Here is a 57,171-nt window from a genome sequence, read left to right as displayed (position 1 = left end):
GCCGCCGCCGCTGCTCCGGCTCCGGCCGCTGCCGCACCGGCTGCCGCCGCCAAGAAGGCGCCGAGCCTGGAGGCTTCCCCCCTCCGTGGCCAGACCATCAAGATGCCGCGCATCCGCAAGGTCATCGGCGACAACATGGTCAAGGCCCTGCACGAGCAGGCCCAGCTGTCCTCGGTCGTCGAGGTCGACGTCACGCGGCTGATGAAGCTGCGCGGCCGGGCCAAGGACGCGTTCGCGGCCCGCGAGGGCGTCAAGCTCTCCCCGATGCCGTTCTTCGTGAAGGCCGCGGCCCAGGCGCTGAAGGCCCACGCGCCCGTCAACGCCCGGATCAACGTCGAAGAGGGCACGATCACCTACTTCGACACCGAGAACATCGGTATCGCGGTGGACTCCGAGAAGGGCCTGATGACCCCGGTCATCAAGGGCGCCGGCAACCTGAACCTCGCCGGTATCGCCAAGGCCACCGCCGACCTGGCGGGCAAGGTCCGGGCCAACAAGATCACTCCGGACGAGCTGTCCGGCGCGACCTTCACCATCAGCAACACCGGTTCGCGCGGCGCGCTCTTCGACACGATCATCGTGCCGCCGGGTCAGGTCGCGATCCTCGGCATCGGTGCCACGGTCAAGCGTCCGGCCGTCATCGAGACCGACGAGGGCCCCGTCATCGGCGTACGCGACATGACGTACCTGACGCTCTCCTACGACCACCGCCTGGTGGACGGCGCCGACGCCGCCCGCTACCTGACGGCGGTCAAGGCGATCCTGGAGGCGGGCGAGTTCGAGGTCGAGCTCGGCCTGTAACTCCGGTCGTACGTACGCGCCCTCGTCCTCCGCGGAGTTCAGCGGAGGACGAGGGCGCATCGTCGTTTCCGTACGGGGTATCCGTACGGGTCATCCGCCCTGGTCTTTACATCGGGCGGCCCGACGGCACCGTGTAAGGCTTCTCTCACCTGCGCTGAAGCGCCCCCGCGCGCCCCTCTGAGACGGGAAATCGGCCTTATTGTCTAGACGTCAACGCCCCCGGGTCCCGCCCGCCGCCCGACCACCGCCCCTCATCGGGGCCCTTCGGGCCGCAGCATTGGATTCAACGCCCCTTTCGAAGGAGCCCTCATGACCGCGCCCGTCGTCCACTCGCTGCGCGAACAGATCCGCGAGCACATCGTGGACGGCATCGTGAGCGGGCGCTGGAAGCCGGGCGAGCGGATCGTGGAGCGGCGGATCGCCGTGGAGCTGGAGGTCAGCCAGACGCCCGTACGGGAGGCCCTGCGGGAACTGGAGGCGCTGCGGCTGATCGAGTCGGCGCCGAACAAGGGCGTGCGGGTCAGGAGCCTGACGGCGGCCGACCTGGAGGAGATCTATCCCGTACGGGCCGGTCTGGAGCAGATAGCCGCGGAGCTGGCGGCGCAGCGGCTGGCCGAGGACGCCTCGGCACTGGAGCCCGAGGTCGCGGCGCTGTACGAGGCGGACCGCGCGGCCGACGGTGAGGCACAGGTGCGGCACACCGTGGCCTTCCACCGGGAGATGGTGCGGGCGGCCGGGAACAGCGTGCTGCTCCACACCTGGGAGGGGCTGGGCATCGAGGTGTTCACGGCCCTGTCGATCCGCTGGCTCGGCACGCGGCAGCAGTCGTATGCGGAGGAGCACGAGGCGCTGGTTGAGGCGTTCAAACGCCGGGATCCCGATATTGGTCGGCTGGTCAAGGAGCATGTTTTGGGGTGCGCCCCCCGCCCAGACGCGTAAGCGCTCCGCTGGGTTGGGCCGTTTCAAGCTGCGGTTCGTTGTGGCCTGTCGCGCCCACGCGGCGGAGCCGCAAATTGACACAGCCCCGCGCCCCTATCGGGGCCTGCGGCCCCTCAAGCGGCCTCCTCCCGGCGGCCCACGCACGGCGCAACGCGCCCATGCATGCACATACTGGTCTAAGTCGTGTCGTCCTCCGGGGCGCCGCCCACGCCCGTAGTCGGCCGATGGTGGGGTTCGCGTGATGCTGCCGGTGCTCTCCTCCTTGCTCGTCAAGTCCGTACCCCGGCTCTGGCGAACCCCCGGAGGAGTGCAGATCGAGGTGCGGCGCTTGGGCCGGCCCGGCACGGCAGCCGTGGCGCGTGAGGTGGAGGGGGCGCTGCGGCGGGTTCCGGGGGTGAGCCGGGCCGAGGTGAACGGCACCTTGGGCTGCGTATACGTCGGGTGTGGGCCGGAGACCGACCTGGAGAGCGTCAAGGGCCTCGTCGCCACGGCGGATGCCGCTGCCCAAGAGCCGAAGGCTGCGGACGCCGGGCGGGCGCGCGGCCAGGTCGGGTTCCCGGGTGATCCGACGGCGGCGATCGGGGCGGCCGTTCGGCTCGGTGCGGGGCTAGTGGCGGTCGGGGTCGCGACCGTGGGTGACCGGCTCCGGTTGCGGGGGCTGCCGCCGGTGGTGATGTCGGCGGTCCAGCTCGTGGAGTCGGCGCCGCCGTTGCGGGACGGCCTGGCCCGCCGGATCGGTGAGAAGGCCACGGAGCGCGGCTTCGCCATGACGAACCTGCTGCTGACGACGCTGACGTTCCGGCCGCTCGGCGCCGCGGTGGCCACCGCGCTGGCCGCCGCCCGGTATGTGGAGGTGCAGGCCCGGCGCAGGGCGTGGGCAGACTGGTCGAGCAGGCTGGCGGTGCACGAGGGGACGTACCGGCACGACGCGCTGCCGGGTTACGAGCGGCCGGCCAAGCTGCCGCCAGGGCCGGGCGACCGGTACGCGAACGTGGCAGCTCCGGTGTCCCTGGCGGCGTACGGGCTGGGCGCGATCGGTCCGCTCAGCCATGACCGGAGCCTGGCGCTGCTGATCGCGGGGACTCCGCGAGGCCCGAGGTTCGGCCGGGAGGCGTTCGCGTCCTCGGTGGCCCGGGCGGTCTCCGACCGGGGGGCGATCGCGCTGCGGCCGGAGGCGCTGCGCCGACTGGACCGGATCGACACGGTGGTCCTCGACGCCAGAGTGCTGGCCACCGGCGGCTGGACCGTCGAGGGCGTGGCGCCCCTGAACGGTGGCCCGGAAGGCACTGTCGAGCAGGAGCAGGAGCAAGACGGTCCGGACGACGACGAACTGCACGCCCGGATCCACGAGTTGATGGAGCCGGACGGCCCGCCGAGACGCCCCCGCCCGCCCGGCGCCGGTCCCTTGCCGCCACAGCGGCAGGGCGACTGGGAGCTGCGCCCGTTCACCGGCACGGACGCCGCCCCTGCCGCCGAGTTGCCCGCCCGGCCCGCCGCGCTCGCCCGGCAGTGGGCCGAGGAGGGCGCTCGGGTCATGCTCGTACTGCGAGCGGGGCAGCCGGTGGCGGTGGCCGCCCTCGCCCCCCAACTGCACCCGCTCGCCCACCACTTGGTGCGCGCGGCACGGGAATGCGGCCAGGTGCGGCTGGTGGGCGGCCCGCCCGGTCTGCACCGCCGGTTCGGGCTGCGTGAGGCCGCGCGCACGGGGCACCGGCGTACGGCCGCCCTGGTGCGCTCCCTCCAGTCGCAGGGCCACGGTGTCGCCGTGGTCTCGGCACGGACCCGGCGCGCCCTCGTCCGCGCGGACCTGGGCATCGGAGTGATCACCGGGGCGCGGCACGTGCCGTGGGACGCCGATGTCGCCGCCCCGCCCGATGTCGTCCACCTGCTGCTGACGGCCCTGCCGGAGGCCCGGCGGATCAGTCGGCTCTGCACCCGCCTTGAGGCCGCCGGCGCCGTGGCGGGCTCGGGCCTCGCGCTGCTGGTGCCCCGGCCGCGGGCCTGGGCGCGGGCCCGGCTGGTGACGGACGCTGTGACGATCGCCGGGATCGCGACCGGCTTCTGGGCCGGCTGGCGACTGCACGGGCGCCCGACACCGGCGGCGGCCGAGCGTACGCCCTGGCATGCCATGGCGGTACGTCAGGTGATGACCCGGCTCGGCACCTCGTCCCGGGGCCTGGACGAAGCCGAGGCCGCGCGGCGCCGGCAGTTCGCGGGCCGTGACCGGCACGACGGCGCCGTCACCCTGGTCGGCAGGGTCGCCGAGGAGCTCGCCAATCCGCTCACGCCCATCCTGGCGATCGGCGGCGGCATCTCGGCCGCGCTCGGTTCCGTACTGGACTCCGTGCTCATCGGCGGCGTACTCGGCGTGGACGCGCTGGTCGGCGGAGTGCAGCGGCAGCAGGCGGACCAGGCGGCGGAACGACTGGTCGAGGCCACTTCGGCCCGGGTGAAGGTACGCCGGCCCGGCCGGACCGAGGCCGTGGAGGCGGCCGGTGAGCACCTGGTGCGCGGCGATGTGATCGAGCTGCGGGCCGGGGACGCGGTCCCCGCGGACTGCCGGGTGGTACGGGCGCAGGGCCTGGAGGTCGACGAGTCCAGCCTCACCGGCGAGTCGCTGCCCGTCGTGAAGAGCGCCGCGCCGACCGCGGCCCGTACGGTCGCGGACCGTACGTCCATGCTCTACCAGGCGACGACGGTGGCGGCCGGCGAGGCGCTGGCCGTGGTCGTCGCCACCGGTACGGCCACCGAGGCGGGCAGTGCCGCGGAGGCGGGCCCGGAGGGCGGGCCGCCGGAGAGCGGCGTGGAGCGGCGGCTGAAGGCGCTGGGCCGCTGGTTCCTGCCGCTGTCCGTCGCCGCGGGCGTGGTCCTCTTCGCCATCGATCTGCTGCGCAGGCGGCCCCTGGGCGCCGCCTTGGGTTCCGCGGTCAGCCTGTGCGTGGCGGCCGTGCCCGAGGGGCTGCCGTTCGTCGCCACGGTCGCGGAACTGGCCGCGGCCCGCCGGCTGTCCACCCGCGACACCCTCGTACGCAGCGCCTCCACCATCGAGGCGCTGGGCCGCACCGACGTGCTGTGCTTCGACAAGACGGGCACGCTCACCGAGGGCCGGATCAGTCTCCAGCAGGTGTCCGATGCCCTGGAGGAACGCCCGCCCGACCAGCTCACCCCGCCCCTGCGCCGGATCGCCGCCACGGCCGCCCTCGCGGGCCCGCCGGGTCAGGCGGCAACGCTCGCCCACCCCACCGACCGTGCCATCGCGGCCGGCGCCGAACTGCTCGGTGCCCCTGCCGCCCGTGCCGCCGGGCTCGGTACGGACTCCTGGGAGGGCCTGGCGGAGCTGCCGTTCGAGCCGGGGCGCGGCTACCACGCCGTGCTGGGACGCTCCGACTCCGAGACGCGGATCGTCGTCAAGGGCGCCCCTGAGGTCGTACTGGCCCGCTGCGTGAGTATCCGCCGGGACGACACCCCGCAGCCCATCGATGACCGGGTACGGGAGGAGATCGAAGCGGAGACCGACCGGCTGGCCCGGCGCGGTCTGCGGGTTCTCGCCGTCGCCGAACGGGTGTTGCCGGCAGGGGCTTCCCCGCAGCTCGATGACGAGGACGTCGGCGAGCTGAGCCTGCTGGGCCTGCTGGGCCTCGCGGACCCGGTGCGGTCCACGGCGGCCGAGAGCGTGGACCGGCTGTCCCGGGCAGGGGTACGTATCGTCATGCTCACCGGCGATCACCCCAGCACGGCCGCCGCGATCGCCCGGGAGCTGCGGCCCGAGGAGGAGCCGCGGCTGATGACCGGGGCGGAGCTGGACGCCCTGGACGACGCGGCGCTCGCCAAGACGCTGCCGGAGATCACGGTGTTCGCCCGGGTCACGCCGGGACACAAGGTCCGTATCGTCACGGCTCTGCGGGCGGCCGGCCGGGTCGTCGCCGTCACGGGCGACGGCGCCAATGACGCGCCCGCGATCCGGATCGCCGATGTCGGCATCGCGCTGGGCTCACGGGCCACCCCGGCGGCCCGCGCCGCCGCCGATGTGGTGGTCACCGACGACCGCATCGAGACCATCGTGGACGCCTTCGTCGAGGGCCGGTCGATGTGGGCGTCGGTGCGCAAGGCGCTGGGCATCCTGCTCGGCGGCAACCTGGGGGAGATCGCTTTCGTCCTGGCGACCACCCTGCTCACCGGCCGCAGCGCGCTCAACGCCCGCCAGTTGCTCCTGGTCAACCTGCTCACCGACATGCTGCCCGCCATGGCCATCGCCGCCCGCCCACCCGCCGACCACTCGAGCCGGCTGCTCGCGGAGGGCCCGGAGGTCTCCCTCGGCAAGGCCCTGATCCGGCACATCCGGCTGCGGGCCACCGTCACCACGGCGGCCGCCACCGTCGCCTGGATCGCCGCCCGCGCGACCGGCACCCGGGCGCACGCCGACACCGTTTCGCTGGTCGCCCTGGTGGGGTCCCAGTTGCTCCAGACGTTGCAGGACGCGGGCCGCGATCCGGTGGTCGCCGCGGCCGTGGTGGGGTCGTTGGCGGTACTGGGCGTGGTGGTGACCGTGCCCGGACTCAGCCATTTCTTCGGCAGTCGGCCCCTGGGTCCGGTGGGCTGGACGATCGCGGTGGCGTCGGCGGCGGGTTCGGTTCTGGTGCCCGCCGTGGCGCAGGGCGCGGCCGGCGTGGTCGCACGGACGGGGCGGTCAGCGGGCCCCAGGTCTTGACCTGACCTGACCGCAAGGGGATATTCACGCGCAGGTCACCTTGGGGCAGCCCGCCGGATGGTGTCGGGGCTGACAAAGGAGGCGTAACCCGCACGTCCACATGAAAGGCGGCCTGCCATGCCGCAGATCCTCGGCACGATCCTGACCCAGGTGGCGATCGCCCTGATCGAGGCCGTTCTGGTGCGCCTGATCATGCAGCTCTGGAAGTCCTTCGCCGCGAGCGGGCGCCCGGTGGCCGCGGCCGCCTAAGTTTGTCCGTTTCATGGGTTTATCGGCACGTATGCATGGAAGCCGATCCCGGGAGACCAGCGACTCACGCTTTCCAGCATGGGAGGGCGGAGATGATTCCCCCAGAGACCGAGTCACAGCCCCAGGAACAGACCCAGCAGCAGGAACAGCCTCAGCAGGCACAGGACCAGGAGAAGCGGACGGGAGGCGGCAAGGTGGTGCACCTGCACACCGCACACGCCAACATCCCCATTCCGTACGTCACTCCAGGCGACGCCTTCTCCAAGATCCGGCTGCCCGGTGTCCGCACGGCCACGTCCGCAGCCGCGTCCGTGGCCACCACCGCGACCTCCGCGGCCACGTCACTGCTCCCCTCGCCCCGCAAGCTCGCCTTCTACGGCGTCCTGGGCGGCATGACCGCAGCCGGCGCCATCGGCTGGCCGGTGGCGGTAGCAGTAGGCGCCGCCACAGAGGTAATCACCCGAGAACAGTCGGCCCGCCAACGCGAGGAACACGAACGCATCGAGCGCGAACGCGCCGAGCGCGAGGAGCGCAAGGAGCCCTCCTCAACGACCGAGCGCCAAGAGGGCGAGAGGCCGGCACAGACGGCAACCGCATGACCCTGACGGGTCGACGCCCGTCGTGAACGTCGGTTCCCCGCGCCCCTAAAGGAGGCCGCAAGCCTTCCTTTAGGGGCGCGGGGCTGTATTGATTTGTGGCTCCGCCGCGTGGGCGCGACCCGCCACAACGAACCCGCAGCTTGAAACCGCGCAAGGCACCGCGTGCCTGAATGTGCGGCACCGCATGCCAATTTCTCGACATCGACAGTTTTTGCCCTGCAACCCTTTGATCGATCATCGATCAGAGAGTTACAGTCACCGACGGGCTGCCACACAGCCCGCCGCCCTGTCCTGCCAAAGACAAAGGGCACATCCCACCCCTTACCGCTGAGGGAGACCGTCGAAGGAACCCCCTTCACGTGCCCCCTCCGTATCCGGAAGGCGGCGCAATGACCGACCCCACCGCTATCCAGCCGAGCGAGCTCGACCAGCTCCCGGACCGCGACCCCGAGGAGACCGCCGAGTGGCGGGCCTCCCTGGACGCCGTCACCAAGGCGGCCGGGCCGCACCGCGCCGCCTACCTGATGCGCCGCACACTGGAACGCGCGGAGGCGGGCGGTCTCGCGCTGCCCAAGCTCCTCGAGACCGACTACGTCAACACCATCCCCACCGCCGCCGAGCCCACCGTGGACGGCGACGAGGCGATGGAGGCCCGTATCACCGCGTGGAACCGCTGGAACGCGGCCGCGATGGTGACCCGGGGTGCGAAACACGGCGTCGGCGGCCACATCGCCACCTTCGCCTCCGCGGCCTGGCTCTACGAGACGGGCTTCAACCACTTCTTCAAGGGCAAGGAGGGGGACGGCAGCGGCGACCAGCTCTACATCCAGGGCCACGCCTCCCCCGGCATCTACGCCCGCGCCTTCCTCGACGGCCGCCTGAACGAGACCCACCTGGACAACTTCCGCCAAGAGGCGGGCGGCAAGGGCCTTCCCTCCTACCCGCACCCGCGCCGTCTCCCGTGGCTCTGGGAGTTCCCGACGGTCTCGATGGGCCTCGGCCCGCTCTCCGCCATCTACCAGGCGCGCTTCAACCGCTACCTCACCAGCCGCGGCATCAAGGACGTCTCGCAGTCCCACGTGTGGGCGTTCCTCGGCGACGGCGAGATGGACGAGCCGGAGTCCACGGCCGCACTCGCACTCGCCTCCCGCGAGGGTCTGGACAACCTGACCTTCGTCATCAACTGCAACCTCCAGCGCCTCGACGGCCCGGTCCGCGCGAACTTCAAGATCGTGCAGGAGCTGGAGGCGCAGTTCCGCGGCGCCGGCTGGAACGTCGTCAAGTCGCTGTGGGGCAACGCCTGGGACGAGCTGTTCCAGCTCGACACCACGGGCGCGCTCGTACGCCGCCTGCGCGAGGTACCGGACGCGCAGGTGCAGACGTATCAGACCCGCGACGCCGCCTACATCCGCCAGGACTTCTTCGGCACCGACCCGGCGCTCGCCGAGATGGCGAAACTGCTGAGCGACGACAAGATCCTCGAGTGCTTCCACCTGTCCCGCGGTGGTCACGAGGCGCGCAAGGTGTACGCCGCGTACAAGGCCGCCGTCGAGCACAAGGGCGCGCCGACCGTGATCCTCGCCCAGACGGTCAAGGGCTTCACGCTCGGCCAGGGCTTCGCGTCCAAGAACGCCAACCACCAGATGAAGAAGCTGTCGACGGACGAGTTCAAGCAGATGCGTGACCTGCTCGAACTGCCCATCTCCGACGCACAGTTCGTGGACGGGGTCGTCCCGTACGGCCACCCCGGCGCCGACTCCCCCGAGGTCCGCTACCTCCAGGAGCGCCGCGCGGCCCTCGGCGGCCCGGCCCCCGCTCGCCGCACACACGCACTGGCACCTCTCCCTGCCGCCGCCGACAAGACCTTCGCCGCGTTCGACAAGGGCTCCGGTTCGCAGAACGTGGCGACGACCATGGCCTTCGTACGCCTGGTCAAGGACCTGGTCCGCGACAAGCAGACGGGGAAGCGCTGGGTGCCGATCGTGCCGGACGAGGCGCGCACCTTCGGAATGGAGAGCCTCTTCCCGTCCCTCGGCATCTACTCGCCGAAGGGGCAGACGTACGAGCCGGTCGACCGTGACCAGTTGATGTACTACAAGGAGGCCAAGGACGGCCAGATCCTCAATGAGGGGATCACCGAGGCCGGTTCGATGGCGGACTTCATCGCCGCGTCCACCGCGTACTCCACGCACGGCGAAGCGATGATCCCGTTCTACATCTTCTACTCGATGTTCGGCTGGCAGCGTACGGCCGACCAGATGTGGCAGCTCGGCGACCAGCTCGGCCGCGGCTTCCTGATCGGCGCCACTGCCGGCCGTACGACGCTGACGGGCGAGGGTCTGCAGCACGCGGACGGCCACTCACCCGTCATCGCCGCGACCAACCCGGCGGCGCTGACGTACGACCCGGCGTTCGCGTACGAGGTGGCGGCGATCGTCCGGGACGGTCTGCGCCGTATGTACGGCGAGGCGGCGCCCGGTGAGGACCCGAACGTCTTCTACTACCTCACCGTCTACAACGAGCCCCTGCCTCAGCCCGCCAAGCCCGCCGAGCCCGGCGTGGACGAGGGCATCGTCAAGGGCCTGTACCGCTTCAACACGGCCGAGTCCGCGGGCCTTTCGCCCGCCGCCAACGCCCCGCGCATCCAGCTCCTTGGCTCTGGCACGGCGATCCACTGGACGCTTCAGGCGCAGAAGCTGCTCGCGGAGGAGTGGGGTGTGGCTGCCGACGTCTGGTCCGCGACTTCCTGGACCGAGCTGCGGCGTGACGCCCTGGAGGCGGATGCGACGCTGTTGCGGGGCGAGGAGCGGGTGCCGTACGTCCGTCGGGTGCTGCATGGGGCCGAGGGGCCGGTGCTCGCGGTGTCGGACTACATGCGGCAGGTTCCGGACCAGATCGCGCAGTGGGTTGAGCAGGACTACTCCTCGCTCGGCGCGGACGGGTTCGGTCTGTCCGACACCCGGGAGGCGGCTCGGCGCCACTTTGGCGTGGACGCGGAGTCGATCGTCGTTGCGGCCTTGGCCCAGCTGGCGCGCCGGGGGGAGATCAAGGCTTCTGCCGTGAAGGAGGCCAGGGAGCGGTACGGGTTGTAGGGGCCGGGGGGGTCGCCCCCGCCGCCCCTACCCGTCCCATCCCGGGGCCAGCCCCGGACCCCGCAGCGACGGCCGGTTCGTAGCTGCGGGTCCGTTGTGGCTTGTCGCGCAGTTCCCCGCGCCCCTTACGGGGCGCTCAGTCCGCGAACCGTTCCCACAGCCGAGGAAAACGTTCCGCCAGTACCTTCTGGTTCTCGAAGTCGATGGGCGTGCCTGTGGGCTCTGGGGGTGCGGGCGGGATGCCTAGGTCGGGGGCTACGGCGCCGGTTAGCTGTTCGTAGGCCTCGTCCGCGGCGTAGCCGAGTTCCTCTCCGTCGCCGTCTACCTCGTCGTCGAAGTCGGGCAGGAGCTCGGCCAGCTGGTCGGGATCGTGCACGGCGTGCTCGTACACATCGCGCCCCTGGCCGATCAGCCAGCAGCGGAAGAAGTCGAAGGCGTCGTCGCTGGCGCCGTCCAGGAGGATCCAGGCGGCGCCCCAAAGGTCCCAGGTGTAGGCGCGGTTGTAGCGGGCCTCGAAGTGACGGGCGAAGTCCAGGACCGAGTCCGGGTCAAGGCCTAGGAGCCGTTCGACGAGCAGGTCGGCCTGCTCGTCGGGGTCGCCCTCGGCGGCCTCGCGGGTTGCGTCAATCAGGTCCCAGAACTCCGTCTCGTCCATCACGTGCACCAGCATCGGGCCTGTACCCGGCCCGCGCACCTGGGCACAGGCAGATCGTTATGCGCGCACATGCCGAAGGAAAAGCCACGGACAGTCCGTGGAAAGCCGGACAGCGGCTGTCGGCATTCGGCGGGATGCTCGGCGTATGGAGAACGCACAGGCACTCAAGGGAAAGATCGCCCTGGTCGCGGGCGCCACGCGCGGCGCCGGGCGGGCCATGGCCGTGGAACTGGGACGCGCCGGAGCCACCGTGTACGTCACGGGCCGTACGACCCGTGACCACGTCAGCGAGGTCGGCCGGTCCACGGAGACCATCGAGGAGACCGCCGAACTGGTCGACGCGGCGGCCGGAGCCGAGGGCCGCGGCATCGCCGTGCCGACGGACCACCTGGAGCCGGAGCAGGTACGGGCCCTCGTCGCCCGTATCGACCGGGAACAGGGCCGTCTCGACATCCTCGTCAACGACCTCTGGGGCGGCGACGTCCACCTCGACATGGGTTCGCGTGAGCAGCCGAAGATGTGGGAGATGGACCTCGACAAGGGGCTGCGGGTGATGCGCCTGGGCATCGAGTCGCACATCGTCACCAGCCACAGCGCCCTGCCGCTCCTGGTCCGCAATCCCGGCGGCCTGCTGGTCGAGGTCACCGACGGCACCGAGGAGTACAACCGCACCACCTACCGCGAGCCGTTCTTCTACGACCTCGCCAAGACGACCCCGATCCGCATGGCGTACGGCCTCGGCGAGGAGCTGAAGGAGGTCGGCTGTACGGCCGTCTGTCTCACGCCGGGCTGGCTGCGCTCCGAGGCGATGCTCGACACCGCCTTCCATGTCACCGAGGAGAACTGGCGGGACGCCTGCGAGCAGGCCCCGCACTTCGCGATCTCCGAGTCGCCCACCTACATCGGGCGGGCAGTGGCCGCGCTCGCCGCCGATCCCGAGGTGGCGCGCTGGAACGGGCAGTCGCTGTCCAGCGGAGGCCTGGCCCGGGAGTACGGCTTCACGGACGCCGACGGCTCGGCGCCGGACGCCTGGCGCTATATCGCGGAGGTCGAGCAGGCGGGCAAACCCGCGGACGTCACGGGCTATCGGTGACCTGCACGTCGTAGTAGGCCGCCGTCCGGGCCGCCGCCTGCGCGAAGCGCTGCCGCAGCTCGGGCGGCTCCAGGACCTCCACCTCCGGTCCTAGGGAGAGGAGTTGGGTGTACGCCACGTCGTGCGACTCGACGGGCAGCGTGACCGTCACCCTGCCCTCGCCGTCGGGCGGGCTGGCCTCGGCCAGCGCCTCCTGTGCGGTGAGCGCATGGACGGCGTATTTCAGCTGCCGTGCGCCCGCCTCCGAGAGCCGGATCACCGCCGTCGCCCGCAGGATCGAGCGCGCGAACTGCACCGCGCGTTCCGCCCAGAAGCCGGGCAGGTCGAATGCCTCGTCGCGTACGAAACGTTCGTCGCCGCTCTCCACCGCCGTGAACCGGTCGATGCGGTAGACGCGGAAGGAACCCGGGTTCGGGACGCGGGCGCACACGTACCAGACGCCTGCCTTCAGCACGAGCCCGTAAGGCTCCAACTCCCGCTTCACCTCGGCCTCTTGGCGCCGATAGCGGGCCGTGATCCGGCGGTCGTCCCACACCGCCTCCGCGACGGCGGGCAGCAACTCGGGCGTCTTCGGCTCGGCGAACCAGGCGGGGGCGTCGAGATGGAACCGCTGCGCCGCGCTGTGCGGGGCGTCGCGCAGGGACGGCAGCAACGCCGCCGACACCTTCAGCCGCGCGGCCGAGGCGGCGTCCTCGAGCCCCATCTCGCGCAGCGCCCCGGGCACTCCGCTCAGGAAGAGCGCCTCGGCTTCGCTCCGGGCCAGCCCCGTGAGCCGGGTCCGGTAGCCGCCGATGAGGCGGTAACCACCGGCCCGCCCGCGGTCCGCGTACACCGGCACACCGGCCTCCGACAGGGCCTGCGCGTCGCGCGTGATGGTGCGCTCGGACACCTCCAGCTCGCGGGCGAGTTCGGCGGCGGTCATGGAGGGGCGGGATTGGAGGAGCAGCACCATTTTGATGAGGCGGGCGGCACGCATGGCTTCATGATGCCGGTGCGCTCCGCTGGGTTGCGCAGTTTTAACGTGCGGGTTCGTTGTGGCTTGTCGCGCCCGCGCGGCGGAGCCGCACATCGATACAGCCTCGCGCCCCTGAGAGGGCTGGGGTGCCGTTCGACACTGCAGGCCCGTCGTGGCTGGTCGCGCCCACGCGGCGGAGCCGCAAATCGATACTGCCCGCGCCCCTTACGGGGCGCTGGTCGCGCCCACGCGGCCGAGCCAGCCGCAAGTTGATGCAGCCCCCGCGCCCCTAAAGGATGGCCTGCGGCCTCCTTTAGGGGCGCGGAGCCGGGCCTGGTGCGCTGTGCGGGGGTGCCGCGTTGGCTCGGTCCAGGGCTGACGCCGTGGCTGCCGACGGGCCCACCACGACCGCTGCTGCCACGCAGGCCACGGTCCAGGGGCTGCGAACGGCCCTTGACCACAGGGACGTCTGGCGGGTCCGTCGGCGCTGCTGGTCGTTCTGGTTGCTGGTCATGGTGTCCACCTCCGGTCAGTGCGTGGTTTGACGTTAGGAGGCGGGGTTCTGGGGCAGCGGTGAGTCCGCTGTGGCGTGGCTGTGAGTTAGCGCCTGCCCTGGAGGTGGGCCGCTCGTTCGCGGATTTCGGGGAGGCGGGCTGTCAGGGCTTCGCCTGGGCAGGCGGTGTAGTAGCCGTCGGCGTGGCCGGCGATGGCCGCGAAGGTGCCGGGGGTGCCTGCTCGGTATCTGCTCATGCTGTTTGTGGAGACCAGCCGTACCGGGGAGCGCGGGTCGATGTCGCTCAGGCCCAGTTTCCAGGCCGCGACGGCTGCGATGGCGTCGGTCATGGCCGGTGGGACCGGCACTCCGGTGGTGAAGGTGCCGATCGCCGCGATTCCCGTCGTACCGACGTTGAAGCCCTGGGTGTGCGCGCCGACGACGGGGCGCTCGACTCCGCCCGCCCGGCCCTCGTAGATGGTGCCGCAGCGGTCGACGAGGAAGTTGTAGCCGATGTCGTCCCAGGCCCGGCCGCCGGCTTGGCCGACATACATGTCCCGGATGATGCGGGGGGTGTCGGCGCAGTCGTAGTCGTTCGGCGAGTCGGTGTGGTGGATGAAGACTGCTAGGACGCGGTCGGCGTACCGGGTGGGCGGGCGCGTGTACGCGGCGTCGCCGAGCCAGCGCTCCCTGGGGACGATGGCGGGGCGTTCGGCGCGGTGTCCCGCGGGGGTCCGCGCCGTGGCGGGTCGTCCGGTGCCCGCCGGCGTCCGGTCGGCGGCCACGGCCCAGAGGACCAGCGCGATGACGGCCGCGAGGCCGGGCAGACAGACCAGGGCCACCCGCACCGCACGCGGCAGACGCGACAGCGGTGCACGGAAGACACGCATGAGGCCCACTCTCCGGGAGACCCGTGGCTTCCGCGATGTGTGCTGTGCCACCCGGTGGAACCAACGCCCGTGCTCTGCGCGTTTTTTAAGTTCCACGCGCGCGTGGCCCCCCGGTGGGGGTCCGGGGGTCATCCCCCGGGAGGACGCAGCACAGGCCTCACGCGCGCGTGGGTGATCACTGGGCCCGCGGCGCACGTACTGAGGGGCCCAAGAGAAAGGGTGCTCCGTGGACCTGCTCGACATCCTGCTGTTGCTGGTGATCCTCCTGTACGCGGCGTCCGGCTACCGGCGCGGGCTGGTGGCGGGCTGTGTGTCGCTGGCCGGTTTCGTGGGCGGCGCGGTCATCGGCGTATGGGTGCTGCCCTGGATGATGGACCTGGTGACGGCGGGGAGCACGACGGCGACGATCACGGCGGTGCTCACCGTGCTGGTCCCGGCCGCGGTCGGGCACGAATTGGCGGGAAGGCTGGCGCTGCGGCTGCGCCGCGAGCTGGACCGGGGCCCGCTGCGCATCGCCGACGGAGTGGGCGGGGCCGCGGCCAACACCGTGGCCGTCCTGGTGGTGGCCTGGGTCGCCGCGAGCGTGCTCGGCGCGTCCGCGTCCCCCGTCCTCAGCCAGGCCATCCGCGGCTCCTCGCTGCTCGGCGCGGTGCAGAGCACCATGCCGGAGACGACGCCGGCCTGGTACTCCCGCGCCACCTCGGCGCTCACGGAGGCGGGGTTCCCGCAGGTCTTCAACCCGTTCGAGAGCGAGCCGGCCACGAGCGTCGCCAGGCCTTCCGGGGACAGCGTCACCGCGGCGGCCAACCGGGCCGCGATGCGCTCCACGGTGAAGGTCGAAGGCGTCGCGGGCGACCAGGGCCGCGAGGGCAGCGGCTTCGTATACGCGGCCGAGCATGTGATGACCAATGCCCATGTGGTGGCGGGCATCGACGAGCCGACCGTACGCGTGGGCGGCACGGGCCGGGCGTACGAGGCGCGGGTCGTCCTCTTCGACCCCGACAAGGACGTCGCCGTCCTCGTTGTACCGGATCTCGAAGCCCCCGTCCTGCCCTTCGACAACAGCGCGACGCGTGGCAAACCGGCCGTGGTCGCGGGCTACCCGCAGGACGGCGGCCTGGACCTCCAGGCGGCCACCGTCGCGAACAAGATCCAGGCCAGGGGCAAGAACATCTACGGCTCCGAAATCGTCACCCGCGAGATCTACTCCATCCGCTCCACGGTCCTGCCCGGAAACTCCGGCGGCCCGCTGCTGACCACGGAAGGCAAGGTGTACGGGGTCGTCTTCGCCCGCTCCACGAGCGACGCCGAGACGGGTTACGTTCTGACCGCCGACGAGGTCGCCGACGACGCCCGGCGGGCGGCGAGGTCGTCGACGCCGGTGGACACGGGCGACCCGGTCACGTCGTCCTGAGCGGCGGCAGGGGCCCCGACATCGCCCTGAGCGACGCTCAAAGGCTGCGGCCCATCATCACGTCGTCGACGTATTTCCCGTCGAGGTAGAACTCCCCCGGCTGGATTCCCTCCACGACGAAGCCTTCCGACTCGTACAGCTTGCGGGCCGGGGTGTTGTGGCCGAGGACGCGCAGCGACATACGCAAGGCGCCCTGGCGGCGGGCCTCCTCGATCGCCGCGCGGATCAGCGCCCGGCCCACGCCGAGGCCACGCGCCTCCTCCGCGACGGCGAGGCCCTGGATCTGCCGTACGTGTGCGTTGGAGACGAGCGGGGTGGGGAAACCGAGGCGCACATAGCCGACGAGGCGACCGTCCTGCTCCGCGACGAGATGGTCGCGGGGCCCGTAACGGTCACCGAAGAACGGCTCGTACGGCGGCTCTTCCCGGGGCCTGACCGCATGCAGATACGACCAGGTCGCACGGTCCAGCCGACCCAGCGCGTCCTCGTCTTCGAACAGGGCAGGGCGTATGTGCAAGGCGGGCATGAAGGTCACTGTACGGCGGGTGCGCGAGCCGTCGTCCGGTGTTTTTCGGCACGCTCTGGGGCTGCTCCGGGGCCGCGCTGGGGCCCTCGGCGCGATGGCCCGGAGAGCGTGGGCGGAGGATGGGGGCATGGAAGCTTCCCGAATCGCCGTGGCCGGGGCGTCCGGTCTCATCGGTGCGGCACTGGTGCGGTCGCTGACCGCGGACGGGCACGAGGTGGTACGGCTGGTGCGCCGTACGCCCAGGACGAAGGACGAGGTCGAATGGGACCCCGAGCTGCAGTACGTCGACGCGGCCGGGCTCAGCGGGTGCGACGCCGTGGTGAACCTCGCCGGGGCCGGGGTCGGTGACCGCCGCTGGACGTCCGCGTACAAGCGGAAGATCCGCGACAGCCGTGTCCTCGGCACGACGGCGCTCGCGGAGGCGGCCGCCTCCCTCTCCCCGTTGCCACGGGTCTTTGTGAACGGCAGCGCGATCGGCTTCTACGGAGACACCGGCGAACGGGCCGTGGACGAGAACTCGCCGCCCGGCGACGGGTTTCTGCCCTCGCTGTGCGTGGAGTGGGAGGAGGCGGCGGCTCCCGCCGAGGAGGCGGGCATACGGACCGTCTTCGCGCGCACCGGTCTGGTGGTGTCCGCCAAGGGCGGGGCCTGGGGGCGGTTGTTCCCCCTCTTCAAGGCGGGGCTCGGCGGGCGGCTGGGTGACGGACGCCAGTACTGGTCGTACATCGCGCTGCACGACGAGGTAGCCGCGCTGCGGCATCTGCTCGACACGGAGTCGTTGTCGGGCCCCTTCAACCTGACGGCGCCGCAGCCGCTCACCAACCGCGAGATCACCGCCGCGATGGGCCGGGTCCTGCACCGGCCCACCCTCTTCGCGGTGCCCGCGCCTGCGTTGCGGCTGGCGCTCGGCGAGATGGCCGGGGATGTGCTGGGGAGCCAACGAGTGCTTCCTGCGCGACTGTTGGAGTCGGGCTTCTCGTTCGCTTTTCCGGGGGTTGAGGAGGCGATTCGGGCGGCGGGGCGGGGCTGAGGCGGGGTTTCTTTCCCCATCCCCGCCCCTTCCCGAACTGGGGCTGCGCCCCAGACCCCCCGCCAGGGGGTGGTGGGTGACACTGCGTGTAGCGGCTGCGGGTGCGTGGGTGGTTGCTCGCGCAGTTCCCCGCGCCCCTGAGGTGGTTGGTGGGTGCGGGGCCGCGGTCCGGTGCGTCAGCCTGTCGCCAACAGGGCATACGCCCCCGTGCCCCGATGCCCCCGCCCATGCGCGACTCCCCCAGAACCCCCGCCGTCCTAACCTCATCCAAAAACTCCGGAATTCCGGAAGCGTGTCGGGGGCATGACGTCCCCAGGAGCCGCGCGACCTCGAGGAGGGGCACGTGCTTGAGCCCGCTTATCAGGCGGACGTCGTCATCGTGGGGGCCGGGGTCGCGGGACTCTCGGCTGCTCACCGGCTGACCAGCGCAGGAGTAAGGACCGTAGTCCTGGAGGCCACCCCTTACGTCGGCGGCCGTATGTCGACCGAGAAGGTCGACGGTTTCCGGCTCGACCGGATCGGCCGGCTGTTGTCCACCGCGTACCCGGAATTACGCCTCACCCCGGGTCTCGACGCCCTCACCCTGCGCCCGTTCGCCCCGGGCGTCCTCGTCCACGCCGACGGCCGGACGCACCGCGCGGGCGAACCCGGGAGCACGGCGAGCGCCGGGGGCGCAAGGGGCGCACTCGGCGCGGCACGCGCCTTTGTGACCGCCCCCCGGAGGCCACGCGCGGCCTGGCGGACAGGGCCGTCGCCCGACGGAGCCACCCGGCGAGCAGGGCCGTCGCCCGACGCAGCCGCACACCGGGCGTCGGCGCCACAGGCCGCCGCCCAGCCCCTGCCACGGACCTTCCCACCGCTCGGCGGCGCCATCGACCAGGCACGGCTCTCCGCCGCGCTCGGCCGGATCGCCGCCGCCCCGGTGGAACGCCTACTGGCCCGACCGGACCGGCCGGCCGGACACGCGCTGGCGGCGCGCGGCATGCCCGCCCGCACAGTCGAGGGCTTCCTACGACCGTTGCTGGCCGCACTGCTCTGCGACCCGGACCTGACGACGTCCAGCCGCAGCGCGGACCTCGCGCTGCGCGCCTTCGCCGCAGGACGGCTGTGCATACCGGAGGGCGGCGCCGACACCCTGCCGGAGCTGCTCGCCGCCGCCCTGCCGCACGGCACGGTCCACACCGGCGTGCACGTCACTTCCGTGTCCACGACATCCGTACGCACCGCGGAACACGGCGAACTCCGTTGCCGCGCCGTCCTGGTGGCGACCGGCGCCCGCGCCGCCGCCGAGCTGCTGCCCGGCTTGCGGGTGCCGCCGTTCCACCCGGTGACGGTGGTGCACCACACAGCCGACGAGGTGCCCCAGGCCGGAGCGGGGCTGCTCCTCGACGCGGACCGTCGCGGCCCGGTGGCCCACACCGCCGTCCTCAGCGAGGTCGACCCGTCCCGCGCCCCCGCGGGCCGCGCCCTGGTCTCATCCACGATCCTCGGCCCACCGCCTCCGGACGCCGACCGAGTCGTACGAGCCCACCTTGCCGATCTCTACGGCACGTCCACGCTCCGCTGGGAACTCCTCGCCGTCCACCACACCCCGGACGCCGTCCCCGCGATGCCGCCCCCGCACGACCTCCGCCGCCCCGTCCGCCTCCTGGACGGCCTGTACGTCTGCGGCGACCACCGAGACACCAGCACCGTCCAGGGCGCCCTGCACTCGGGCCACCGAGCGGCAACGGCCTTGCTGACGGACCTAGGCGTGGGTTCGGCCAACACGGCGGCCCCGTTACCCAGGGCCGCATGACCAGACGGGGAGGCCTCGTCGCGGGGCGGGGCCTCCCCTCTTCCACAGCGCTACTACCGCGCCCCGTAAGGGGCGCGGGGAACTGCGCGACCAGCCACGACGGCGCCGCAGCCGCCAAACTGCTCACCGACCCGAGCTCTCAGGCGCTAACGCCCACCCGAATCGCCCTCGCCGCGCAGCGACCCGTCAGCGAAGCGCCGCGACCTTGTCGCGATACCCCCGCACGGGCCCGGCGTCCCGATACGGCTCCAGCCGCCGCTCGAAGTCCCGTACGTACTCCACCGCCCGCACCGAGCGCATCTCGGCCGCCTGAGCCGCCGCCTCCGCGCCCAACTGGCAGGCCTGGTCGAGTTCGCCGAGGCCGAGGCGGGCCGTGGCGAGGACGACCCGGCAGAAGAGGCGGCTACGGGCATAGCCGGGAGCCCGGAGCTGAAGGGACCGTTCGGCGTGCTGGGCGGCGGCCCGGTACTGCTGGAGGTCCCGGTGGCAGTGCCCGAACTCGTCCGCGAGCTGCGCCTCGTCGAAGAAGCGCGCCCAGTACGGGACGTCGTCGGTGGGCCGGGCCGCCTCCAGCGCCCGTTCGGCCCGTACGAGGGACGCCGTACAGGCCCGTACCTCGCCGAGCACCCCATGCCCGCGCGCCTCGGCCGCGTGCAGCAGCGCCTGCACGACGGGCGGCCCGGACGAACCCACGCCCTGCTGGGCGACCCGCGCCAGCTGCACCGCCTCCCGGCCGTGGCCCAGGTACACGGCCTGCCGGCTCATCGTCACCAGGACGTACGAGCCGTACGCCCGGTCCCCGGCCGCCTGCGCGAGCCGCAGCGCCTGGACGAAGTACCGCTGGGCCAGTCCGTGCGCGGCGATGTCGTACGAGGTCCAGCCCGCGAGCCGGGTGAGATCGGCCGCGGCGGCGAACAGCTGGCGCCCGGTCTGCTCGCCGTACGTGCCGCGCAGCATCGGCTCCGCCTCGTGCTCCAGGTAGCGCACCAGGGCCTGCCGGGCGTGGCCGCCGCCGTAGGCGTGGTCCAGCGCGCGGAACAGCTCGCCGACCTTGCGCAGCGCCGCGATGTCGCCCGCGGTCACCCGTTGCCCGGGCTCGCGGTCGGTCGCCGGGCGCGGCCGGGGCAGGGCGCCCGGGCGGCCCTGGGCGGGCACCCGTACGGCCGTGGGGTCCCCGGTGCGGGCCACCCGGTCGTCGGGCCGCCCGATCAGCCAGTCCCGGCTCGGCACGACGAGCCCCGCCGGGGTGAACGCGATCTTGCGCAGTTCCGCGTGGCTCCCGGAGTCCTTGCGCCATAGCCCGCTGACGATGTCGACGGCCTCCTCGGGCGTGGCCGCGAACTCGAGCCCCGCGTACACGGGGGCGCACGCGTCGAGGCCCAGGTCCTGCGCCGTGAGCCGGCGCCCGAGCCGGCGGGTGAACACCTCGGCGATCAGTGCGGGGGTCGTGCCGCGCGGCTGCTGGCCGCGGAGCCAACGGGTCACCGATGTCTTGTCGTATCTCAGATCCAGCCCGTGTTCGAGACCGAGCTGGTCCACGCGACGGGCTAGTCCCGCGTTGGAGAACCCCGCTTCTGCGATCAGTGCGGCGAGCTGACGGTTGGGGGTGCGCTGCGCGGGTCGTTCCGTCATCTGCGGTGCGAACTCCTGCCTTCCAGGCCTCTGGGGGAATGGCCTTGTGAACGGCGTGAATGTAGCGGTCTGTAAGCGCGCGATTGCAGACTTCGATCCGCATTCATCCGATCGTGTGAGGATTGGCCGGGAGAGTGACGGTCCCCGGACCGACAGAGCCGACCGGACCGGCAGGACCGGCAGACCTGTAGGGCGGACCGGCCCGACCGGGTCGACAGGGCCGAAGTCGGCTGGAACATGGCCGGACGTACAGTGGCGTGGGGCGCGTACGCGCCTTACGGGTCTTCCAGGGAGGCGTTTGCCGTGGGTGAGTTGCGGTTCGTCCGGATGGGTTTCGGAGCGGAGGCCGTCGAGTACCAGCAGGCCTGGGACGAGCAGCGCCGCGTGCACGCCGCCCGCTTCCAGGACGAGATCCCCGACACCTGTCTGCTCCTGGAGCACCCGCCGGTCTATACGGCCGGCCGGCGCACCGCCCCCGAGGAGCGCCCCCTCGACGGCACCCCGGTCGTGGACGTGGACCGCGGCGGCAAGATCACCTGGCACGGCCCCGGCCAGCTCGTCGGCTACCCGATCCAGAAGCTTCCGCGCCCGGTCGACGTCGTCGCCCATCTGCGCCGCCTCGAGGACGCGATGATCCGTGTGTGCGCCGACTTCGGCCTCGAGACCTCACGGGTCGAGGGCCGCGCGGGCGTGTGGGTGCTCGGCGACCCCGTGGAACAGCGCCCCTCCCTCGGGGGACTCTCCCTGGACTTCGACCCGCGCCTCACTGACGACGAGTTCGACCCCCGCCTCAACGGCCCCGAGTACGCCCCCTCGAACGCCGGCCAGCGCCGCGAGGACCGCAAGATCTGCGCCGTGGGCATCCGCGTGGCCAAGGGCGTCACGATGCACGGCTTCGCCCTGAACGTGAACCCGGACACCTCCAGCTTCGACAAGATCATCCCGTGCGGGATCCGGGACGCGGGCGTCACGTCACTGGCGTACGAGCTGGGGCGCGAGGTCACGATCGCCGAGGTCCTGCCGGTGGCCGAGAAGCATTTGCGGGACGTACTGGAGAACGCGGACCTGAAGCCGCGGGAGACCGAGAAGGCGACCGCCTGACGTAAGGAATGGACCCCGAGGCCCACAGGTTGGCCTCACAGAAGGGCCCATCAAACACGGGCGTACGCTGGTGTGCGCCGAGGAATCGAATGCACAGGGAGCCGGTCGTGTCCGCAGTCACCCCCGACGGACGCAAGATGCTGCGCCTGGAGGTCCGTAACAGTCAGACCCCCATCGAGCGCAAGCCCGAGTGGATCAAGACTCGGGCGAAAATGGGCCCCGAGTACACGAAGATGCAGAACCTCGTGAAGAGCGAGGGTCTGCACACGGTCTGCCAGGAGGCGGGCTGCCCCAACATCTACGAGTGCTGGGAGGACCGCGAGGCGACCTTCCTCATCGGCGGCGACCAGTGCACCAGGCGCTGCGACTTCTGCCAGATCGACACGGGCAAGCCCGAAGCGCTGGACCGTGACGAGCCCCGCCGCGTGGGCGAGTCCGTGGTCACCATGGACCTCAACTACGCCACGATCACCGGCGTAGCCCGCGACGACCTGGAGGACGGCGGCGCCTGGCTGTACGCAGAGACCGTGCGCCAGATCCACGCCCAGACCGCGAACCGCGAGGCCGGCCGCACCAAGGTCGAGCTGCTGGCCCCCGACTTCAACGCCGAGCCGGCCCAGCTCGCCGAGGTCTTCTCCTCCCGCCCGGAGGTCTTCGCGCACAACATCGAGACGGTCCCGCGCATCTTCAAGCGCATCCGCCCCGGTTTCCGCTACGAGCGCTCCCTGAAGGTCATCACCGAGGCCCGCGACGTCGGCCTGGTCACCAAGTCGAACCTGATCCTCGGCATGGGCGAGACCCGCGAGGAGATCAGCGAGGCCCTCAAGCAGCTGCACGACGCCGGATGCGAGCTCGTCACCATCACGCAGTACCTGCGCCCGACCGTGCGCCACCACCCCGTGGAGCGCTGGGTGAAGCCGCACGAGTTCGTTGAGCTGAAGGACGAGGCCGAGCAGATCGGCTTCTCGGGCGTGATGTCCGGACCGCTCGTGCGCTCCTCGTACCGTGCCGGACGGCTGTACCAGATGGCCGTCGAGAAGCGTGGTTCGTACGTAGCCTCGCAGGCCGTCTGAGATCTCGTACGACCTGCGCGATGGCACGCAGTGCCAGCCGATCGTGTGAATCCGCACACAAGACATTACCCGTGAGTAGTGTCCGATACGACGCGGTTCTGACCGTTCCCGCAGATGGGAGCCACCGTCAGGGCCGCGTCGGCGTTTTCGGGCCTCGCGTCCAGGCTTCATTGGCGTTTGACCGGTTGGTCATGCCCTGGTAACACCATTCAGTGACTCTGTTCTCACGCCACGTACAGACTCATCCCAGAGCCATCACCCGAGGGGGGACCTCCACTATGCAGGCCGCGCCCGTACGCGCCACAGCGATTCCGTCTTTCACCGATGCACTCCGTGCCGTCGAGTCGGTCCTCATGAGCAGCGGCCAGCGCACCGCCCGCCGCAACGCATGGACCTCCGTCATGGAGGACCGCCGCCGGGCCAAGGACAGGGTCGAGGCGCAGCGCGTCCTCGAGCAGTCCGTCCTGGAAGCGTCGTTCGCCCCTCGCCCGTGACCGCCCGCCGAGGCGGCACCGCCGTCGTCGGCACTTCCCGCGACACGTAGACTTCTCGGCATGGCGAGGAAGGACAACGCAGCGGACGCTGCGAACCCCGGGCGACTCAAGCAGATCGCTCTGACCTACAAGATGACGCGCAGGGCCGACTCCAAGATCGGTCTTGTGCTCGCGGCAGTCGGAATCGGCACCCTCGGTGTCTTCCTCGCGATCGGTTTCCTGATCGACCACCCGGTCTATCTCGGCATTCTCGGCTTCCTCCTCGCCTTCCTCGCGATGGCGATCGTCTTCGGACGGCGGGCCGAGCGGGCCGCCTTCGGGCAGATGGAAGGACAGCCGGGAGCGGCGGCCGCGGTGCTGGACAACATGAAGCGTGGCTGGACGACGACTCCGGCGGTGGCGATGAACCGCCAGCAGGACGTGGTGCACCGGGCCGTCGGCAAGGCCGGGATCGTGCTGGTCGCCGAGGGCAACCCGAACCGGGTGAAGGGCCTGCTGGCCGCCGAGAAGAAGCGGATGGCTCGGATTGTCTCGGACGTGCCCGTCCACGACATCCTGGTGGGGACCGGCGAGGGTCAGGTTGAGCTGAAGAAGCTCCGTACGACGATGCTGAAGCTGCCTCGGGTCCTGAGCGGCCCCCAGGTCACCGCCACCAACGACCGGCTGCGCGCCCTGGGCGACATCATGTCGAACCTTCCCATGCCGAAGGGGCCGATGCCCAAGGGGATGCGGATGCCGCGCGGCGGCCCGAAGATGCGGTAACGCTGCGCTGAGCTTGGCTGGATGGCGAAGGGCGCCCGGAACTTGTCAGTTCCTGGGCGCCCTTCGGCGTTTGTCCGGGGTGATTCTGCGGACTGCCGACTGCGGGTGCGTCGTGGCTGGTCGCGCAGTTCCCCGCGCCCCTAAAAAGCCTGCGACTGCCCGCAGCCACAAATCGAGCCGCGCCCCGATTGGGTCGGACCCGAAACCGCGCCCGCGCCCCGGGCCGCCACCGAAACCGCGCCCCGGAGTGGGTCGCCCCCGAAACCGCGCCCCGGAGTGAGTCACCCCCGAAGGGCCCTGCCCGCTCACCGGCGCGTTCCTCAGATCCGTACCTCTACCGTCCGCGCCAAGCGGTCGTGCAGGCCCCTGCCGTCGCGGTCCCAGATCAGGGCCGGGATGGCGATGCACAGGAGGGCTGTGCGGAGGAGGGCGCGCAGGGGGTTGACCGTGCCCGTTTCCAGGGTGAGGACTCGCAGGCCGAAGAGGCGCTTGCCCGGGGTGAAGCCGATTGTGCCGACCGTCAGGATGCTCATCACGAAGAAGATCAGGAGTGCCCAGTTGCCCGTGGCCTGGTTGTAGCCGTCGGTGAGCAGGCCGTATGCGATCAGGAGGCAGAGGCCCCAGTCGACGGCCAGGGCGCCGAGGCGTCGGCCGGGGCGGGCGATCGAGCCGGGGCCGGACTCGGGGAGGCCGAGCTGTTCGCCGCGGTATCCGAAGTCGGCACCGGCTTCCTCCGCGGCCGCGCGCGGTCCGGAGAGCCACGATCCGATTGCTTGCCTGTTGTCCACGGGTCCACGGTACTGCGGAGGTTTTGGTATGCGGACAGGTGGGGTCAGCCGGGCCGGGGTCGGTTAACTTGGGCGAAACAAATGGGTCACGCTCGAGAAACCACCCGTCCCTATTGTCGGGTCTCAGCGTGTGCCACCGCACTGGCCGCACGAACGAACTACCACCCCGGCACGGACGGTCGGGAGTAGGAGGAGCTGGATGTTCCAGAACGCCGACGAGGCCAAGAAGTTCATCGCAGACGAGGACGTCAAGTTCGTAGACGTCCGCTTCTGCGACCTGCCTGGCGTGATGCAGCACTTCACGGTGCCGGCAGAGGCCTTCGACCCGAGCGAGGAACTGGCCTTCGACGGCTCCTCGATCCGCGGCTTCCAGGCCATCCACGAGTCGGACATGGCGCTTCGCGCCGACCTGTCCACCGCGCGCGTGGACCCCTTCCGCCGCGACAAGACGGTCAACATCAACTTCTTCATCCACGACCCGATCACGGGCGAGCAGTACTCCCGTGACCCGCGGAACGTGGCGAAGAAGGCGGAGGCGTACCTCGCGTCGACCGGTATCGCCGACACCGCGTACTTCGGTCCCGAGGCCGAGTTCTACATCTTCGACAGTGTCCGCTTCGAGACCAAGTCGAACGAGGCCTTCTACCACATCGACTCCGAGGCGGGCGCCTGGAACACCGGTGCGCTGGAGGACAACCGCGGTTACAAGGTCCGCTACAAGGGCGGTTACTTCCCGACCCCGCCGGTCGACCACTTCGCCGACCTGCGCGCCGAGATCTCCCTTGAGCTGAACAAGGCCGGTCTCCAGGTCGAGCGCCAGCACCACGAGGTGGGCACCGCGGGACAGGCCGAGATCAACTACAAGTTCAACACGCTGCTCGCCGCGGCCGACGACCTCCAGCTCTTCAAGTACATCGTGAAGAACGTCGCCTGGCGCAACGGCAAGACGGCCACCTTCATGCCGAAGCCGATCTTCGGTGACAACGGCTCGGGCATGCACGTCCACCAGTCCCTGTGGCAGGCCGGCTCCCCGCTGTTCTACGACGAGGCCGGTTACGCGGGCCTGTCGGACACCGCCCGCTTCTACATCGGCGGCATCCTCAAGCACGCCCCGTCGCTGCTGGCCTTCACCAACCCGACGGTGAACTCGTACCACCGCCTGGTGCCCGGCTTCGAGGCCCCGATCAACCTGGTCTACTCGCAGCGCAACCGCTCCGCGGCCATGCGTATCCCGATCACGGGCTCGAACCCGAAGGCCAAGCGCGTCGAGTTCCGGGCGCCGGACTCCTCCGGCAACCCGTACCTCACCTTCGCGGCCCTGATGCTGGCCGGCCTGGACGGCATCAAGAACAAGGTCGAGCCGGCCGAGCCGATCGACAAGGACCTCTACGAGCTGGCTCCCGAGGAGCACGCGAACGTCGCGCAGGTCCCGACCTCGCTCCCCGCCGTCCTCGACTCCCTCGAGTCCGACCACGAGTTCCTGCTCGCGGGCGACGTGTTCACGTCCGACCTGATCGAGACGTGGATCGACTACAAGCGCACGAACGAGATCGCCCCGCTGCAGCTGCGTCCGCACCCGCACGAGTTCGAGCTGTACTACGACGTGTGATCGACGCGTAGGCCTCGTAAGCCTGCAGGCCTCCGGCTTCAGAGCCCCGTCACCGCCTTCACCGGCAGCGGCGGGGCTCCGTCGTTCTTTGCCTGGGCCGCGCCGTTCCTTTGCCCGGTGCGGGGAAGATCGGGATCCGGTTATGGCAATGCCGCTGCACACTGGAATCGGGACGAGTGCCCGATGTGTGGGGTGATCGTGATGCGGAGTCGATTCCAGCCCGACCGGCGGTTGAACACGCGGATGGGGGTCACGCTGTTCCTGCTGGGGCTGCTGTACGTGGCGTTCGTCGCCGCCCTGATCGTGCTGCTGAAGTCGTGGGTGCTGGTCGTGGTGATCGCGGCGGCGCTGTTGGGTGCGCAGTACTGGTTCTCTGACCGGATCGCGCTGTTCGCGATGCGCGGTCGGGTCGTGGAGCGCGAGGAATATCCGCAGCTGCACGGGGTGATCGACCGGCTGTGCGCCACCGCGGACATGCCGAAGCCGGCCGTCGCCGTGTCCGACATGGAGATGCCGAACGCCTTCGCCACCGGGCGCGACGCCGATCACTCCGTCGTGTGCGTGACGACCGGGCTGCTGCGGCGGCTCGAGCCCGCCGAGTTGGAGGGTGTACTCGCGCACGAGCTGTCGCATGTGGCACACCGCGATGTCGCGGTGATCACCGTGGCCTCGTTCCTCGGGGTACTCGCCGGGCTGATCGTGCGGTTCGTCTTCTACTCCCAGGTGTTCGGCGGGCACGGCCGCAAGGACCAGAACACGGCCGTCGTACTCATGACCGTGATGGCGGTGTCCGTGGTCGTCTACGCGCTCAGCTTCCTCCTCATCCGGGCGCTCTCCCGGTACCGGGAACTGGCCGCCGACCGCGCCGCGGCCATGCTCACCGGCCGCCCCTCGGCCCTCGCCTCCGCACTGACCAAGCTCACCGGCGACATCGCCAAGATCCCCACCCGAGATCTACGGACCGCGCAGGCCTTCAACGCCTTCTACTTCACGCCCGCGCTCGGCCGGACCCCCGGCATCCAGCGGCTCTTCTCCACCCACCCGAGTCTGGAGGATCGGCTCGACCAACTGGGCCGGATCTCCGGCGAGTTGGGTGAATCGCCGTACTCCGGGAAGGCGGGCTGAGAGGCGATGGGACTCCTGGACATCCTGCTGGGCCGCAGCAAGCCGGCGGCCCCCGACCTCGACCAGCTCTTCGCGCTGCCGTCGGCCGCGGTCACCCTGGAGGCAGCGGCCGGGTTCACGCCGACCGGGCACGGATCGGTGTGCTTCGCGACGGTAGAAGGGGCGGCCTTCGAGGACGTACGCCAGGAAGTGCGGGCGCTGTTGGACGCGGATGCCGAGCGGACGGGGCCGCCGGTGGAGGTGAGCCGGGACTCGTACGGGTATACGTGGCTGGTCTCGCGGCGGTCGCCGGAGGACCTGCCCGCCCTCGTGGGCGATCTGCACGCGGTGAACAGCGCGCTGGAAGGCAGCGGCTTCGGGCCGCAGTTGCTGTGCTCGGTGGTCGGCTTCCGGAGCGGGGGCGACGAGCCGCGCCCGCTCGCGCTCGTGTACCTCTACAAGCGAGGCAGCCTCTACGTCTTCGCGCCGCTCCCCGGCGGCGGGGAACGGCGCGACAACGCCTTGGAGCTGCAGGTCAGAGCCGTACTCGCGAACGACATCCGCCTGGAGCCTGACCTGAGCCGCTGGTTCCCGATCTGGGGCGCACCGGGGCTGTGACGCCGAGGGCCAGGACCACTTGTTCTGGCGGCTGCTCGAGCGCCGGCCTACGCGCCGGATGCCCGGGGAGTCGAGGGCACCCGGCATCACGGCTCAGTTCTGCGGGCACTCCTTCCAGGCCAGGTGGTAGACGGTGCTGATGTCACCGTCGGTGGAGTCCATGGTCATGAAGCTGGTGCTGTTGGCGGGGGACGTGCCCTTGTTGACCCGGAGCTCGGTGTTGATGTTGAAGTTCCGCTCGACACCGCAGGGCGCCCAGACCAGTTGGGCCCACTCGGTTTCGTCGGTGGCCTGCCAGTTGTCCTCGTACGGGCCGTTGAACGGGTGCGATCTGGAGGCCGTGTCCGGGGAGCCCTGGAAGTAGTACGAGGCCTTCTGGGTGCCGCTCGCTCCGCGCTGGAGGGAGGCGAAGCCCCGGTAGTCGACGCTGGCGATGGCGTAGGTGAAGCCCTGCGGTACGTGGACGATCAGGTTGAGCTGGCAGTTCTTGCGGAACGCGGTGGACGGGGCGCCGCCGCCGACCTGGGCGAGGTAGTCGCTGTAGGTCACCGTGAAGGCGGTGTTGTCCGGGGAGACGGCGACCGCCGCCGTGCCCCGAGGACAGCCGGAGCCGTTCACCGTGGCGACCTTGATGACGATCTTGTCCGGGGGCGGGTCGTCGAAAACCGGCGACGACGACGAAGCCTGCGCGGGGAACGCGGTGGCCAGCAGAGCGGCGATCGCGCCGGCCATGAGGAGCCCACGAGCCATGATTCTCCAATCCGGGAACGGGAAAGGCTGGGAAGATCGACGATCGAAGGTCATGCACATGCCAAACAGTCCAATGCACAGACCCCCCAGCCTGTGAAGGAGCTGTGAAGACCGAGAGCGACCGAATCGTATGGACTGCGGGGTGGCACGGCTAGGGCGATCTCCGGCCAACTCTGGCGCGATGGCGCCACCCTCCAGGCCAACTCCCATAAGCCCCGGATATACGGCGGGAAGTGGCCCCGAACGCACCGGTGCCGCCCACTCCCGCGGAGCGGACGGCACCGGATGCTCACGTACTCACGTACTCACGCACTCACGGCGCAGCCTCAGCGGCTGTAGCGCATCAGGGCCCGCACCATGTGGCACGTCGTGTCCGACGGCGGGTGGACGCCGATGAGTTCGGCCGTGCTGCGGATCTTCTCGTTACGGGCCTGGTTGGGCATGTAGACACCGGAGTCCAGCAACGCGATGGCGAGCCGCATCGCCTTGAGGCGCCGGTTGTGCGTGATGTACCAGTCACGCGGACGCCCCGGCGGGAGCGGCCGCTTCTCGACCGGCTCGTACGGCAGGTCCAGCGGAACCGGCCTCCTGGCCGTGGACTGGGTGGGCAGCGGGAAGAGTGCGGCAGCGGGCACGGGCATCCTCCTGTCGCGGTCAGGGAGCCGTCCGTCGGCGCCCTCGAACACTGATACCAGTTTACTGCCCGCCACTGACATCGAGACACTTCACAGAGGCCGCCAAAAGTCCAGGTGAACAAGGAAATTGGCAGGGTGTCACACCAGGTCCGAGAGGTGCGCGTGAGGCGGCGTCAAATTCGAACAGAGGTGGCGGCAGGCCCCGTACATATCCGCCTCGAGGGGCGGCGACGTGAGCCCCGGTCAGCCGTACATTCCAGACCGCCTCGGCCTGACCACGCTGCTCGACCAGGAGAGGAATTACTCAACTTCCCTTGTGATCTAAGCCACTTGAGTTACTCGAGCCAACTACCGAGTAACTCTGTTCGGTATCTCGTACATAGCGGCGTACTCCCCGTTCCCGACCGGTCGCCGCCAGGGCGCCGGAGACAGGAGGCACGCCATGCCGCGTACATCGCGCAAGAGAACGCTCGGCCCGAAGAAGAAGCTCGCGTTGCTGGTGAGCGCCGTGGCGGTCGCCGGAGGCGGGGCCCTTGCCCTGGCGGCCACCTCGAACGCCGCGCCGGCCGGTCAGACGCAGACCTCGGCGGTCTGCGAGGGGCTGGCCACGGCGCTCGGGAACAACGAGAAGTTCATCGAGGGACAGCGCGCCAACCCCGACGCGCAGTCCGAGGCCCGGATCGCGAACCGGGAGGCGGTCATCGCGGAGATCGAGCGCAAGCAGGAGGCCTCCGGTTGCACGCCCGAGGAGTCGGCTCAGGACACCCCGGCCGAGCAGCCGGCCTCGGCTCCCGCGGACACCTCCGGCGACGCGACGGAGGTCGCCGGAGGTGAGGGCGGTGAGCAGGTCTGCGCGGGTTCGACCGTCACACTCTCCGGCGAGGCGGGCGCCCCCGCCGCGTCCAGCAACCAGTTCCCAGCCGGCACCCAGCTGAAGGTCACCAACCTGGACAACAACAAGTCCACCACAGTGGAGGTCACTTCGACCTCCGGCAGCTGCGCCCTGCTCAACGACGCGGCATTCGAGCAGGTCCGCGAGCCCGGCAAATTCCTGATCCGTCGGGCGCTGATCGAGAAAGTGGGCTGAGGCTCGGCCGCCGAAGGGTCAGCCGCCGAGGAAGTCGGCGAGGCGGCGGCTCAGTTCGGCGGGTGCGGCCTGTGGCAGTGCGTGGTGCGAGAGGCCGGGCAGTACGTCCGTTTCCACGCGCGGCAACAGGCCGCCCGCCCGCGCCGCCACGTTGCGCGCGTCATGCGTCCTGCTGTTCCCGGCCAGGCACAGCAGGACCGGCGCCTCCAAGCCCCGCAGCGCCTCCGGCTTCGGACGAGGCCCGGTCACCGGCTTCACGGAGTGGAAGCCGGCGGCCGCCTCCTGGAGTTGGAGCCAGTCGGGGTCGAGGGGCACTCCCCCGCTCTCCCACTCCAAGAAGGCGCGGACGCGGTGGGGCGCGGGGCGCAGCAGCATCGGCAGGGCGTGCAGCAGATACGCCGCCTTGAACCCGGCGAAACACTGGGTCGGGTCCAGAAGGAACAGGCGACGCACCCGGGCAGGGGCCAGCAGCGCGTACTGCAGGGCGATCCAGCCGCCGTACGAGTGCCCGCCCAGGTCCACCGTCTCGACACCGAGGCCGTCCAGGAGCGCGTCCAGCCAGGCGGACAGGTCGGCGACCGTACGGGGGTGACGGTCGCCGGCCGGTTCGCTGCGCCCGGGGGCGCCGATCAGGTCGACGGCGAGGACACGGCGGTGACGGGCGAGGTCGGCGGCCTGGGCGTACCAGGAGGCAGAGGTCGCTCCGCCGCCGCCCGGCAGGAGGAGAAGCGGGGGCGCGTCCCGCGGTCCGCAGGCGTTGACGTACGTCGTACCGAACGGCGTCGGGACCCGGACCGTCTCCCGTTCCGCGGGCCACTTGGCCATGACCTTGTCGTAGGCCGCTCGAAAGGCGTCGCTGTCGTACGTACTCATGGAGCCCCTCCCCGTATTATCTCGCCAAGCGAGATATTCGACGAGCGAGATGATAGCCCCGGAGGCGGGACATGCGGCATCAGGGCCCCGAGATGGAGATCGTCCATCTCCTGCGCGCGGTGACGGTCGAACTCGGCCTGCACAGCGCCCGGTTCGCGCACCACAACGGCATGCACCCGACGGACGTACGCGCCCTGATCGAGCTCATGGATGCCTCCCGGGCCGGCGAGGAGATGACGGCCGGGCGGCTCGGTGCCGCGCTCGGGCTCAACTCGGCCGGGACCACCTCGCTGCTCGACCGGCTGGAGCGGGCCGGGCATGTGCGACGGGTGCGGGGCCGACAGGACCGGCGCACAGTGGTCGTCGAGGTGAACGAGCGGGCCGTCGAACTGGGGTGGTCCTCCTTCGGGCCGCTCATCGGGAAGGCGGTGGAGTTTCTCCAGGGCTGCGACGAGCGCGAGCGGGAAGCGATCCGGGGCTTCCTGGAGGGGGTGCGGGAGGCCGCGGCAGCCGAGGGCGAGTGAGTCCTCGTACCGCCTTCGCTTTGCCTCGTACGGTCAACAGCCCCTTGTAGTCCTTGTATACGGCGGAGCCCACCCGCTCTCAAGGCGGGCCCCCAGCCCACCAGCACCAGGTAACACGGGCTTCACAGTCGGGCAATGATCGGGAAATCCCCTGTTGACAGGCTGCGGGCATCCCGCGCGGCGCCCCAGTGCCGCAGCGCCGCGCGCCCGAGACGACCGAGCGCGACAAGACCCACCCCGAAGGATGTGGCCCGTGACCTTCAAGGCTGAGTACATCTGGATCGACGGCACCGAGCCGACGGCCAAGCTGCGTTCCAAGACGAAGATCCTGGCCGATGACGCCAAGGGTGCCGACCTGCCGATCTGGGGCTTCGACGGGTCTTCCACGAACCAGGCCGAGGGCCACGCCTCCGACTGCGTACTGAAGCCGGTCTTCTCCTGCCCGGACCCGATCCGCGGCGGCGACGACCTGCTCGTGATGTGCGAGGTCCTCAACATCGACATGACGCCGCACGAGTCCAACACGCGTGCCGCGCTCGTCGAGGTCGCGGAGAAGTTCGCCGCGCAGGAGCCGATCTTCGGCATCGAGCAGGAGTACACCTTCTTCGAGGGCATCAAGCCGCTGGGCTTCCCCGAGGGGGGCTTCCCGGCGCCGCAGGGCGGTTACTACTGCGGTGTCGGCGCCGACGAGATCTTCGGCCGTGACGTCGTCGAGGCGCACCTGGACAACTGCCTCAAGGCGGGCCTGGGCATCTCCGGCATCAACGCCGAGGTCATGCCCGGCCAGTGGGAGTTCCAGGTCGGCCCGCTCGCCCCGCTCGAGGTCGCCGACCAGCTGTGGCTGGCCCGCTGGCTGCTGTACCGCACCGCCGAGGACTTCGGCGTCTCCGCGACGCTGGACCCGAAGCCGGTGAAGGGCGACTGGAACGGCGCGGGCGCGCACACCAACTTCTCCACGAAGGCGATGCGCGAGGGTTACGACGCGATCATCACCGCCTGCGAGTCGCTCGGCGAGGGCTCCAAGCCGCTCGACCACGTCAAGAACTACGGCGCCGGCATCGACGACCGCCTGACCGGTCTGCACGAGACGGCCCCGTGGAACGAGTACAGCTACGGCGTCTCCAACCGTGGCGCCTCGGTCCGTATCCCGTGGCAGGTCGAGAAGGACGGCAAGGGCTACATCGAGGACCGCCGCCCGAACGCGAACGTCGACCCGTACGTCGTGACGCGTCTGATCGTCGACACCTGCTGCACGGCGCTGGACAAGGCCGGCCAGGTCTGACCCGTACGACGGCAACTCCGTACGACGGCGACTCCGTACGACTCCGTGAGGGGGCGTCCATCACAAACGGTGGGCGCCCCCTCACCGTTGTCCGCTTCATCTGTTTCAATTGGCTCATGGCCAGCCCCGAGAAGCGCCCCGCGACAGGTCGCCATGACCTCGAGCCCTTCTGGCCTTCCCGTCAGCACCACGACTACGACCGTGAGTGTTGCCGCGCGATGACCGCGCCGGCCCGCTGACGCCGTACCAACAGGCCCTGGGCCCGCGCGACACGACGTACGTCCTCGTCGAACCTCTCGCGCGAAAGAGCTGACCTCTCATGGCGAACACCCGTTACTTCCCGTCCGCGGACGTCGCGGATCTCCTGCCGCCGGGCACCACCCTGCTGCCCGCTCCCCCGCACACCCTTCCCAAGCTGCCGGGCCGGCCGCCCATGGTCGGCTATCTGGTACTCGTACCGGCCGACCATCAGCCCGCCCTGCCGCCCATCACGGCCCCGGACCGCGAAGAGCCCGAGGGCGGCGACTCTCTCGTACGCGTCGACCCCGTGCGCCGTACCGCCGAGGTCGGCGGGCGGCCGCTGGATCTCACGTACCTGGAGTTCGAGCTGCTCGCGCACCTCGTGGCGCATCCGCACCGGGTGCACACCCGCGACCACCTGGTGTCCACGGTCTGGGGCTACGGGCATGTGGGCGACGGCCGCACCGTGGACGTCCACATCGCCCGGCTGCGCCGCAAGCTCGGTGCGGAGCACCGGGGGGCGATCAGGACGGTACGGCGCGTGGGGTACAAGTACGTTCCGCCGAGCGGGCGTTGACTCTCTGCTGAAGGCAGATTCCCGTTCCGTACCGCGGGCCGGCAGGGCAGAGTCGAAGCATGAGACTTCTGATGCTGGGCGGTACGGATTTCGTGGGGCGGGCCGTCGTCGAGGCCGCGCTCGCCCGCGGCTGGGACGTGACGGTCCTGAACCGGGGAACCCACGAGCCTCCGCCCGGGGCGCGGTCGCTGCTCGGCGACCGCACCGCGCCCGACGGGCTCGCGGCGCTCACGGCGGCCGAGGGCGACTGGGACGTCGTCGTCGACACCTGGTCGTGGGCGCCGCGTGCCGTACGGGACGCGGCTCGGCTGCTGAAGGACAGGGCGGGCAGGTATGTGTACGTGTCCAGCTGCTCCGTGTACGCGTGGCCGCCGGCGGCTGGTTACACCGAGGACGCTCCCCTCGTGGAGGGCGCCTCGGCGGACGCGGAGCAGACCGACTACGCGCGGGACAAGCGCGGCGGTGAGCTCGCCGCCGTGCAGGCCTTCGGCGAGGAGCGCTCCGTACTCGTACGGGCCGGTCTGATCCTCGGCCCGTACGAGAACGTCGGCCGCCTGCCGTGGTGGCTGACCCGCATCGCCCGCGGCGGCCCGGTCCTCGCGCCCGGCCCCCGCGAACTGCCGCTCCAGTACGTCGACGCCCGCGACCTCGCCGAGTGGGTACTCGGGGCGGCAGAACGGGAGTTGAGCGGCCCGTACAACCTCATCAGCCCGCAGGGGCATACGACGATGGGGGCGCTGCTCGACGCCTGCGTGCAGGCAACGGGCAGCGACGCCGAACTCCGCTGGACGGCCCCCGAGTTGATCCTCGACGCCGGCATCGAGCCCTGGACCCAACTACCGGTCTGGGTCCCCCCGGGCAGCGAACTGCACGGCGCCGTCCACAGCGTGAACGTGTCACGAGCCGTGGCAACTGGCCTCCGCTGCCGCCCCGTCGAGGAGACGGTGACGGACACGTGGGCCTGGCTGCAGTCCCTGGGCGGGACGGCGCCTCAGCGCCCGGACCGACCGGAAAAGGGACTCGACCCGGAGGTGGAGGCGAAGGTGCTGGCGCGTGGTGGGGGTGTACCTGGCAACACCTCCTGATCGGAGCCCAACCCCCGTGCCCCGCCCCGCCCCCTCCGCCAAACTGACGCCATGACGACCATCGAGACGAAAAGTGGCGGTTCCGCCGAGACGGAACGTGGCGGTTCCGCGCGGGTGCGGGGAAGCGGGATCGCGGCGGTGCGGGGGCTCAGGCTGGCGTTGGTGCTGCTGCCGGGGGCCGTGCTCTGCTTCACGCTCTCCGTGGTGTCTCTCGCGTTGATACCGATCGGGATCGGGCTCGTCACCACGCCCTGGGTGCTTACGGGGGTGCGGGCGTTCGCGGACTGGCGACGGGTGCTGGCCGCCGAGTGGTGCGGGGTGAAGATCCCGTCGGCGTACCGGCCGCTCCCGAAGAGCGCCAACCCGTGGACGCGTACGTTCGCGTTGCTGCGTGATCCGGCGACCTGGCGGGACCTGCGGTGGCTGCCGGTCGACATGACGGCGGGGTTCGTCACCGCGCTGCTGCCGGCGGTGCTGTTCCTCTACCCCCTGGAGGGGTTCGCGCTGGCGGCCGGGCTGTGGCGGGTCTTCACGGACGCCGGATACGTGGCGTACTGGTACGGCTTCGTGCCGGTCACGGGCCAGGCCTCCGCGTTCGGCGCCGCCGCGCTGGCGCTCGCGCTCCTCTTCCTGGCCCACTTCGCCGGCCGGCGGCTGCTGAAGGCCCACTTCCAGCTCACCCGCGCCCTCCTCACCCCAGGGCAGGGCGAGCTGGCCGAGCGCGTCCGCGTCCTGACCGAGACCCGCCGGGACGCGGTGGACACCTCGGCCGCCGAACTGCGGCGCATCGAGCGGGACTTGCACGACGGAGCCCAGGCGCGGCTGGTCGCGATGGGCATGGATCTCGGGACGGTCGAGATGCTCCTCGACAAGGACCCGGCGAAGGCCAAGGAGCTCCTCGCACAGACCCGCAAGTCCTCCGCCGACGCGCTCACCGAACTGCGCGACCTCGTCCGCGGCATCCACCCGCCCGTACTCGCCGAACGCGGACTCGGCGACGCCGTACGGGCGTTGGCGCTACGGCTGCCCGTCGCCACCGAGGTGGACGTGGACCTCCCGGGTCGCGCGGAGGCCCCCGTCGAGTCGGCCGCGTACTTCGCCGTCAGCGAGGTGCTGACCAACGCGGTGAAGCATGCGGAGGCGGACCGAATCTGGGTCGATGTGCACCACACCGACGGCATGCTGCGGATCGCCGTCACCGACAACGGCAAGGGCGGGGCCGGGATCGGGGCGGGTTCGGGACTCTCCGGAGTCGAGCGGCGACTGGGTACATTCGACGGCATCCTGGCCGTCAGCAGCCCCGCGGGCGGTCCCACCATGGTGACCATGGAGATCCCTTGCGAGTTGTCCTAGCCGAAGACCTCTTCCTGCTGCGCGACGGACTGGTCCGGATGCTCGAGGCGTACGACTTCGAGATCGCGGCGGCGGTGGAGAGCGGGCCCGAACTCGAGCGGGCACTCGCCGAGTTGGAGCCGGACGTCGCCGTCGTCGACGTACGCCTGCCGCCTTCGCACACGGACGAGGGCCTGCAGTGCGCGCTCAAGGCGCGCCGGGCGAGACCCGGGCTGCCGGTGCTGGTGCTGTCGCAGCACGTGGAGCAGTTGTACGCGCGGGAGTTGCTGGCGGACGGGACCGGCGGGGTCGGCTATCTGCTGAAGGACCGGGTCTTCGACGCGGAGCAGTTCATCGATGCCGTACGCCGAGTCGCGGCGGGCGGCACCGCGATGGATCCTCAGGTGATCCAGCAGCTGTTGTCGCGGCGTCAGGCGGAGAGCCGGCCGCTGGGGCGGCTGACGCCGCGTGAGCGGGAGGTGCTGGAGCTGATGGCTCAGGGCCGCTCGAACGCGGCGATCGCGGAGCGCCTCGCGGTGACAGAACGGGCCATTGCGAAGCACACCTCCAACATCTTCGCGAAGCTGGACCTTGAGGTGTCGGACGATGACAATCGCCGCGTGCTGGCCGTTCTCGCCTATTTGGATCAGGGACGCTGAAACGACACCGGCATTCACTGAACAAGAGTCAGCGTTACCCACTCAACTGCCGTTGAAACAGGGGGTTCTGGGCCCCTTCCGCCGGAATTGCTCCACCAATCTCTCACCAATTTCTGATGCCGCTGAACACCCCATGAGCCCCTTGCGTATTGAACGACGCCGCTTCACCTCCTGTCGGGCGCCTCAATGCCCCGCAAGGAAGCCAGAGGAGTTCCATGGGACGCACGAACCGAAAACGCCGCTCAACGCTCGCCAACCGGGCGATAGCCGCATCGGCGGCTCTCGCGCTGGGTGGCGGCGGCTTGCTCGCGGCCAATATCTACGCATCGGCGGGTGAGGAGAACTCACAGCAGAACGCGCAGACGACTGCCGCAGGGGTGGCAACGATCAAATGCCCGGACGTCGGTCAGGCTCTGACCGATGTGCCGGACGGCGCCCGCCAGGGTGTCGACCAGGAGCTGGCGAAGCTCGACCAGCAGGTCTCGGAGGCCTACACGCGTCTCGCGGACACGCGTCAGGCTCAGGCCGGTGACTCCAGCTACGTCGACAACGCCATTCTCGGCCCGCTGAAGTCCAAGCGGGCGGCCGCCATTGACCGGATGAACATCAACATCCGGAACGCGGGCGGCCAGCCTCCGCAGGGTGCCGAGCAGATGGCCCAGTGCGAGGGTGTGCCGGCCGACCAGATCAACAACGGTGGAGACCAGGGCCAGGACCAGGCCGATGGCCAGGATCAGAACCAGGGCGATGGCCAGGATCAGGGTCAGGACCAGGGTGACGGTCAGGACCAGGGCCAGGACCAAGGTGACGGTCAGGACCAGGGCCAGCAAGGCGGCCCGGTGGCGGCCGACTTCCAGGACATCACCCAGGTTCAGCCGAACGGCGGCCCGCAGGGTGTGAACGGAAACGGGCTCCCCGCGAACGGCGACTCCGGTTCTACGGGCACCTTCACCACGAGCTGTGGCACCAACGGGAACGACAACCACAACTCGGACAACGTGATCGTCGCTCCGGGTGTCGACAACGGTGCGCAGCACACGCACGACTACGTCGGCAACCAGGACAACGACGCCTTCACCAGCGACGAGGAGTTCCTCCAGGCCGACACCAGCTGCGAGAACCAGGGCGACAAGTCGTCGTACTACTGGCCGGTGCTGCGCCTGCAGAACGGTGAGGACGAGTTCGACGCCAACGACCTCGGTGGCGGTGCCGAAGGCAACATCGGCCCGATCCAAGAACCCGTCGAGGCGGAGCTGAAGTTCGTCGGCAACAAGACGAGCGACGTCGTCGCGATGCCGCAGGCCCTGCGCATCATCACCGGTGACGCCAAGGCCTTCTCCAACGGCCTCGCCAACGCCAACACGAACTGGAGCTGCACCGGCTTCGAGGACCGGCAGCTGACGGACAAGTACCCGATCTGCCCCGAGGGCAGCTCCGTGGTGCGGACGTCCAACTTCCAGAGCTGCTGGGACGGCCAGAACATCGACAGCGCCAACCACCGTGACCACGTGGCCTTCGTGAACGAGGACGGTAGCTGCGACAACGGCTTCCAGGCCATCCCCCAGCTCCAGGCCCGTCTGGTCTACGACGTTCCGGCGCCGCAGATCGAGAACGGACAGCTCGTGAACCCGTTCGCGGTGGACGGCTTCCCGACTGAGCTGCACAAGCCGATCACCGACCACAACGACTTCATCAACTTCTTCGACGAGGAGACGATGAACCAGGTGGTCGAGTGCATCAACAGCGGTCAGGACTGCCAGTAGCACAGTAGGCAGTAAGCAGTAGAAAGCCGGCGGTGGGATTCCCACCGCCGGCTTTCGCTTGCCCTCGAAGTGCGCCGGACCCGGGCGGCCAGCCGTGCTGACCGCCCTTGCGGTCAGCCGTGGTGACCGCCCTTGTTGTGACTGCCACCGGGGTTCATGTGTTCGGACCCCTCCTCCATGATCCCGCCGAGCTGGCCGCGCAGCGCCGTGACCGTCTTCTCCTTGCCGATGGCGACCCACTTGCGGCCGACGAGGTAGTAGCCGCCGTAGTCCTTCGCCGAGTTCAGCCACTCGCGCTGACCGCGGTCGGTGGCGAACGTCGCGAGGATGAACTTGTCCCCGGAGTTCTTGCAGATGGCCTGCCGGATCGTGTCCTCGTCCATCTGCATGTTCGGCTTGCAGCCGGCCTGGCCCGCGATCTTCTCCAGACTTCCGGTCGCGGTCGCGGGGACCTTCTCCCCGCCGTCGTCCGAGCCGCAGCCGGTCAGCAGCACCAGCGCGGCGGCTGCTCCGGCCGCGGCCAGACTGTGTCGCGTCAACCTCATCTTTTCCTCCGGTCACGTCCGGCGACATGTACTCCACGCCGCAGAGAGCCCCGGCAAGGGCCCTGTACTCGATACGGCTCCCGGGCGCCCCACGCTCAATCGGGCCCCCCACCGAACCACACCCGGCCCCGGCGGCCAACTCCCGCGGACGCCCACCCGACGCCCACCGGACGCCCACAGACACACGCAGCTGGGCGCTGGACATGTGAACACCCTTACGGCACCGTCCCGTTGGAGGCCGGATTCGATCGGTAAGGTGTTCGCATGACAACCGGGGTACAGGTACGCCGCAGGATGGGTGTCGAGGAACGACGGCAGCAGTTGATCGGCGTCGCCCTCGAGCTGTTCAGCCGACGCTCGCCCGACGAGGTCTCCATCGACGAGATAGCCTCGGCCGCCGGTATCTCCCGGCCTCTGGTCTACCACTACTTTCCCGGCAAACTCAGCCTGTACGAGGCGGCGTTGAAGCGTGCCGCCGACGATCTGGCCACCCGGTTCGTGGAACCGCGGGAAGGCCCGCTGGGCACGCGGCTGCTGCGGGTGATGCGCCGGTACTTCGACTTCGTCGACGAGCACGGACCCGGATTCTCGGCGCTGATGCGAGGCGGCCCGGCGGTCGGCTCCTCCGCCACCAACGCCCTCGTCGACGGCGTACGACAGGCCGCGTACCTGCAGATACTGGCGCATCTGGACATCGACCGGCCGCCCGCCCGCCTGGAACTGGTCATCCGCTCCTGGATTTCCCTCGCCGAGTCGACGGCCCTGATCTGGCTGGACGGCCGCCGCATCCCCCGCGCCGAACTGGAAGCACAGCTCGTCCACGACTTCGCGGCGCTGGCGGCGGTGAGCGCGGCGTACGACGACGAGATGGCGAATCTGCTGCGCCGCATGCTCAAGGACGAGCCGGCCGAGGGCCCGTTCATGGACCTCGTCGGTCGGCTCGTAGCGCTCGCGTCGTAGCTCTGCCCCTACGCCCCTACTCGCTCTGCCCCTACTCCTCGAATTTGGTGTACGAGGCGTCCAGGTCCCGCACCTCCGCGGAAGCGTGCAGCGTGACCCCGGCGGGCTTCACATGGGCCCGTAGCAGCTCCAGCGTCCGCTCGGTCAGCGCCGCCTTCGTCTCCTCGGTACGACCGGGCAGCAGCGCGATCATGACATGCACCAGCGCGTGCCCCTCCGCCTCCCCGCCGATCACCAGGTCCTCTGTCGGCCGGAACCGCGTCTTGCACGCCGGGAGCTTCGCGGCGGCCGTCTCCACCACCATCGTGTGCAGCGCGAGCGCGAAGCCCTTCCGGTCGAAGGTGTCGGCAAGCGGCGCCGAGTAGTCGACGGTGATCTGCGGCATGGGCACTCCTGTTCTACGGCTCTTGCCGTCAGCCTAGCTGGTGGCCTGCGGCCTGCGAGAAGACGGCGACACTGCGGGCCGGGACAGCGAAGGTGCCGGACTCCGGCTCGTACGACGAACCCTTGACGACCGGGTCCGAGCCCGCGGCCTGCACCGGATGCAGCGCGTACGGCTTCCCCGTGAGCGCCGCGATCTGCTGGGTCTGCCGCTCGGGCGTCGCGTTGAAGACGACGACCAGATCGCCGAGCCGCATCGTGATCACTCCGGGCGTCTCGTCCCTGCCGCCGGACAGCGGGAAGGACAGCTGGGACTGCACCTGCCCGGCGGTGGAGAGCCCGAAGACGCTCTCGCTCGTACGGATCTTCAGCAGGTCCCGGTACGCGGCCGAGGTGCCCTCGATCTGCAGGCAGCCCACTTCGATGGAGCCCAACAGAGGCTTGGCGTAAGCCCACTTGGACTGATTGTCGGCGGCCATCGGCAGGCCGCGTCCGAAGCCGTTGCCGTCCCGGCAGTCCCAGTGGATCGCGTTGAACCAGTCGCCGCTGTCGTACGAGTTGCGGTCCAGGGACTTGGAACGCAGCAGGTCGGTGCCCGCCTGGGAGAGCGCCGGTCCCTGCGAGAGAGTCGCCGTGGCCATGGCGAGGACCTGCATACGAGCGCGGTCGGCCGCACTCGTCGAGGACGGCAGCTTGAAGGCAAGCGCGTCGAACAGCGACTCGTTGTCGTGCGCGTCCACGTAGGCGAGGGCGTCGCCGGGCGCGTCCGCGTACCCGGCGGGCGCCCCGTTGTAGTCGACCTCGGAGCCCTTGACCTGCCTGCCGCTGGAGTCGGTGAAGCGGTAGTCGGCGAGGTTGCCGGAGAGCCCCACCTTGATCAGGTCCTGGTAGTGCAGCAGACGGGCCTTCTGCTCGTCCGAAGTTCCGTTGTTGGCAGAGGAGTTGGGGTCGGTGAAGAGCCCGGAGGCGAAGCCCTGGACGCCCGGGTCCTCGTCGAACGGGCCGCCGCCGCGCACCGCGTCACGCGCCCGATCGGAGAAGGTCGCGATGCCGGTGCCCGCCATGTTCTTCTGCGTGGCCTGGACAAAGCGGGCATCGTCGGCGACTTCGCCGAAGTTCCAGCCCTCGCCGTAGAGGATGATCGCCTTGCCGTCGACGCCGTCCTTCTCGAGGGTGAGCGCGTCGAGGGCCTTGCGTACGGCGAGGATGTTGGCCTTCGGGTGGTGGCCCATGAGATCGAAGCGAAAGCCGTCGACCTTGTACTGCTTGGCCCAGGTGACGATCGAGTCGACGACCAGCTTGCCCATCATGGCGTTCTCAGGTGCGGTGTTGGCGCAACAGGTGGAGGTGGCCACGGAGCCGTCGGCGAGCAGCCGCTGGTAGTAGCCGGGCACGATCTTGTCGAGCACGGAGGTGCCGGACTGGCCGCTGGAGGTGGTGTGGTTGTAGACCACGTCCATGACGACCCGAAGCCCGTCCTCATTGAGGGACTTGACCATCTTCCGGAACTCGACCGTACGGTCCGTACCTTCGGGATCAGTGGCGTACGAGCCCTCCGGCACCGTGTAGTGGTACGGGTCGTAGCCCCAGTTGTACGCGTCCTTCGCGGCGATCTTCGCCACGCACTCCTGCTGCTGGTCGGAGTCGGCCGGGTACGAGGCGAGTTCGCAGCCGGGGGCCGCCTGGTTGTCCTTCGCCTCCGGGATGGTGGCGATGTCGAAGGCGGGCAGGAGATGGACGTACGAAGTCCCGGCCTGCGCAAGCTTCTTGAGGTGCCGGGAGCCGTCGCTGTGCTTGTCGGTGAAGGCCAGGTAGGTGCCGGGGTGCTTCGCCGTCCTGTCCTCGACGGAGAAGTCCCGGATGTGCAGCTCCTGGATCTGGGCGTCCTTGAGCGGGACGGCCTTCGGCTTCCTCAGGCCCGACCAGCCGCTCGGGGCAAGGGACTTGTCGGCGAGGTCGACGACGAGGCTGCGCTCGGAGTCGGTGGTCAGAGCGAGGGAGTAGGGGTCGGTGACCTTGTTGGTGACGACCTTCTGGACGGTGGGCGCCCAGACCTTCACGACGTACCGATAGGGCTTGTTCTTCCAGGACTTGGGACCGGTGACCGACCAGACGCCGGTGTCGCGGTCCCGCTTCATCGGCACGGGGGCGGCCTTCTCGCCGATCTCCAGTGACACGTTTTGGGCGGTGGGCGCCCAGAGGGAGAGCGTGGGCCTGCCCTTGCGGAACACCGGGCCGAGGTCCGCGTCCGTCGCGTCGTACAGATCGTCGAGTACGCCTGCGATTTGCACCCCCGTCTCGGCCACCACGGCGCCGTTGGCGGCCAGTTGGGTGGCGACGATGCGGCCTCGTAGGGCCTCTCGGACCCGGTCGCGGTCGCGTGGGTCGACGGACCAGGCGGTGTACTTCGCCAGGTGCGGGAACTCCTCCTTCTGCGCTTCGGTGAGCTCGCTCCCCCGCAGCCGCAGGCGGCGCGCGTCGGAGAGGTCGCCGTCATGGGCGTACAGCAGCTGCGTGGAAGCGGCCGACTTGGCGCCGTTCCAGGCGACGGTGTTCGCGTCGAGCCAGACGGCCTCGGCCTTGGGGGCGGCCTTGGTGTCGGCTTTGGGGTCTGCTTCGGTGTCGCGGGTGAGGTCGTGGCGTGCGGGCTCGGCGGCGGGCCTGGCGCCGGACGGCGGCGCAGGCGGAGGCGGGGTGTTCGCGTGCGCCGCGAGGGCTGCCTGGACGAGCACTGCGGCCAGCGCGGTCACGGTGACCGCAGCGACTCGGCTGGTACGGGCGGTACGGCGCTGCGGCGACGCCGGTTGCCATCTCGGTATCACGGATGTGGACTCCTTGCGATGACGGCTCTCGTGGGTCCGACCCCGAGCGACCGTATCGCCGCCGAAAGGCTTGCTGCAATACTTCTGAAACCACAGGAAAGAACTTTCAGCAGTTGTAGTCGCTGCTGGCTGCGGTGGCTCAGCAGCTCGGCTTTCCGGCGTGAATCGCCAGGGCCGTATTGGAACCGAGGGTCGCTGTGAACCGCCCCGAACTGTCCACGGTGACGGTCGTGTTGCTCTGCACGTCGCAGTACGTGCCCGCCGCGAGCGAGGTCTGGTAGGTCCGGGTGAGGGAACTCGACTCGTGATTGATCGCGACGTACCCCTTGTCACCCCGCCCGAAGGCGATCGCGTCGCCCCCGTTGTCCCACCAATTGGTGACGGGCTCGCCGCGGGTGGCGTTGCGGAAGGCGACCATCGACTTGATCTCCGGCCAGGCGTGCTGGCACTTCCAGCCGTCCTGCCAACAGGCGCTGACCGCACCGCCGTTGGGCGGGCCGGCGTCCGTGGACGAGAACTCGTAGCCGGAGTTGATGTCGGGCGCGCCGTAGGGATAGGCCAGCATGAAGACGTTGGCGAGGGTGTAGTTGGCATTGTCTTTGTAGCTGAGGGTGGAGCCGTTGCGCTCGGTGTCGTGGTTGTCGACGAAGACGCCGGAGACGCCGCTGCTCATGTAGCCCCAGCCCTCGCCGTAGTTCTTGAGGTAGGCGAGGTTCTCGCTGTTGAACACGCGCTTGAGGTCGTACGCGTACCGGAACTCCTGGACGTCCCCGTTGCCCGTGTACTCGGTGGGCTGGACGGCTTCTCCACTGCCGTAGATGACCTCCTGCTTCCAGTACGCGTCCGGATTGCTCAGCCGCGACTTGATGGCGGCGAGGTCGCCCGCCGGGATGTGCTTGGCCGCGTCGATACGGAAGCCGTCGACGCCGTAGCCGAGCAGCTTGTTCATGTAGCCGGCGATGGCGGAACGTACGTACTCCTCGCTCGTGTCCAGGTCGGCGAGGCCGAGGAGCTCGCAGTTCTGGACGTCGGCGCGGTTGGTGTAGTCGCTGATGCGCGAGGTGCAGTCGTTGAGGTCGTTCGACGAGTACAGGCCCGGGTAGTCGTACTTGCTGTACGTGGAGCCGCCGGTGCCGGTGCCGTTGTCCGCCGCCATGTGGTTGATGACGGTGTCGACGACGACCTTCACGCCCGCGCTGTGGCAGGCGGCGACCATGTCGGTGAAGTCGCCGGTGTTCCCGAGCCGTCCGGCGATCGCGTAACTGACCGGCTGGTACGAGGTCCACCACTGCGCGCCCTGGATGTGCTCGGCGGGCGGGGAGACCTGCACGTAGCCGTACCCGGCGGGGCCCAGCGTGCTGGCGCACTCCTTGGCGACCGAGTCGAAGTTCCACTCGAAGAGGACGGCGGTGACGTCCTTGCCACCGGGCGGCGACGCGGACGCGGTGCTCGCGGGGACGGCGAGCACGGCCGAGGCGGCCGCTACGAAGGCGAGGGTGCCGGAGAGAGATCTACTGGCCATGTGGGGTCCTTCTCCATCGAAGGTGGCGCATTGCGGGTGCCATGGAACAGCCGGTGAAGTTTCTTGCTGAAAGCTTGCAAGCCTGCGGTGCCGCAGATAGTAGAGGCCCACCTCCCGAAGCGGAAGCCGGGCCTCTGAAAATGCCGGAAACTTCTTGCAGGGGCTGCCAGTTGGCGACCCACCACGGTCCCGCGACCACCCGACCGGGGAGGCCCTCAACGGCATCCCGTTACGCCGGAAGAGCGGGGCGCCGCGCGAGCGACTAGGGAAGAAGCGACAGAGCGTTCCTCTGAACTTCCGCAACTGGGCCCCCGCAGCGCTACACCGACGACGCGTACAATCCGCGTCTGCCGTGACAAGGGGGCGTTCAACCCCGGCAGTTGTTCGGCCACTACGCACTACGACACGTAAGCGATAGCACATCGGCAAGTCTCGGGCCCAGGTTGACCACCTGGGCCCGGTCGCTTCTTTGGGGGAAGCCATCAGTACGTCAGAAGTCCTTTCTGCCAAGGGAGTTGATCTCTCTTACGGCAAGCAGCCGGCTGTCCGTGATGCCCATCTCTCGATCTCCCGAGGGGAGGTCGCCGTCATCACGGGGCAGAGTGGTTCGGGCAAGTCCTCGCTGCTCTACTGCCTCGCGGGAGTCTTGCCCCCCGCGCGCGGACAGGTGCGGTTCGAAGGACAGACGCTCAGCAGCCTCACCGACGAAGAGATCAGTGCGCTGCGCCGGGAACGCTTCGGTTTTGTCTTCCAGTACGGCGAGTTGCTGCCCGAGCTGACCATCGAGGAGAACACTGCTCTGCCGCTGCGCCTGGCCGGGCAGCGCAAGCGGCCTGCACTCACAGCCGCCGGTGAGGTGCTCGACCGGCTCGGGATCGGTGAATTGCGTGAGCGCCGCCCGTCGCAGGTGTCGGGTGGACAGAGTCAGCGCGTCGCGGTCGCCCGTGCCCTGGTCCACCGCCCGGCCGTCGTTTTCGCCGACGAGCCGACCGGGTCCCTGGACAGCGCCAACGCCTCTGCCGTACTGAAGGAGTTCCTCGACCTGGCACGCTCTCAGGGCACCGCCGTCATCCTGGTCACTCATGATCCCGCCGTCGCCGCGCAGGCCGACACCCACTACACGATGTCCGACGGCGTGCTCACCTCTCGGGGGGCGGCGTGAGGGAGTTCCTGCTCGGCCTGCGCCTGTTGTTCGGCGCCGGCCGCGGCAACCGCATACGTTTCTTCCTCATGGCGGTCGGCGGCTCCCTCGGAGTCTGCTGCCTCGCCCTCGTCCTCACCATTCCGCAGATCCTCGACGCACACGACGGCCGGGCCGCCGCACGACAGCCGGAGACCGCCTCGGCACAGCCCGCGGGTGCCACGCTGGTCCTCCAGCGCACCGACCCGTACGGGTCCAAGGGCTTCACCCGGGTGTTCATCGCCAAGGGGACCGAGAACACCAAGGACGCGGCCAAGGTCCCGCCAGGGCTGAAGGAACTCCCGGAGCCGGGCGAGGTGTTCGTCTCCCCCCGGGTACACGACCTGCTGCGTGACCAGCCCGCGGTCAAGGGACTCATGCCAGGCCGAGAGGCGGGTCTGATCGGCGCGGCAGGGCTCGCCCATCCCGACGAACTGTTCGCCTACGTCGGCACCACACGCGACAAGATTGCTGACGAGGGCCGCGCCCTGGAGAGCTTCGGATACAGCTACGCCCCCTCCCCGGCCATCGAACCCTCCACGCTCACCTACGTCCGCTTCGCCATGGGATCACTCGTACTGCTCCCGCTTGGCATCTTCCTTTCCGTCTGCGCCCGGCTCTCCGCGGCCAGCCGGAACCGCCGCCTCGCCTCCCTGCGTCTGCTGGGCCTGAGCACCAAGGGCACCCAGCGGGTCAACGCCGCCGAGAGCGTCGTAGCCGCGCTGCTTGGCGCGATCATCGGCCTCGGTGAGTACTGGGTCCTCAACCAGGTGATGACCCGGACCGGCCTGCCCAGCCTGAGGTGGTACCCGGACGATGGCGCGCCGTCCGCGACCACCATCGCCGTCTGTCTGATCGGCTGCCCGCTCCTGGCCTGGTTCGTCGGCCGGGCCAGCGCACGCGATGCCGCCGCCAATCCACTGGCGGTACGCCGCACCGCCGCACCCAAGCGCCCCACCAAGTGGGGTGGCCTGTTGCTGGTGACCGGCCTCGGAATCGTCGTCGGCTACTGCGCCACCGGCTTCACCGATCGCCCCGCAAACAGCATTGGCCTGAACGCACTCGTGATGCCGGCAGGCATTCTGCTGACGGGGCTGGGGCTCGTGCTGACGCTGCCCCTGATCTCGTACGCCCTCGCCCGCCGACTGGCGCGAACCACACAATCCCTCACCCTGAATCTGGCGATGCGGCGCAACGAGGTCGAGCCCGGCAGCACCATGCGCGTCGTCACCGGCCTCGTGCTGCTCGTCTTCTCCGCCTCCCTCGCCCAAGGCGTACTGATCCAACTGGACCAGGTCACCCGGCCGTCCGCTCCCGTGCAGGACTACTCCGTCGCCCTGCCCACTATCACCAGCGAGCAACAGCGCAGGCTCGCCGACGTATCGGGGGTACGGGCCCACGCCCTGGTGATGGACTCATGGACAGATCCCAATGACACCAGCTCCGAGATCCAGCCGCGGGCCACCGCCCTGGTGGCCACCTGCGCCCAACTGGCAAAGATGGCGCAGCACTCGGAAGGCTGTGTGGACGGGAAGGTACTGGTGCTCCACAACACGAACACGGGTGGGGATACGAGCATGCGCCCCGGAGCGTCCTTCACGTTCCACCTGCGGGAAGGCGGTCAGCGGAAGAGCTTGCCCATCACCCTCTCCTCCGACAAGGTCACGTATACGCCGTTCGATCCGTCCATGGCGAGCAACGCGACCGTACTCGTCCCTCCGTCCGACGTCCCTGAGGGCGCCCGCCCTGAGGCGGGGCAGTTCGGACAGTACGCCCTCACCAGCAGCTCCGATCCCGACGCGGTCCGCAAGGTCCTCGACGGCATCGCCGCCGTCGCCCCGATCGCCGAAGTCCAGCTGGTCGGCGTGAACATCGAGGGCCTCGAGCAGATCGCCGTCCTCGAAACCCTGCTCGCCGTCGGCATGATCATGGGCCTGGTCATCGGTACCGCGGCCTTCGTCGTCTCGGCCACCGACCGGGCCGTGGAGCGGCGCGCACAGGTCACCGCCGTCACGCTCATCGGCGCGCGGGCGCGGACGATGCGGGCCGCGCAGTGCGTGCAGGTCGTACTGCCGCTGAGCATCGGCCTCGCCCTGGCGCTTGTGACGGGCAAGCTCGCCGAGGCGTGCTATCTGATCACCGGAGGCAGCGAGATCTACTGGGACTTCGCCGGCCTCCCGGTGCTCGCGCTCGCGGCAGCGGGAGTGGCGGCCGTGTCCGTCCTCGGAACCCTGCCGCTCGTCGGGCGGCGCATCGACCCGGAACTGATCCGCCGCGACTGATCGTGCGCACTCGCCCGCACTCGCCCGACTGCGGTCACCGGCCCGACTTGCCCGGCCAGGCTTGCTCTGCCTCGAGCAAGCCTGGCCGGCGATGCGAGGCGCGGGACCGCCACGCGGTCCGGACCGGGATCTCGGAACCACGCATGGCACCCTGAGCGACGCGCTTCGGCTGTCCTTGAGGAGCCCGCGGCCCGTTTCCGGGCGGCGGGCACGGTGTCGGAGGCGCGGTCGCGTTGCGACCGCGTCCGGCCGGGCCGCAGGCGTTACTTCGTGGTGGAGCCGGGACGTTGGCGGTAGTCGTCGACGACGGCTCGCTTCAGGATGGCGGTCTCCTGCAGGACCGTGCCCTTCTTGCCCGTCTGGGTGTCCTTCGTCAGGTAGCTGCGTTCGCCGAGATAGGTGAGGGTGTCACGGTCGAAGATCCACTCGGTGGCCCACGACACCCGCTTGTCGACGCGGATGATGCCGACCCCGTGCCGGCCCGCCGGATCCACCGCGTCCTCGACCCGCTCGACCCCGGGGATCTTCGCCGCGGCACCGTACAGCGCGGCGGCGGTCCGCGGAGGCATGACCGACGCGTTCAGCAGTTCGCCGATCTCGTCGAAAACGGCCTGTGCCTTCTCCTCGCCCTTCTCCGGCTTCGTCAGGCGGTGGAGCTCCTCGAGCAGTTCGTCCGGGTCGGTGGGCAGGGACGCCAGCCACTTGTACGTGGGGCGGCCGACGCCCGCCGGGGTGCCGGGCGAACCCGGCGGCAGCAGTTCCCTGAGCGGGAAGTAGTCACCGTTCTCGTAGAACTCGGCCAGTTTCTTCACCGGGCCCGGCTTCTGTGACAGCCACGCCTCCCGCTCGCTCAGTCGCCCCGGCTCGCACGGGCCGTCCTCCTGGCACTCCGCTCCGGCTTGCAGGCTCTTGACGTAGACCAGCTGGTCGTCGCGTACGGGCGTGGCTTCCGACTTCGCGGCGACCTCGGCGATGCGGTCGAGCAGTACCACGGCGCTGTCGCCGCCGGACTCTTCCACGCCGCGGCCGGAATCCGTCCCGGTGACGAGGCCGACGGTCAGCGCCCCGGCCAGCGCCAGGGCCGCGGCGGGCATCCACAGTGCCGGGCGCGACAGCCGGATACGGGGCTGCCTCGCCTGCGAGTTCTCTCCGGATGCCTGGCCGGAGGACGTACGGCTCTTGTCGTCATCGATGAGCTGCATCAAACGGTCCTTGTGGTGGGAGTGGCGACCAGGAGGGACGTCCCGTTCGGGTGGGGGCGGGAGCAGCCGGGTCAGCTCCTCGCGCTCCTCGCCCTCACGCTCGGCCCGGATGGGGCTCGGCCCGGAGCCGGCGGCGTTCATCGGGGTCCCTCCTGAATCTCCTGGAACGGAATGGCCGCCAACGCGGCCTCACCTGGTAGCTCTCCGCGACGGCGCAGCGGTTCCGTATTGTTTGCGCGAGTTTCGTTGTTTGCTCGGGTTTCCGGCTTTTCTTCCCGTAACTGCTGATCGGTCAGCTTCCACAGCCTCGCCCGTGCCCTGGAGAGCCGTGAGCGCACGGTTCCCACCGGGACGCCCAGGGCCTCGGCCGCCTGCGCGTAGTCCAGGCCTGTCCATACGCACAGCGCCAGCACCTCCCGCTCCCCGCGCCGCAGACGGTCGTACACCTTCCGTACGGCGGCCAGCCGGCGGGCGTCGTCGAGACGGCCGGCGGTCTCGTCGGCGAAGTCCGCCACCGGGTCCGGTGCGGGACGGCGGGCCAGGAAGGCCAGACGGCGGCCGAGACCCCGGTTGGCGTTGCGGGACTTGTTCGTCGCCATGCCCAGCAGCCAGGGCTTCACCGTGCCGCCTTCCGGCTCCAGTTGCTCCCGGGTGCGCCAGGCGTCGAGGAAGGTGTCCGCCATCACCTCCTCGGCGGTCGACCAGTCGCCGGTCAGCCGGAAGGCATGGTTGTAGACGGTGCGCGCGTACTCCTCGTAGATCTCCGCGAAGGCCTCGCGGTCACCCGCCCGTATCCGCGCGCGCAAGCGGTCACTCATGTCCTATGCACCTCATACACCTCACACCCGTGACTCTCCGCCGGGTGCGGGTGGTTCCGGTGACCTGCGCCACAGACACTCTGGGCTGCCCGTGCACCTTCGGCCCGGTGGCTCACTCGGACCAGGACCCGCCCCGACCCGGAACCGCGCACGGCGCCTGAGCGACTTCAACAGTGCACTTCAACTGTGTACTTCGAGAGTGCACTTCAACTGTGCATCGGACGGACTGAGACATGGGGGCGCGCAGGTGAGTGAGACCGTGTACGCGGAGCAGTCCTGGAATCCGCTGGCCAGGACGGTCGAGCTGACCGAGGGCGGGCTGAAGGTGGGGAGCAGGACGACCCCGCCGGCAGAGTTGCACATGGTGGCCATGGCGGACGCGTATCTGCGGGGGCAGTGGCTCGGCGGCGGTGGCTCCGAGCGGCCGTTCGCGCATTTCCCCTCCGGTACCGGGGTCGTGCCGGTCACGCGTATCACCGGGTCCACGAAGCCGGTGAAGGCGCGTCGGGCGGCCGAATTCGCCCAGTTTCTTGGGGATATGGCGGTACATCATGCCGGTGGCCCGGCGGCGGTCAGTGCATTCGCCGACCGGGCGCGGGCGGAGGGTGTGCCCCTGTGGATGGCACGGCGTTTCGCCGACGGTCCGGGCGGGCCGATCACTGTGGCGGTGGACCGGCGGTCCGTGCGCGTCGACGTCTGGTCGCCGTCGGCCCCCGTGGTACGGATCCGGGCCCCGCACGGAGTGTCGGCCGACCGCAGGGACACCGGCCGGGGGCTGGTGCTGACGGTGGGCGAGGCGCCCGCCCTGCTGGCGGCCACCTCCGCCGTGCGCAAGTCGAAGCGTTCCGTGGTCGTCGAACTCCCGCAGCGCCGCTGGGAGTTGACGCGCGAGAACGCGCGGACCTCCCGCCTGACCTGCAACGGCCGTCCCGTAGCCCTCCTCACCCGCCCCCTGCCGGGCGCGGCCATGCCGGGCACGGCGCTTCTCCCCCTCGCGGACGTACGACACGACAGCCCCGACCCGCTGGATGCCGTCATTGCCCACACCTTCGCGGTCGCCTTCGGCCTCGGCGACGCGACAGGCACGGTCCGCTTCCGCGCCCGCCGGACCGCGTCCGCGGACGAGCCCGTCTGGGACCAGCCCTGGTTCACCAACCTGGGCTCCGGCAGCGACGACAACGGCTCCGGCGGCGGGTCCGGAGACGGCTGGGACGCGGGCAGCGGAGGCGGCGACGGCGACGGCGGTGGTGGTGGGGGCGGCGATGGTGGTGGCGGTGGAGGCGGCGGGGACTGACCTCGCAGGCCCACGGAGGACACCGCCAAGGCTCAAGCCACGCGGCGAGGGGTTGGGGGGCTGTTGCAGAAAATTGTGACACTTACCCGTGCAAGTGTCACAATTTCCCGCAACAGCCATGCCCCCCGAGGCACGCCGCCCCAGCACGCCGCCGTTCCTATCGCCGAACTGTCCCGTCGTCATCGACCGCGACCTTGTCGGCCCCGATCCGCTGTATGCGTTCGGTGCCCCAACTCCCCAGTGGGGCCAGCGCGGCGTTGAGGGAGATGCCGTGCTCGGTCAGGGAGTACTCGACCTTCGGGGGCACCTCTCGATACACCTCACGATGGACGAGCCCGTCTTCTTCCATCTCCCGTAGATGCTGAACCAGCATCTTCTCGCTGACGCCCGGCAGCCCGCGGCGCAGTTCGGCGAACCGCCGCGTCCCGTGGTGGTGCAACTCCCAGAGGATCAGTGACTTCCACTTGCCGGCGACCACGTCCATCGCCGCGTCGATGCCGCAGAAGTAGGGACCTCGTCGTGCCGGCGCTGCCATCCCGCTCCTCCCCAGAGGCACTTACCAAATGGTGAGTACCTGACTAATTAGTCCGTACTGGTCAACTCTAGCGGCGGCGGAGAGGATCGAGCCGAGGAGTCGAGAGCCGAAGAGCCGCAGACCACGAGGGGAACCGCGAAGTGACAGCGAACAACATCAACGACGTTCAGGTGAGCGTTCTCGGGCTGGGCGCGATGGGGACCGCCCTCGCAGAGGCGCTGGTGAAGGCCGGGTACGCGACGACCGTCTGGAACCGCTCCCCCGGCAAAGCGGAACGCCTCGTCGCGCGGGGAGCCAGCGCCGCCACCACGTCCGGCGACGCGGTCCGTGCCGGCGGGCTGGTGATCGTATGCCTGCTGGACCACGCCTCGGTCCATGAAGTACTCGATCCGCTCTCCGACGATCTCGCCGGGCGAACCCTGATCAACGTCACCACGACATCCCCGGCCCAGTCCCGGGAGCTGGCCGCCTGGGCAGCCCGTACCGGAGTCGCGTATTTGGACGGCGGCATCTTGGCCGTACCGCAGATGATCGGCCGGCCGGGGGCATCTGTCCTCTACAGCGGGTCGGCAGAGGTGTTCCATCAGCACAAGCCGCTGCTCGACCTCTGGGGATCCAGTACCTACTTCGGTGAGGATGCCGGGCTGGCGTCCCTGTACGACCTCGCCCTGCTCTCGGGCATGTACGTCATGTTCGCCGGATTCATGCACGGCGCCGCGATGGTCGCGCCGGCCGGTGTGACGGCGGGCGAGTTCGCCACCATGGCGGCGCCCTGGCTGACCGCCATGACCGGCGCCTTCCAGGAATTCGCCGAGGTCATCGACGGCGGGGACTACACCGTCGACGGGCAACAGAGCCTCAGGTTCTCCGACCTCGGCGACATCCTGACCGCCAGTTCCGAACAGGGCATCAGCACCGAGGTGGTGGCCACGGTCCAGCGCCTCATCCAACGCCAGATCGACGCAGGCCATGGAGAGGAAGGCTTCGCCCGGATCTTCGAGAGCATCCGCCAACTCGGCTGACACGCCGTGCCCCCACCTCATGACGGTTCATTCGCCGTTGTAGAGCCTGTCCGGACCCACGAGTTGGATGGTGGCGTCTTGTTCGGCGGCCTGATGGAGGTCCCCGGTAAAGCCTGCGCCGCTGAAGCAGATGAGGCGGGTCTGCTCCGGCGATGTGGCACCGCGGGCGTGGAGGAGTTCGCGGATGTGCTGGAGGCGTTCCAGGTGGCCGATGCCCATGGTGTCGTTCCACTTGGCTTCGCCGATGGCGAGCAGGGCTTCGCGGTCGGAGGCGTCGTCGTCCCCGTGGCCGAAGACGGCGACATCGACTTCGTGGCTGGTTCTGGCGGAGGGGTCGTTGACGGTGCCGGCCGCCACGCGCGTGGGGTGGCCGCCGTACGTTTCGGGGGCTGCGTGCCAGCGGGCCCATTCACGGCAGAGGGTCTCGAAGTGAGGGCCGAGGACCTTGCTGCGGAACGTGGCCTGGGCGCGCCGCCAGACGGTGGGGGCGCGGCCAGGACGTTCGAGGTCGCCCCAGTTGGGGCGCATGACGGAGTGGTAGAAGGTCACCAACGGTTCAGCGATGCGGTAGGCGGAGCGGTTACGGCGGAAGGCGTCAGGTTCATGGCGGATGAGGCCGACGTCTCCGAGCACGGTCAGCGGGTGGGCGAGGTCGGTGGCTTTGCGGCCGAGGTAGTCGGCGATGCCGCCGCGTGCGGCGTTTCCTGAGGCGATGGCTGCCAGTACGGAGTGGTAGAGCGCGGTGTCGTGAAGTTCGGGCTCTTCGGCGAGGAGGTAGCGGGCTTCGCGGAAAAGTGGGCGGCCGGGGTTGAGGACGGCACGGATGACCCAGTCGTCGAAGTCATCGGAGCCGGCGGGGGTGTCGCCCTGGGTGAATTCACGGCGGTAGGCGGGGGTGCCGCCGACAATGGCGTGCGTGAGGGCGGCGGTTCGGGGATCGGTGATGTCCCAGAACTGGGCGGCCAGGCGGTAGTCGAGGGTGGGAACGACGAGTTCGAGACCGGCACGACCGCGCAAGGGTGCGTTGCCGGACAGCAGCCTGCCCATGAAGGACAGGGCGGAGCCACACAGCAGGAGACGGAGCGGGGTGTTGTCATGGCGGGCGGCGGGGTCCAGGGCCCGCTGGATGATCGACGGCAAGGCCGGAGAGGCCTTGGCCAGGAAGGGGAACTCGTCGATCACGGCGATCGTGGGGCCGTCGGTGGCGATGCGCAGGAGGCGAGTGATGGCCTCGTCCCAGTGGGCGAAGCGAAAGGGGCCAGGCTCGCCACAGTAGACACCCAGGGCTTCGCCGAACTGTCGGAGCGCGTCGGCCTCGGTGGTCTCCGTGGCGGTGAACATAAAGCCGCCAGAGGCACGGGTGATCGCGTCGAGAAGGAACGTCTTGCCCTGACGACGCCGACCCGAGACGACCCCCAGGGCGGCCTCGCGACCGGGGTAGGTGGCGAACCGGGTCAGCTCGGTCCACTCGAAGTCCCGGTCGAACATCTCCGCAGGCTTGTCCAGCACCATCGGCTGCCCCTCATTACGTATAGGCCAGCTTATTATAGGTGCAACTATACAATCCCGGACGCGGGTAACGGCCCTGACCCCACCCGGCAGGGCCCGCCGCCCCGAACCGGGCGGCGGGCCCTGAAGTCCGACCGCAGGTGGCTGCGCGAACGGCCCTCGACGAGCGAGCTGTCAGCCCGTCGTCCACCAAACCGTCGTATCCCCCGGCACCTTCGCCTCCCCCTCGTCCGTGACCGTCACCTCGTCGCTGGTGAGGAGGACTCGGCCGTATGCCGGTACCGTCACCGCATCACCGCTCGTGTTGGCCGTGCAGGTGAACTCGCCGCGGCGGAAGGCGAGTACGCCCTCGGGGGCCTTCAGCCATTCGACGTGGTCGCCGGCGCCGAGGTCGGGCTGTTCGTGGCGTACGGCGATCGCGGCGCGGTACAGCTCCAGGGTGGAACCCTCGGTCCCGGTCTGCGTCTCGATGCTCAGTTCGGCCCACTCGGGAGGCTGCGGCAGCCAGCTGCCGCCGGTGCCGAAGCCGTACGACGATCCCGTACGGGTCCACGGGATCGGCACCCGGCAGCCGTCGCGGAAGCCGTCCTGGCCGGCGCCCCGGAAGTACGCGGGGTCCTGGCGCACCTCGTCCGACAGGTCGACGACGTCGGGCAGGCCCAGCTCCTCGCCCTGGTAGATGTACGCCGATCCGGGCAGCGCCAGCATCAGCAGCGTCGCCGCCCGCGCCCGGCGCAGGCCGAGGTCGCGGTCTCCGGCGGTACGGATCTGGGTGCCGAGGCCGGCCGGGTTGGCGAACCGGGTCGCGTGCCGGGTCACGTCGTGGTTGGACAGCACCCAGGTGGCCGGGGCGCCCACCGGGCGCATCGCGTCGAGGGTGCGGTCGATGCACGTCCGCAGCTCGGTCGCGTCCCAATAGGTGCTCAGGTACTGGAAGTTGAAGGCCTGGTGCAGTTCGTCGGAGCGTACGTAGTTGGCGGTGCGCTCGATGGTCGGGGTCCACGCCTCGGCGACGAAGATGCGGGCGCCCGCGTACTCGTCGAGGACCGTGCGCCACTGCCGGTAGATGGCGTGCACGCCGTCCTGGTCGAAGAACGGCATGACATCGTTGCCCAGCAGCTTCACCTGCTCGCGCGCGCCCAGGTCCGGCAGGCCCTCGGCCTTCACCAGTCCATGGGCGACGTCGATACGGAAGCCGTCGACGCCCATGTCCAGCCAGAACCGCAGGATCGAGCGGAACTCGTCGCCGACGGCCGGGTGGTCCCAGTTGAAGTCGGGCTGCTCGGGCGCGAAGAGGTGCAGGTACCACTCGCCGGGCGTACCGTCCGGCTCGGTCACCCGCGTCCAGGCGGGCCCGCCGAAGATGGACTCCCAGTCGTTGGGCGGGAGTTCACCGTTCGCGCCCTTGCCGGGGCGGAAGTGGTAGCGGTCCCGCAGCGCGGAGCCCGGCCCCTCGGCGAGCGCCCGCTTGAACCACTCGTGCTGGTCGGAGGAGTGGTTGGGCACCAGGTCGACGATGATCCGCAGGCCCAGCTCATGGGCGTCGCGGATCAGCGCGTCCGCGTCGAGCAGGTTGCCGAACATGGCGTCGACGGCCCTGTAGTCGGCGACGTCGTAGCCGGCGTCGGCCTGCGGCGAGGCATAGAAGGGGCTGAGCCACACGGCGTCCACGCCGAGGTCTCGCAGATACGGCAGTCGGGAACGTACGCCCTCCAGGTCGCCCATGCCATCGCCGTTGCTGTCGGCGAAGCTGCGCGGATAGACCTGGTAGATCACCGCGTCCCGCCACCAGTCACGGTGTCTGGCGACGGTGGCGAGAACCGACGTCGAAGCGGGGGCCGGGACCGGGTCAGTGGAGTGCTGGCTCAT

49 protein-coding genes (1 of these 49 cut by a window edge) are annotated in these 57,171 nt (G+C 70.0%); 30 read left to right on the top strand and 19 right to left on the bottom strand.

The genetic code is table 11. The features are described from left to right. The 6 genes from sucB to aceE form a co-directional block, all read left to right on the top strand. Positions 1-801, top strand: partial view of a 2-oxoglutarate dehydrogenase, E2 component, dihydrolipoamide succinyltransferase gene (gene sucB, locus ACQEVY_RS34635; protein ID WP_432953306.1) — the 3' portion only. Its footprint begins 996 nt before the window's first position; only the last 801 of its 1,797 coding nucleotides appear in the window; the start codon falls outside the window, past its left edge; its stop codon occupies positions 799-801. Positions 802-1,110: 309 nt separating this feature from the next. Next, positions 1,111-1,740 (top strand): GntR family transcriptional regulator, encoded by a 630-nt coding sequence (locus tag ACQEVY_RS34630; RefSeq protein WP_432953305.1) that lies wholly within the window; start codon positions 1,111-1,113, stop codon positions 1,738-1,740. A 241-nt stretch (positions 1,741-1,981) separates the two neighbouring features. Beyond that, positions 1,982-6,448, top strand: a complete 4,467-nt coding sequence (locus tag ACQEVY_RS34625) for an HAD-IC family P-type ATPase (protein ID WP_432955563.1) — start codon at positions 1,982-1,984, stop codon at positions 6,446-6,448. A gap of 117 nt (positions 6,449-6,565) precedes the next feature. Beyond that, positions 6,566-6,697, top strand: coding sequence for a hypothetical protein (locus ACQEVY_RS34620; protein WP_432953304.1), 132 nt, complete (start codon positions 6,566-6,568; stop codon positions 6,695-6,697). A 92-nt stretch (positions 6,698-6,789) separates the two neighbouring features. Further along, the gene (locus tag ACQEVY_RS34615; protein WP_432953303.1) at positions 6,790-7,296 is read left to right on the top strand and encodes a hypothetical protein; all 507 of its coding nucleotides are present in this window, start codon (positions 6,790-6,792) and stop codon (positions 7,294-7,296) included. A gap of 389 nt (positions 7,297-7,685) precedes the next feature. Next, positions 7,686-10,388 (top strand): pyruvate dehydrogenase (acetyl-transferring), homodimeric type, encoded by a 2,703-nt coding sequence (gene aceE / locus ACQEVY_RS34610; RefSeq protein ID WP_432953302.1) that lies wholly within the window; start codon positions 7,686-7,688, stop codon positions 10,386-10,388. Positions 10,389-10,524: 136 nt separating this feature from the next. Here aceE and ACQEVY_RS34605 read toward each other — a convergent pair whose 3' ends face one another. Then, positions 10,525-11,043, bottom strand: a complete 519-nt coding sequence (locus ACQEVY_RS34605) for a DUF4240 domain-containing protein (RefSeq protein WP_432955562.1) — start codon at positions 11,041-11,043, stop codon at positions 10,525-10,527. Between the two features lie 145 nt (positions 11,044-11,188). On the opposite strand from ACQEVY_RS34605, the gene ACQEVY_RS34600 reads away from it, so the two are divergent. After that, the gene (locus tag ACQEVY_RS34600) at positions 11,189-12,136 is read left to right on the top strand and encodes an SDR family oxidoreductase (RefSeq protein WP_432953301.1); all 948 of its coding nucleotides are present in this window, start codon (positions 11,189-11,191) and stop codon (positions 12,134-12,136) included. Here the strand turns inward: ACQEVY_RS34600 and ACQEVY_RS34595 are convergent. From ACQEVY_RS34595 to ACQEVY_RS34585, 3 genes are all read right to left on the bottom strand, one after another. Beyond that, the gene (locus tag ACQEVY_RS34595) at positions 12,120-13,112 is read right to left on the bottom strand and encodes a helix-turn-helix transcriptional regulator (protein ID WP_432953300.1); all 993 of its coding nucleotides are present in this window, start codon (positions 13,110-13,112) and stop codon (positions 12,120-12,122) included. The genes ACQEVY_RS34600 and ACQEVY_RS34595 overlap by 17 nt on opposite strands. A 292-nt stretch (positions 13,113-13,404) precedes the next feature. Beyond that, positions 13,405-13,605 (bottom strand): hypothetical protein, encoded by a 201-nt coding sequence (locus tag ACQEVY_RS34590; RefSeq protein ID WP_432953299.1) that lies wholly within the window; start codon positions 13,603-13,605, stop codon positions 13,405-13,407. A gap of 86 nt (positions 13,606-13,691) precedes the next feature. Beyond that, a complete protein-coding gene (locus tag ACQEVY_RS34585) occupies positions 13,692-14,474 on the bottom strand; it encodes a peptidoglycan recognition protein family protein (RefSeq protein WP_432953298.1) in 783 nt (260 codons plus the stop codon). Positions 14,475-14,700: 226 nt separating this feature from the next. Between ACQEVY_RS34585 and ACQEVY_RS34580 the strand changes: the two genes are divergently transcribed. Further along, positions 14,701-15,888: a MarP family serine protease gene (locus ACQEVY_RS34580; RefSeq protein ID WP_432953297.1), complete on the top strand. Its 1,188-nt coding sequence runs from the start codon at positions 14,701-14,703 to the stop codon at positions 15,886-15,888. Positions 15,889-15,925: 37 nt separating this feature from the next. On the opposite strand, the gene ACQEVY_RS34575 is transcribed toward ACQEVY_RS34580, so the two are convergent. Further along, a complete protein-coding gene (locus ACQEVY_RS34575) occupies positions 15,926-16,414 on the bottom strand; it encodes an N-acetyltransferase family protein (RefSeq protein WP_432953296.1) in 489 nt (162 codons plus the stop codon). 127 nt (positions 16,415-16,541) lie between these two features. On the opposite strand from ACQEVY_RS34575, the gene ACQEVY_RS34570 reads away from it, so the two are divergent. Together ACQEVY_RS34570 and ACQEVY_RS34565 are read left to right on the top strand one after the other, a co-directional pair. Beyond that, a complete protein-coding gene (locus tag ACQEVY_RS34570; protein WP_432953295.1) occupies positions 16,542-17,444 on the top strand; it encodes a TIGR01777 family oxidoreductase in 903 nt (300 codons plus the stop codon). Positions 17,445-17,787: 343 nt separating this feature from the next. After that, a complete protein-coding gene (locus tag ACQEVY_RS34565; protein ID WP_432953294.1) occupies positions 17,788-19,242 on the top strand; it encodes an NAD(P)/FAD-dependent oxidoreductase in 1,455 nt (484 codons plus the stop codon). A 186-nt stretch (positions 19,243-19,428) separates the two neighbouring features. Here the strand turns inward: ACQEVY_RS34565 and ACQEVY_RS34560 are convergent, their stop codons facing one another. Then, positions 19,429-20,874, bottom strand: a complete 1,446-nt coding sequence (locus ACQEVY_RS34560) for a regulator (RefSeq protein WP_432953293.1) — start codon at positions 20,872-20,874, stop codon at positions 19,429-19,431. A 303-nt stretch (positions 20,875-21,177) separates the two neighbouring features. Between ACQEVY_RS34560 and lipB the strand changes: the two genes are divergently transcribed. The 4 genes from lipB (at position 21,178) to ACQEVY_RS34540 (ending at position 24,304) form a co-directional block, all read left to right on the top strand. Beyond that, positions 21,178-21,975 carry a lipoyl(octanoyl) transferase LipB gene (lipB, locus tag ACQEVY_RS34555; RefSeq protein WP_432953292.1) on the top strand — a complete coding sequence of 266 codons (798 nt, stop codon included), beginning with the start codon at positions 21,178-21,180 and terminating at the stop codon, positions 21,973-21,975. 107 nt (positions 21,976-22,082) lie between these two features. Further along, positions 22,083-23,048, top strand: coding sequence for a lipoyl synthase (lipA, locus tag ACQEVY_RS34550; RefSeq protein ID WP_432953291.1), 966 nt, complete (start codon positions 22,083-22,085; stop codon positions 23,046-23,048). Between the two features lie 278 nt (positions 23,049-23,326). Then, positions 23,327-23,542, top strand: a complete 216-nt coding sequence (locus ACQEVY_RS34545; RefSeq protein ID WP_328772166.1) for an SCO2195 family GlnR-regulated protein — start codon at positions 23,327-23,329, stop codon at positions 23,540-23,542. A 60-nt stretch (positions 23,543-23,602) separates the two neighbouring features. Continuing rightward, complete coding sequence (locus tag ACQEVY_RS34540; RefSeq protein ID WP_328772165.1) at positions 23,603-24,304, top strand: DUF4191 domain-containing protein; 702 nt, start codon at positions 23,603-23,605, stop codon at positions 24,302-24,304. Positions 24,305-24,624: 320 nt separating this feature from the next. Here ACQEVY_RS34540 and ACQEVY_RS34535 read toward each other — a convergent pair whose 3' ends face one another. Then, positions 24,625-25,092, bottom strand: a complete 468-nt coding sequence (locus tag ACQEVY_RS34535; protein WP_165339755.1) for an RDD family protein — start codon at positions 25,090-25,092, stop codon at positions 24,625-24,627. A 199-nt stretch (positions 25,093-25,291) separates the two neighbouring features. Here ACQEVY_RS34535 and glnA point away from each other — a divergent pair, with 199 nt between their 5' ends. The 3 genes from glnA to pspAB all read left to right on the top strand — a co-directional run bounded on the left by glnA (position 25,292) and on the right by pspAB (position 28,423). Then, positions 25,292-26,701 carry a type I glutamate--ammonia ligase gene (gene glnA / locus ACQEVY_RS34530; RefSeq protein ID WP_432953290.1) on the top strand — a complete coding sequence of 470 codons (1,410 nt, stop codon included), beginning with the start codon at positions 25,292-25,294 and terminating at the stop codon, positions 26,699-26,701. A gap of 201 nt (positions 26,702-26,902) precedes the next feature. Then, entirely contained in the window at positions 26,903-27,826 is a 924-nt protein-coding gene (htpX, locus tag ACQEVY_RS34525; protein ID WP_432953289.1) for a zinc metalloprotease HtpX, read from the top strand. A 6-nt stretch (positions 27,827-27,832) separates the two neighbouring features. Beyond that, on the top strand, positions 27,833-28,423 hold the full coding sequence (pspAB, locus tag ACQEVY_RS34520; protein ID WP_432953288.1) for a PspA-associated protein PspAB: 591 nt from the start codon (positions 27,833-27,835) through the stop codon (positions 28,421-28,423). Positions 28,424-28,516: 93 nt separating this feature from the next. Here the strand turns inward: pspAB and ACQEVY_RS34515 are convergent, their stop codons facing one another. Both ACQEVY_RS34515 and ACQEVY_RS34510 read right to left on the bottom strand, forming a co-directional pair. Next, complete coding sequence (locus ACQEVY_RS34515; protein WP_432953287.1) at positions 28,517-29,173, bottom strand: DUF4360 domain-containing protein; 657 nt, start codon at positions 29,171-29,173, stop codon at positions 28,517-28,519. Positions 29,174-29,499: 326 nt separating this feature from the next. Next, entirely contained in the window at positions 29,500-29,808 is a 309-nt protein-coding gene (locus ACQEVY_RS34510) for a hypothetical protein (RefSeq protein ID WP_432953286.1), read from the bottom strand. Positions 29,809-30,250: 442 nt separating this feature from the next. Between ACQEVY_RS34510 and ACQEVY_RS34505 the strand changes: the two genes are divergently transcribed. Continuing rightward, entirely contained in the window at positions 30,251-30,895 is a 645-nt protein-coding gene (locus ACQEVY_RS34505) for a hypothetical protein (protein ID WP_432953285.1), read from the top strand. Positions 30,896-30,913: 18 nt separating this feature from the next. Here ACQEVY_RS34505 and ACQEVY_RS34500 read toward each other — a convergent pair whose 3' ends face one another. After that, positions 30,914-31,768 (bottom strand): alpha/beta fold hydrolase, encoded by an 855-nt coding sequence (locus ACQEVY_RS34500; protein WP_432953284.1) that lies wholly within the window; start codon positions 31,766-31,768, stop codon positions 30,914-30,916. 71 nt (positions 31,769-31,839) lie between these two features. Between ACQEVY_RS34500 and ACQEVY_RS34495 the strand changes: the two genes are divergently transcribed. The 7 genes from ACQEVY_RS34495 to ACQEVY_RS34465 all read left to right on the top strand — a co-directional run bounded on the left by ACQEVY_RS34495 (position 31,840) and on the right by ACQEVY_RS34465 (position 39,230). Then, on the top strand, positions 31,840-32,292 hold the full coding sequence (locus ACQEVY_RS34495; protein WP_432953283.1) for a MarR family winged helix-turn-helix transcriptional regulator: 453 nt from the start codon (positions 31,840-31,842) through the stop codon (positions 32,290-32,292). Positions 32,293-32,545: 253 nt separating this feature from the next. After that, complete coding sequence (gene glnII, locus ACQEVY_RS34490; protein WP_432953282.1) at positions 32,546-33,574, top strand: glutamine synthetase; 1,029 nt, start codon at positions 32,546-32,548, stop codon at positions 33,572-33,574. Positions 33,575-33,893: 319 nt separating this feature from the next. Then, positions 33,894-34,391 carry a winged helix-turn-helix domain-containing protein gene (locus ACQEVY_RS34485; protein ID WP_432953281.1) on the top strand — a complete coding sequence of 166 codons (498 nt, stop codon included), beginning with the start codon at positions 33,894-33,896 and terminating at the stop codon, positions 34,389-34,391. A 59-nt stretch (positions 34,392-34,450) separates the two neighbouring features. Next, positions 34,451-35,476 (top strand): SDR family oxidoreductase, encoded by a 1,026-nt coding sequence (locus ACQEVY_RS34480; protein WP_432953280.1) that lies wholly within the window; start codon positions 34,451-34,453, stop codon positions 35,474-35,476. A gap of 51 nt (positions 35,477-35,527) precedes the next feature. Continuing rightward, positions 35,528-36,829: a sensor histidine kinase gene (locus ACQEVY_RS34475; RefSeq protein WP_432953279.1), complete on the top strand. Its 1,302-nt coding sequence runs from the start codon at positions 35,528-35,530 to the stop codon at positions 36,827-36,829. Beyond that, on the top strand, positions 36,814-37,467 hold the full coding sequence (locus ACQEVY_RS34470; RefSeq protein ID WP_432953278.1) for a LuxR C-terminal-related transcriptional regulator: 654 nt from the start codon (positions 36,814-36,816) through the stop codon (positions 37,465-37,467). Before ACQEVY_RS34475 ends, ACQEVY_RS34470 begins: the two co-directional genes overlap by 16 nt. 215 nt (positions 37,468-37,682) lie before the next feature. Next, complete coding sequence (locus ACQEVY_RS34465) at positions 37,683-39,230, top strand: DUF1996 domain-containing protein (RefSeq protein ID WP_432953277.1); 1,548 nt, start codon at positions 37,683-37,685, stop codon at positions 39,228-39,230. Positions 39,231-39,343: 113 nt separating this feature from the next. Here ACQEVY_RS34465 and ACQEVY_RS34460 read toward each other — a convergent pair whose 3' ends face one another. Then, entirely contained in the window at positions 39,344-39,775 is a 432-nt protein-coding gene (locus ACQEVY_RS34460; RefSeq protein WP_432953276.1) for a hypothetical protein, read from the bottom strand. A gap of 264 nt (positions 39,776-40,039) precedes the next feature. Between ACQEVY_RS34460 and ACQEVY_RS34455 the strand changes: the two genes are divergently transcribed. Beyond that, complete coding sequence (locus ACQEVY_RS34455) at positions 40,040-40,735, top strand: TetR/AcrR family transcriptional regulator (protein WP_328772148.1); 696 nt, start codon at positions 40,040-40,042, stop codon at positions 40,733-40,735. A gap of 31 nt (positions 40,736-40,766) precedes the next feature. Here the strand turns inward: ACQEVY_RS34455 and ACQEVY_RS34450 are convergent, their stop codons facing one another. From ACQEVY_RS34450 to ACQEVY_RS34440, 3 genes are all read right to left on the bottom strand, one after another. Then, the gene (locus ACQEVY_RS34450) at positions 40,767-41,120 is read right to left on the bottom strand and encodes a 5-carboxymethyl-2-hydroxymuconate Delta-isomerase (RefSeq protein ID WP_432953275.1); all 354 of its coding nucleotides are present in this window, start codon (positions 41,118-41,120) and stop codon (positions 40,767-40,769) included. A gap of 28 nt (positions 41,121-41,148) precedes the next feature. Beyond that, positions 41,149-43,938 carry a pullulanase-type alpha-1,6-glucosidase gene (pulA, locus tag ACQEVY_RS34445; protein ID WP_432953274.1) on the bottom strand — a complete coding sequence of 930 codons (2,790 nt, stop codon included), beginning with the start codon at positions 43,936-43,938 and terminating at the stop codon, positions 41,149-41,151. Between the two features lie 139 nt (positions 43,939-44,077). After that, complete coding sequence (locus ACQEVY_RS34440) at positions 44,078-45,460, bottom strand: alpha-amylase (protein ID WP_432953273.1); 1,383 nt, start codon at positions 45,458-45,460, stop codon at positions 44,078-44,080. Between the two features lie 481 nt (positions 45,461-45,941). Between ACQEVY_RS34440 and ACQEVY_RS34435 the strand changes: the two genes are divergently transcribed. Then, on the top strand, positions 45,942-46,622 hold the full coding sequence (locus ACQEVY_RS34435) for an ABC transporter ATP-binding protein (RefSeq protein WP_432955560.1): 681 nt from the start codon (positions 45,942-45,944) through the stop codon (positions 46,620-46,622). Continuing rightward, entirely contained in the window at positions 46,619-48,922 is a 2,304-nt protein-coding gene (locus ACQEVY_RS34430; protein WP_432953272.1) for an ABC transporter permease, read from the top strand. The genes ACQEVY_RS34435 and ACQEVY_RS34430 overlap by 4 nt, the downstream gene beginning before the upstream one ends. A 263-nt stretch (positions 48,923-49,185) precedes the next feature. On the opposite strand, the gene ACQEVY_RS34425 is transcribed toward ACQEVY_RS34430, so the two are convergent. Then, on the bottom strand, positions 49,186-50,265 hold the full coding sequence (locus ACQEVY_RS34425; RefSeq protein WP_432953271.1) for a CU044_5270 family protein: 1,080 nt from the start codon (positions 50,263-50,265) through the stop codon (positions 49,186-49,188). Continuing rightward, on the bottom strand, positions 50,262-50,942 hold the full coding sequence (locus ACQEVY_RS34420; protein WP_432953270.1) for an RNA polymerase sigma factor: 681 nt from the start codon (positions 50,940-50,942) through the stop codon (positions 50,262-50,264). The genes ACQEVY_RS34425 and ACQEVY_RS34420 overlap by 4 nt, the downstream gene beginning before the upstream one ends. Before the next feature lie 247 nt (positions 50,943-51,189). Between ACQEVY_RS34420 and ACQEVY_RS34415 the strand changes: the two genes are divergently transcribed. Further along, positions 51,190-52,236 (top strand): hypothetical protein, encoded by a 1,047-nt coding sequence (locus ACQEVY_RS34415; protein ID WP_432953269.1) that lies wholly within the window; start codon positions 51,190-51,192, stop codon positions 52,234-52,236. A gap of 157 nt (positions 52,237-52,393) precedes the next feature. On the opposite strand, the gene ACQEVY_RS34410 is transcribed toward ACQEVY_RS34415, so the two are convergent. Beyond that, the gene (locus ACQEVY_RS34410) at positions 52,394-52,771 is read right to left on the bottom strand and encodes a winged helix-turn-helix transcriptional regulator (protein WP_432953268.1); all 378 of its coding nucleotides are present in this window, start codon (positions 52,769-52,771) and stop codon (positions 52,394-52,396) included. 140 nt (positions 52,772-52,911) lie between these two features. Between ACQEVY_RS34410 and ACQEVY_RS34405 the strand changes: the two genes are divergently transcribed. After that, positions 52,912-53,793 (top strand): NAD(P)-dependent oxidoreductase, encoded by an 882-nt coding sequence (locus tag ACQEVY_RS34405; protein WP_432953267.1) that lies wholly within the window; start codon positions 52,912-52,914, stop codon positions 53,791-53,793. A 27-nt stretch (positions 53,794-53,820) separates the two neighbouring features. On the opposite strand, the gene ACQEVY_RS34400 is transcribed toward ACQEVY_RS34405, so the two are convergent. Both ACQEVY_RS34400 and ACQEVY_RS34395 read right to left on the bottom strand, forming a co-directional pair. Then, on the bottom strand, positions 53,821-55,305 hold the full coding sequence (locus ACQEVY_RS34400; RefSeq protein ID WP_432953266.1) for an AAA family ATPase: 1,485 nt from the start codon (positions 55,303-55,305) through the stop codon (positions 53,821-53,823). Positions 55,306-55,476: 171 nt separating this feature from the next. Next, positions 55,477-57,171 carry a glycoside hydrolase family 13 protein gene (locus ACQEVY_RS34395; protein ID WP_432953265.1) on the bottom strand — a complete coding sequence of 565 codons (1,695 nt, stop codon included), beginning with the start codon at positions 57,169-57,171 and terminating at the stop codon, positions 55,477-55,479.

The sequence above is a fragment of the Streptomyces sp. CA-288835 genome (assembly GCF_050936385.1).
GTDB lineage: Bacteria > Actinomycetota > Actinomycetes > Streptomycetales > Streptomycetaceae > Streptomyces.
The sequence above is the reverse complement of the archived record's forward strand: the minus strand, read 5'-3'. Positions and strand labels throughout refer to the sequence as shown.

Excerpts from the sequence above, each read along its gene's own strand:
- ACQEVY_RS34630 (WP_432953305.1), top strand. The coding sequence starts at position 1,111 with ATGACCGCGCCCGTCGTCCACTCGCTGCGCGAACAGATCCGCGAGCAC.
- ACQEVY_RS34625 (WP_432955563.1), top strand. The coding sequence starts at position 1,982 with ATGCTGCCGGTGCTCTCCTCCTTGCTCGTCAAGTCCGTACCCCGGCTC.
- ACQEVY_RS34620 (WP_432953304.1), top strand. The coding sequence starts at position 6,566 with ATGCCGCAGATCCTCGGCACGATCCTGACCCAGGTGGCGATCGCCCTG.
- ACQEVY_RS34615 (WP_432953303.1), top strand. The coding sequence starts at position 6,790 with ATGATTCCCCCAGAGACCGAGTCACAGCCCCAGGAACAGACCCAGCAG.
- aceE (WP_432953302.1), top strand. The coding sequence starts at position 7,686 with ATGACCGACCCCACCGCTATCCAGCCGAGCGAGCTCGACCAGCTCCCG.
- ACQEVY_RS34605 (WP_432955562.1), bottom strand. The coding sequence starts at position 11,043 with ATGGACGAGACGGAGTTCTGGGACCTGATTGACGCAACCCGCGAGGCC.
- ACQEVY_RS34600 (WP_432953301.1), top strand. The coding sequence starts at position 11,189 with ATGGAGAACGCACAGGCACTCAAGGGAAAGATCGCCCTGGTCGCGGGC.
- ACQEVY_RS34595 (WP_432953300.1), bottom strand. The coding sequence starts at position 13,112 with ATGCGTGCCGCCCGCCTCATCAAAATGGTGCTGCTCCTCCAATCCCGC.
- ACQEVY_RS34590 (WP_432953299.1), bottom strand. The coding sequence starts at position 13,605 with ATGACCAGCAACCAGAACGACCAGCAGCGCCGACGGACCCGCCAGACG.
- ACQEVY_RS34585 (WP_432953298.1), bottom strand. The coding sequence starts at position 14,474 with ATGCGTGTCTTCCGTGCACCGCTGTCGCGTCTGCCGCGTGCGGTGCGG.
- ACQEVY_RS34575 (WP_432953296.1), bottom strand. The coding sequence starts at position 16,414 with ATGCCCGCCTTGCACATACGCCCTGCCCTGTTCGAAGACGAGGACGCG.
- ACQEVY_RS34570 (WP_432953295.1), top strand. The coding sequence starts at position 16,542 with ATGGAAGCTTCCCGAATCGCCGTGGCCGGGGCGTCCGGTCTCATCGGT.
- ACQEVY_RS34560 (WP_432953293.1), bottom strand. The coding sequence starts at position 20,874 with ATGACGGAACGACCCGCGCAGCGCACCCCCAACCGTCAGCTCGCCGCA.
- ACQEVY_RS34545 (WP_328772166.1), top strand. The coding sequence starts at position 23,327 with ATGCAGGCCGCGCCCGTACGCGCCACAGCGATTCCGTCTTTCACCGAT.
- ACQEVY_RS34540 (WP_328772165.1), top strand. The coding sequence starts at position 23,603 with ATGGCGAGGAAGGACAACGCAGCGGACGCTGCGAACCCCGGGCGACTC.
- glnA (WP_432953290.1), top strand. The coding sequence starts at position 25,292 with ATGTTCCAGAACGCCGACGAGGCCAAGAAGTTCATCGCAGACGAGGAC.
- htpX (WP_432953289.1), top strand. The coding sequence starts at position 26,903 with ATGCGGAGTCGATTCCAGCCCGACCGGCGGTTGAACACGCGGATGGGG.
- pspAB (WP_432953288.1), top strand. The coding sequence starts at position 27,833 with ATGGGACTCCTGGACATCCTGCTGGGCCGCAGCAAGCCGGCGGCCCCC.
- ACQEVY_RS34515 (WP_432953287.1), bottom strand. The coding sequence starts at position 29,173 with ATGGCTCGTGGGCTCCTCATGGCCGGCGCGATCGCCGCTCTGCTGGCC.
- ACQEVY_RS34505 (WP_432953285.1), top strand. The coding sequence starts at position 30,251 with ATGCCGCGTACATCGCGCAAGAGAACGCTCGGCCCGAAGAAGAAGCTC.
- ACQEVY_RS34500 (WP_432953284.1), bottom strand. The coding sequence starts at position 31,768 with ATGAGTACGTACGACAGCGACGCCTTTCGAGCGGCCTACGACAAGGTC.
- ACQEVY_RS34495 (WP_432953283.1), top strand. The coding sequence starts at position 31,840 with ATGCGGCATCAGGGCCCCGAGATGGAGATCGTCCATCTCCTGCGCGCG.
- ACQEVY_RS34485 (WP_432953281.1), top strand. The coding sequence starts at position 33,894 with ATGGCGAACACCCGTTACTTCCCGTCCGCGGACGTCGCGGATCTCCTG.
- ACQEVY_RS34480 (WP_432953280.1), top strand. The coding sequence starts at position 34,451 with ATGAGACTTCTGATGCTGGGCGGTACGGATTTCGTGGGGCGGGCCGTC.
- ACQEVY_RS34475 (WP_432953279.1), top strand. The coding sequence starts at position 35,528 with ATGACGACCATCGAGACGAAAAGTGGCGGTTCCGCCGAGACGGAACGT.
- ACQEVY_RS34465 (WP_432953277.1), top strand. The coding sequence starts at position 37,683 with ATGGGACGCACGAACCGAAAACGCCGCTCAACGCTCGCCAACCGGGCG.
- ACQEVY_RS34460 (WP_432953276.1), bottom strand. The coding sequence starts at position 39,775 with ATGAGGTTGACGCGACACAGTCTGGCCGCGGCCGGAGCAGCCGCCGCG.
- ACQEVY_RS34455 (WP_328772148.1), top strand. The coding sequence starts at position 40,040 with ATGACAACCGGGGTACAGGTACGCCGCAGGATGGGTGTCGAGGAACGA.
- ACQEVY_RS34450 (WP_432953275.1), bottom strand. The coding sequence starts at position 41,120 with ATGCCGCAGATCACCGTCGACTACTCGGCGCCGCTTGCCGACACCTTC.
- ACQEVY_RS34440 (WP_432953273.1), bottom strand. The coding sequence starts at position 45,460 with ATGGCCAGTAGATCTCTCTCCGGCACCCTCGCCTTCGTAGCGGCCGCC.
- ACQEVY_RS34425 (WP_432953271.1), bottom strand. The coding sequence starts at position 50,265 with ATGAACGCCGCCGGCTCCGGGCCGAGCCCCATCCGGGCCGAGCGTGAG.
- ACQEVY_RS34420 (WP_432953270.1), bottom strand. The coding sequence starts at position 50,942 with ATGAGTGACCGCTTGCGCGCGCGGATACGGGCGGGTGACCGCGAGGCC.
- ACQEVY_RS34410 (WP_432953268.1), bottom strand. The coding sequence starts at position 52,771 with ATGGCAGCGCCGGCACGACGAGGTCCCTACTTCTGCGGCATCGACGCG.
- ACQEVY_RS34400 (WP_432953266.1), bottom strand. The coding sequence starts at position 55,305 with ATGGTGCTGGACAAGCCTGCGGAGATGTTCGACCGGGACTTCGAGTGG.
- ACQEVY_RS34395 (WP_432953265.1), bottom strand. The coding sequence starts at position 57,171 with ATGAGCCAGCACTCCACTGACCCGGTCCCGGCCCCCGCTTCGACGTCG.